Source organism: Ruegeria sp. E1 (genome assembly GCF_056534225.1).
In genome coordinates this window covers 57672-113919 of record NZ_JBQFPE010000014.1, presented here as the reverse complement: position 1 = coordinate 113919, position 56248 = coordinate 57672, and the positions used below count along the sequence as shown (strand labels likewise).

The following is a 56248-nucleotide window of genomic DNA, read 5'->3' as shown; positions in this document are numbered from 1 at the left end:
GTCGTCATGGATGGCGCGCGCCGAATGCCACGATCCGCGCCGCCGGATCTAGGGGCCGACAACCGCGCAATCTGGTCCGAGCTTGGCCTGTCGGACACAGAAATTGAGGCGTTGCGAAACGAGGGGATCATATGAGCGACGTTTCCGACTGGTGGCAAACGGCCATAATCGACATGGAACCGGGGCGCATCGTACTGCGCGGGACGCCGATTCAGGACCTGATCGGCCATCTGGGCTTTGCCGAGATGATCTGGCTGATGGTACGGGGCGACAGACCAACACCTGTACAAGCGCGCTTGTTCGAGGCCGCATTGGTCGCTGCCGTTGATCACGGTCCGCAAGCTCCCTCCATCGCTGCTGCGCGGATGGCCGTAACCTGTGGGCTGCCCCTGAACAACGCGATGGCAAGTGCGGTCAATATGCTGGGCGACGTCCATGGCGGTGCCGGAGAACAGGCAGTGGAGCTTTACCGCTTTGTCGACACGCACCCCGTCGATCTGAAGACCGCGATGAATGAATGGGTCGCCGAGAACGGAAAGATTTTGCCGGGGTTTGGGCACAGGTTTCACACACCAACCGATCCACGCGCACCACGACTTATGGCTTTGGTTGACGAAGCCGTCGAGCAAGGCGCATGTGACGGGCGCTTTATGAAAATCGCACAGGATATCGAGGCCGAATTAGCGCATCGAAAAGGCAAGCCCGTGCCCATGAACATCGACGGGGCCACCGCCGTGATCTACGCCGAACTTGGCTTTGCGCCTCCGCTTGCACGAGGCCTGTTTTGCCTGTCCAGATCCGTTGGCATTCTGGCGCACGCATGGGAGCAGACCCAGCAAGGCGGTCGCAACAAAGGACCGACCCCGCCAAAATACCGGTGGACCCACACGGGCGAACCAGCACCAGATCGCTAAGCTGCATTAATCGGTGCTGATTTCGCGGATCAAGCTTGTTTTGCGGTTTCTTCTTTTGCCTCAACCGGCTCGGCGCTTGCCTCGATCACATCTTCGGCCGGGGCTTCCTCATCCGCTGGCATTTCATCAGCCTCAGATTGATCCTCTAGTGCACCAACGATCAGCGGCAGCATGTGGACACCCGTGGCGCTCGCAATCTCGGGTGTCTGTGGCGTCTGCCAGCTGAGCGTATCAAAGCTGCCGCAATTCTGGCAGACCGGGCCCCATTCGGGTTGAATGTCGTGGCAATTGTCGCAGACCCATTGCGGGCCGCGCGGCGCGTTCAGCGCCTTGGCCAGCCAGCCCTGCACCACCGCGTCCGAGGCACCCTCGCCCCGTTCGACCGCCGCCATCAACGTATAGGCCCGCGCATCCGCCGGGTTTTCCACCACATCGCCTAACGCACGGCGGGCTTCGGGGAAATCCTCGGCCACAATGTTCAATTCGGCCAGAATCAGGCGGGTCTCAAGGTTTTCGGGATGAACACGGGTCAGCGCCGTAAAGCGCTTGATCCGCTGTTCAGGCGTTTCCTCTGGTGCGATTTCAGCAAAAGCGTGGGCCAGATCGGGATGCGGCTGCACTTCCCACGCTTTTTTCAGGATCTTGGTCGCAGGGCGCGGCTTGCCTTTTTTGATATAGGCGCGCGCGGCCATCGCAGCGGCAGGCACCAGATCGGGCGACAGCCTGTTGGCTTCAATTGCATGTTCCTGCTGCTCTATCGTGGCGTCTTCGTCCAGAATCCCCTTGGCCTCGGACAAAGCCAGAACCGCATCGCGCCGCTTGAACACGTCGCGCGGCAGATACCCCGCTTTCAGCTTTGAGGTCAGTGTGGACCGTGCACCGGCCCAATCCTGCGCCTTGGTCTGAAGGTTCAGCAAAACATCCTGTGTTTCTTCATGGCGCGGTTTGATCGCCAAAGCCTTTTCAGCCAGTTTCCGGGCGGTTTCGTCATCACCTTCGGCCAGCTTCTGTTTCATGATCCCACGCACACCGACAAAACGGGTCGCGTTGTTCGTCACCAGCTTTTTGTACGTCTCTTCCGCTTTCTTGGTGTCGCCAGTCATCTCTGCGGCTTGTGCAACCAACAGATTGGTCAGTTCAGGCTTGTTCAGCAGCCTTTCGGCCTTGTGCGCTTTGGTCATCGCAGCGCGCCCTTCACCCGAGGCCAACGCCATCAACCCGTCTGACAGCGCCTGATACCCGCGCCGTTCACGGCTGCGGTCAAAGTATCGCGACAAAGCGGTTTCATCGCCATTCAGAAATTTCAGCGTCGCAACCAGCAGGCTGAGCAGTTTGAAAAACAGCCAGACACCAAAAACCAGCACGCCCAGCGCAATCACCGACTGTAGCGGACCAAGGGTGTATTCCGTTCCCGCGACGGTGATCTGCACCCCGCCGCTGGATTCCATCAGGAACCCGGCGCCAATGGCCAGCAGGCCGATAATCGCAACAAATACAAGGATCTTAAACAATGACCACAGCATGGCAGGTCCTTCAGTTCGAGTTCACGCTTGAGGCAAGCGTATTTGCGGCGTTTACCGCATCCAAACGCGCCTGAGCTGCTTTTTCCCAATCAGCCAAAGCCGCTTGCGCTGCATCGGGCAGGGATTTGACTTCGGACAGAGCCCCCGACACATCGCCATCTGACAACGCAGCCTGCGCGCGCGACAGAATGGCATCCGGATCATCTCCGTCCTGCGGCGTGACCGATCGGGCTCCGGTCTGGCGTTGCAAAAACGCAATCAATCCAGTGCCTTTGTCCGCATCGCGCGCATCCGCCAGCGCAGTACGGGCAGCCGGGGCAAAAGATACGCTCAGCGCCGAGATCGTCGCGACGCCTTCGTCGGCCCAAGCGGACAACGCATCCGGTATGGTCATACCACCGCTCTGAAGCTCGGACAGCAGTTCCTTGTAGGGTTGACCAGAATCCAGCTTACCCTGCAGCCGCGTCAAAGTCGCCGTATTGGTAGCGGCACGCGCCTCGGCAGAGGCTTTGGCCTCAAGCGCCTGCGCGTCAGATACCATCTTCTCGACCTCACTGCGTTGCGCTGCCAGCGACTCCTGCATCTTTTTCAACTCGGCCTCAAACGCGGCCGTGGCTTCGGGGGATGTGCTGGCCGCGATCGGCTTTTTCTCAAGCTCTGTCAGCCGGTCATTCAACGGCCCAACCTGCCCCGACAGCGTATCAACACTGGATTTCACGGCGCTCAGATCACTTTCTACGGGCGAAATCTTATCCGACAGCGCCTTGATTTGATCCGACAGGCCTGAGACGTCCGGGCTGTCACTCAGGGCGCTTGTCAGCTTGGCGATCTGGTCCGACTGATCGGTCAATTTGGCCTCAAGCGCTGCAATTGCATCGGAATTACCCGCTCCTTGAGGGGACAATCCGCCATTGCCCACAACAAACCCGATCCCCGCAGCAACGACGCCACCAATCAGGGCCGGAATAAACCCGCCCTTCTTTTCGACGGTCCGTTCGATGATCTTTTCCTCAACCGGAGCCGGCGCAACGTCGGCTTCGGCTTCGGCTTCGGCTTCGGCTTCGGCTTCGGCTTCGGCTTCGGCTTCGGCTTCGGCTTCGGCTTCGGCTTCGGCTTCGGCTTCGGAAGTCAGATCATCAGCATCGTTCGATGGGTCAAGTGCGGCGTCTTGTTTTTCAGCGTCGGATGCCAAAGCTTCAGCTTCTGCCACCTCATCCGATTTAGGGACATCAACCGGGTCCTGATCAGTTTTCTTTTTATCAGCCACCGTCACAATCCCCTTATCGATTCCAAAAATACCCGAACAACAGACGTACCCAAGTTAATCCTCACCCGGCGCGCCCTCAACCCGCAAGGCATGTTTCACAAGTTTTTTAACGGCTTCAGTCATTTTCTCTGGACTCGGCTCATTTGCGATCCTCATTCGCCGATACGTCAATGTTCTAAGCGGTTCTGCTGTCGCTTCGCTGATCGCTGCCAGCCATAGCGGGGCCGAGCCACACCACATATCGGCAAATTGTCGCGCTGTACGGGGTGAGAATATGGGGGCAATGACCGGCCGATTCCCGGCGGCGGCCTCCTCGGCCCTGGGCGTCAATGGTAACAGGTGTTGCTGATAGACGGGCCTTTCATGCGTGGTCAGGCCCAGTTCCGTCAGTCTTTGCGCCACGTTGCCCCGACTATGTTCACCCCGCAGATGCAACAGGGGGCTTTCAGGCCGCAGCTGCAGCAGACTTGCCACGAGCTCCTCTGCCGTTGCGCCAACCATGCGGGCCGACCAGCCGGCCTGGGTCGCGGCCGCGGAAGTCACTGGCCCAACACAAAACGCAGGCAGGTTCCGGTCGACATTCAGCGATTTCGCGGCATTTACGGCATTGGCCGAGCTAAAGATCAGGCCCCGCACTTTGCTTGTCTCGACTGAAACGTCCAGCGAACGGATTTCAAGTAATGGAGAATATATAACGGTGACACGCGATCTGGTGCGGGCCGGAAGCTGCGCAACGAACCTGTCCGAGGCGGCGCGAGGGCGGGTCATCAACAAATACAACAGGCAGCGCCTTCGGCCTTGGGATTGTTTGCATCCGCGCAGGGTGGTACCCCGCTTGGCAGTCATGATGCAACGGATCAGACCAATGGTGCAAACACTTACCGTTCTGGGGTTGGAAAGCAGCTGCGACGACACAGCCGCCGCCGTCGTGCGCCAGTCCGATGGCGCACAGGCCGAGATTCTGTCTTCGGTCGTGCATGGCCAGACCGAATTGCACAGCGCCTATGGTGGGGTTGTGCCCGAGATCGCCGCGCGTGCGCACGCTGAAAAGCTGGATGTTTGCGTAGTGCAGGCTTTGGATGCAGCGGGATTGGACCTGCGCGATATGGACGCCATTGCCGTCACCGCCGGGCCGGGTCTGATCGGCGGCGTCATGTCCGGTGTCATGTGCGCCAAGGGGTTGAGCGCAGCAACCGGCCTTCCGCTGGTCGGGGTCAATCATCTGGCCGGGCACGCGCTGACGCCCCGCCTGACAGAGGGGATATCTTTCCCCTACTTGATGCTTTTGGTGTCGGGTGGCCATTGCCAATATCTGATTGCCCACGGGCCCGAGACATTCACTCGGTTGGGCGGGACCATCGATGATGCACCCGGTGAAGCTTTCGACAAAACCGCGCGACTTTTGGGTTTGCCGCAACCCGGTGGACCTTCGGTTGAGGTCGAGGCCAGAGCAGGTGACCCCAAGCGGTTCCGCTTTCCGCGCCCATTGCTGGACCGGCCCGGTTGCGATTTATCCTTTTCCGGGCTCAAGACCGCGCTGATGCGGATGAGGGATCAGATTGTGAACGAGAAGGGCGGACTAACGCGACAAGATCGCGCTGATCTATGCGCCGGGTTTCAGCAGGCCGTTGTTGATACACTGGCCGAAAAAACCCGCAGGGCCATTGCTTTGTATCTGGACGAAAATCCCCAGATCCCATTCATCGCCGTCGCCGGAGGTGTGGCCGCAAATACCGCCATTCGCTCTAAGTTAGAGTCTGTTTGCAGCGAATCCGGCACCCGATTTGTTGCACCCCCGCTTGCGCTTTGCACCGATAACGCAGCGATGATCGCTTATGCTGGAATTGAACGGTTTCGCACCGGCGCACGGGACGGGCTAGACCTTGCCGCTCGACCCCGCTGGCCGCTGGATCAAACCAGCCCGGCGATGTTGGGCAGCGGCAAGAAAGGAGCCAAGGCATGAGCGTTGCGGTTCTTGGATCCGGTGCATTTGGAACTGCTTTGGCAATTTCGCTGGCTGGAAACGGGCCTGTAACACTGTGGGCGCGCGATGCTGAACACGCGCAGCGGATGCAGGCATCCAGGCAAAACGCCGCCCGGTTGCCGGGTGTAGATTTGCCGCCTCAGATCATGGTCACCGAAGACATAGACGTCGCAGCCGCAGCCGATGTCATTTTGTTGGCAGTGCCCATGCAAAAGCTGCGCGATGCGCTGGAAAGGCATTGCCATACACTCGCAGGCAAACCACTGGTTGCCTGTTGCAAAGGGATCGAGCTGACAACTGGGCTGGGGCCAATCTCTGTTGTCCAACAAGTGGTGCCAACTGCGCGACCAGCCCTTCTGACCGGTCCCAGTTTCGCCGATGACATTGCGCGCGGACTGCCAACAGCACTAACGCTGGCCTGCGCCGACGAGGCACTTTGCGAAGCGTTGCAAAACGACCTGACCACCGCAAACTTGCGCCTCTATAGAACAATCGACACAGTCGGCGCCGAACTTGGCGGGGCGCTCAAGAACGTGATGGCAATTGCTTGTGGCGCTGCAATCGGAGCCGGTCTGGGTGACAGCGCCTGCGCGGCTTTGATGACCCGTGGATTTGCCGAGATGCAGCGCTTTGCGTGTATGCGCGGGGCGCAGGCCGATACATTGATGGGTCTTTCAGGACTGGGCGATCTGGTCCTGACATGTTCCTCGGAACTGTCGCGAAACTATCGTTTTGGCCTTAGTTTGGGTCTAGATCAGGCGTTTGACAACACAACCACAGTAGAAGGTGTCGCAACCGCCCGTGCGGTTGCTGACATCGCAAAGAACGAAGGCCTTGAGATGCCCATCAGCACAATTGTCGCTGAACTGAGTGGCGGTGAAATCAATGTAGACAGTGCGATTGACATATTGCTGAATCGCCCCCTGAAGGAGGAATAACATGCTGATCGCCCTGATCGCCCGTGACAAACCCGGAGCCCTGCAGACCCGTCTGGATAATCGATCCGCGCATCTGGCCTATATCGAGGAAACCGGTGTTGTATCACAAGCCGGGCCTTTGCTGGACGGCGAGGCCATGATCGGTTCATTGATCATTCTCGACGTTGAGGATCTGACCGCCGCGCAGAACTGGGCCGAGAATGACCCCTATGCCAAGGCCGGTCTGTTTCAGTCGGTCGAACTGATTCCGTGGAAAAAGGTGGTGGGCTGATGGCATACTGGCTGTTCAAATCCGAACCCTCGACCTGGAGCTGGGATCAGCAGGTGGCCAAGGGCGACGCAGGTGAAGAATGGGATGGGGTGCGCAACTATCAGGCCCGCAACTTCATGCGTCAGATGCAAATCGGTGATCGCGGGTTTTTCTACCACTCGCAAAAAGACAAGGCGATTGTCGGCATTGTTGAGGTTTGTGCCCTGGCGCATCCCGATAGCACCACGGATGATGAGCGGTGGGAATGCGTGGACATCAAAGCGGTTCGTCCGTTTGCCGAGGCGGTAACTCTGGACCAGATAAAGGCAGATGAACGGCTGTCAGACATGGTTCTGGTAAAGAACTCGCGCCTCTCGGTTCAGCCGGTGTCAGACGCCGAGTGGGCCACAATTTGCGGTCTGGGCAAAACGAAGGCGGACTAAAAAAGGGAAGGTTCCGACGATACAGAACCTTCCCTACCCCCGCGTGCTCCCAACTCACCACACGCGTATGGAAATATCTGGTCCCGACCGTCCTGGTCACACCCTGACCTTAGCGTGACTTCGCACAGCAGTTCAAATCCGAAGTCTTTAAGGTTTTTCGAAAATTCAAACGCTCGCCAAATGTATCGGCGAGCGCAGTAGCAAAATAGCCGAAGGATCAGCTGTATACGGATTCTTTGCCGAAATGCTTGGTCAGCATGTAATAGACCACCGCGCGGTACTTGTTGCGCTCGGACATGCCATAGGTTTCCATGGCCTTGTTGATCGCTTCCATGAGTTCGGGGCCATCCGACAGGCCCAGTTTCTTGATCAAAAAGTTGGTCTTAACCGTTTCAAGCTCGCCTTCCTGGCTGGCGGCTACAGTGGACGCATCTGCGTCATAGATTGCGGGTCCGCACCCGATCGTTACCTTGGTCAACAAATCCATGTCCGCGTCCATGCCGCATTTGGATTTCAGATCCTCGGCGTATTTTGCGATCAGTTCATCGCGTTTTCCCATGAATACTCTCCCGTCAATCAGTCATTACTGTGTTTCGTTCCAACCTGTGGGTCAGATGCGCAGAGGTTAGCCATATGCATTCAACGCACAAAGGGAAAAATCAGCAGCTTTCCCCCTAAGCGGGAAGTGGCCTTAGCCGGGGATTGATTTTTTGACCCTCTTTATTTAACATTTATGTTAAATTTGTTGTTTATTGCTGATGAGGAGGTCATCATGACTGTATCCCTTCCAAATGAAAGCCCCGAATACCGATCCGCCCGCAACGCGCTTTTGGCGGCCGAGGCTGACCTTCGATCGCGGATCGAAGAGGTCGCCACGTTGCGCCGAAAACTGCCCAAGGGTGGAGCGATTCCACAAGATTATGCTTTCCGGTCGGAACAGGGCGCTCCTGCCCCTTTGTCATCGCTGTTCGGATCGCACGACACTTTGGCCATCTATTCGCTGATGTACGGGCCAAAAGCCGAGGAGCCATGCCCAATGTGTTCAGCCTTTTTGGACGGGCTGAATGGCCAGATCGCGCATCTGTCGCAAAAGATGAGCTTTGCGGTCGTTGCGCAGAATACGGTCGAGAAGCTTGCTGAACTGAAGGCGCGGATGGGTTGGGAAAACCTATCGCTCTATTCCGCCATTGGTACGGCATATCAGCAAGATTATCTGGCCGAGGCTGAGGATGGGAGTCAGTTGCCGATCCTGAATATCTTTCAGCGCGGGCCCGATGGGATTCATCATTTCTGGAGTTCCGAGCTATTCTTTGAACCCAGCGACTGGCATCCGCGCCATGTGGATTCGGCCTGGCCGTTATGGAATATTCTGGATTTCACGCCACAGGGTCGCGGGGACTTCTTCCCATCTCTGCGGTCAGGCGTTTAGCGGCAATAGCCCCAGCCGGGGCCTTGCAAGTGAAAATGATCCGCGTGCAGCCGGTTGAAATCCGGTCCCAATACCACCCGAAACCAATCGCAGGCGCCGCGCCAGATCTGTCGCAGAAACGCGGCTTCGGCCCCTTCGATGCCCCAGTCTGACAGCAGGGTCAGGTTACGGCCATCGGCCAGTTGCACCCCGATAACATCAATGGAATCAGCCGTCGCATGGCTGCTCCAACGGCTGTTCTGACCTTGCGCGGTGCGCATCCGGCGGCAGTTATAGCTGCCAAGATGACGAATGCGGCTGACCTGCGTGCCCAGCAGGTCATGGGCTGCGGGTTGCACTACATGATGTTCCCACATGGCCAGCCTCAATCCTGTAGCGCAGCGGGTTTCGACCGGCTCGACGCGGGCCTCGGTCAGTCCGGACAACAGGCCGCGGCCAGCGATGCCACAATTCTCATCTACGATCAGATCAGCCATCGCCTCAAATGAAACCCCCGCCTCGGCCATTGTCGCCCTGCACTGCGCTTCATCTGCCAATGCGCGGTTGAGCTGATACCGCGTGATCGGAGTTACGGGCGCAGTCACCTTCAGCACGCGCAGCGGGTTCCAATGCGCCGGAACCGGAGATTTTGGATGCGAAAGCAACAGATAGCCGCCGGACCCAGCAAGAAATAGAAATACGATGATCGAAAAGAAAGACGCCGCCAGTTGCATGAACCGACGGCGTCCAGAACGTTTGGTCATACCCGATCCGCGATCAATAGCGGTAATGCTCGGGCTTATAGGGGCCTTCGGGCTTCACGCCGATATAAGCCGCTTGTTCGCTGTCCATCTGGGTCAGCTTGACGCCGATACGGTCCAGATGCAGACGCGCAACCTTTTCGTCCAGATGCTTGGGCAGGATGTAGACCTTGTTTTCGTACTGATCACCTTTGGTGAACAGCTCGATCTGCGCCAGAACCTGATTAGTAAAGGACGCCGACATCACGAACGAGGGGTGCCCGGTGGCATTGCCGAGGTTCAGCAGACGGCCTTCGGACAACAGGATCAGACGATTGCCCGAGGGCATCTCGATCATGTCCACCTGTTCCTTGATGTTGGTCCATTTGTGGTTCTTCAGGTTCGCAACCTGAATTTCGTTGTCGAAATGGCCAATGTTGCCGACGATGGCCATGTCCTTCATCTCGCGCATATGCTCGATGCGGATCACGTCCTTGTTGCCGGTGGTGGTGATGAAGATATCGGCGCTGGCAACCTCGTCTTCCAGCAGGGTGACTTCGAACCCATCCATTGCGGCCTGAAGCGCGCAGATCGGGTCTACCTCGGTGACCTTCACGCGGGCACCTGCGCCGCGCAGAGACGCAGCCGATCCTTTGCCTACATCGCCATAGCCGCACACGACAGCGACCTTACCGGCCATCATGGTGTCGGTGGCGCGGCGGATACCGTCGACCAGCGATTCCTTACAGCCGTATTTGTTGTCGAATTTCGACTTGGTGACTGAGTCATTTACGTTGATCGCCGGGAACGGCAGGTGGCCGTCTTTGACCAGCTGATACAGGCGGTTCACGCCGGTGGTGGTTTCCTCGGACACGCCCTGGATCTGGTCGCGCATCTTGGTGAACCAGCCTGGGCTTGCTGCCATACGCTTGGCGATCTGCTTCTTGATCACCTCTTCCTCTTCCGAGCTCGGGACAGGGATGATGTCTTCGCCCGCCTCAGCGCGCGCGCCCAGCAAGATGTACAGCGTCGCGTCGCCGCCATCGTCCAGGATCATGTTCGGGCCGCCTTCGAACAGGAAGGATTTGTCCAGATAATCCCAATGCTCTTCCAGCGTCTGACCTTTGATGGCGAACACGGGAATACCGGCCGCGGCGATCGCGGCGGCGGCGTGATCCTGGGTCGAAAAGATGTTGCACGACGCCCAGCGCACATCCGCACCCAGCGCGACCAGCGTTTCGATCAGAACGGCGGTCTGAATGGTCATGTGCAAGGATCCGACGATACGCGCGCCCGACAAGGGCTTGCTTTCACCATATTCCGCACGCAGGGCCATCAGGCCCGGCATCTCGGTTTCGGCAATGTCCAGTTCCTTGCGACCGAACCCGGCCAGCGAGATGTCTTTGACGATGTAGTCACTGCCCATAGGAGCTCTCCAAACTTGTTTGGAGGGCCATCTAGCATTGACATCATTGACCCGCAATGCGTAACCCCGACAATCAAGTGCACCGCCCGGAAAACCTCGAACCAAAACGGCTCATGGAACATAATTCTCAACAGCTGGACGTGTCGGCATCCGGACATGCCGAGTTCCGGAAGGCCATCGTTTTTTGCTGCGACCAGAACTATCTGGTTTTTGCCGCCCATGCGGCCTCGCAGATCGTAGCGCTGCATCCGGATCGGGATTTCGACATCTGCATCTGTTTTGATGAACGCCCGGTTGCGATCCCGCCCTCGCTGGATCACCTGAACATCCGCTTGTGCCATGTGAAGACCGGTGATCTGTTCAAAGGGCTACGGCTGGATCCGGGAAAAAGCCATGATGTGTATTTGCGTCTGGCGCTGCCGCAGGCCTTCGCAAACGACTATGATCGCATCCTGTACCTGGACAGCGATATCTTCATCCAAAGCGGGGATTTCAGTGCTTTGATGGATGTGGATTTTGCACCCCATCCCATCGCTGCGGTGCGGGACAACACCCAATGGCGCACGCCAAATCGGCGGCCAAAACAGTTCAAATCCCTTAACCTGCCATCAGCGCCCTATTTCAACGCAGGCGTCATATTGATGGATGTGAAACGCTACAATCAGCAGGATTTGCTGACCCGGTGCCTCGACCTTGGCAAGGCTAATGCGGATGTGATGATCCGGCATGACCAGAATTTGTACAATTCGGTACTGCAAGGGGACTGGGCCGAGCTTAGCCCGATGTGGAACTGGCAGTTCACGTGGTCATCGCTGTTGTTTGCGATGCAGATCGAACCGCATCTGGTTCACTTCATTGGCAAGACCAAACCCTGGAAAGACCCAAGGGGTGAGCTAAGCCCCCGCTTTGCAACGGCGATGAAAGCCTTTGCACGGCGGTACTTCCCGGATCTGGATGTTTTTCAGTCCAGTGGCGGTTCACTTGCACCAAACAGCACAAAGATGCGCAAGATGCTGATCAAGCACCTGTTCTCGGCCAAAAAGACCCAGCGTTATCTCGGCAGATTCTCGGACGACCTCGATGTGATTGCCAAAAGCAACACATCGAAACCAGACCGTTGATAATCAGCTTGGGATGCCCTCTGCGGCATCGGTTGGTATCGCTTCAAAAAAATCAGTGCCGACGGCGACAATACAACTGATGCCATTGGCGTGAGTCACCAGAACGGTATAGCTTCCGGTTTCCTTCGAGGTCCAAACCTCCATGACAGATTGCGCACCGCGTGATTTCTGCAAACCGCCAAAGGCCAATTGCTCGGAATAGCTGCTTTGCAGTTTCGAAATGACATCATCCCGCTGGGCACAGTTTTGCGCAAAGGCTGGCGGGGCCGTGGCGGCCATTCCGAAGGTCAGTGCAGTCGCTAACAAACGCTTGAACATAACAAGCTCCTTTCGATACGAGTTCCGTTTCGAGAGGGGCGCAACTGGGAGGAGTCAGCACCCCCCTCAGTCCGTTATGTCGGGATCGTTTCACAACGTTTCAAAGCACGAATGCTCAAGAAAACGTTGGCAGCCGGTGATCCAGACAGATACATCATAGCACAAAAATGCGAATTTGATGTGTCCCAGTTCACAAGGCATGGCAGAATGGCAACACAACCCCGAGCGTGGCAAAGAATGCTGTCAGGTCGCAGGCTGGACCTGCTGGACCCGACACCCGTGGATATCGAGATCGAAGATATCGCCCATGGTCTAGCCTTTGTGGCGCGCTGGAACGGACAGACGCACGGCGATTTCGCCTATTCGGTGGCTGAACATTCCCTGCTGGTGGAAGAGCTATACGGTCGGATCGCCCCTAAAGCCCCCGCGAAATGGCGGTTGGCGGCCCTGTTACATGACGCGCCGGAATATGTGATCGGAGATATGATCTCACCCGTCAAAGCCGCCGTCGGCCCCGGCTATGGCGCGTTGGATGACCGTCTGGCGACGGCGATTCATATCCGGTTCGGATTGCCTGCCACGGTGCCGAAAACGGTGAAACGGCAGATCAAAAAGGCCGACAAGATCAGCGCCTGGATGGAGGCGACGCAGATCGCAGGATTTTCCGAGGCCGAGGCAACGAAATTCTTTGGAAGGCCGGACAAGGCGGTAATGGAAGGGTTGGACATCAGGCTGCGACCACCTGTTGAGGCGCGGCAAGCCTATTTGGCAAGGCATAGGATACTGCTGGAAAAAATCTAAGAGCTTTAACCGCGCTTTTCTGATCCAGTCCGGAGGCTGCTGAACATTTTTCGCAGCAAGACTATCATCAGCAGAAGCCCCGAGAAAAAATGGCTTCGGATCAGCGTCAAGGCATCAGGTATCGGGACAATCGGATCCAATGCAATGGGCGGTACATTCAAAAACAGAACCACCAGCGGCACGACAAGCGTTGTTATCGAACCGATCCTTACGACAACCATCACGGCGGGTATCAGCGCGATAAAATAATGCGTCCAGGCAATGGGCGCAAACACCGTCAAAGCGATCAGGGCAAAGGCAACAGGCAGCCTGTCGCTCGCCAGACGCCGCGACAGCCAGCCTGCCAAAGCGACACTTGATACAGAAAAGATCGTACCCGCCAACGCAAGAGCATAAGGTAACGGCAGCATATGCCAGTTCCAGATTTCTACTGGATCGGCGCCGAAAGCGCCAAGCCAGGCTACAAGCGATTGGTTATTGTAGGAAATCAACAAGATATTGGAAACCCGCTGCAAGGTATCCAGAAACTCTTTGAGCGGTGAAAACCCAACTGCAAGACAGGCAAATCCCCAGAAGACAAGGGACCATAAGAAAAACCAGAATGCTGCGCGCCATTGCCTGCGGAACAGCCAGTAGATAACCAAGGCCCCCGGCGTTATCTTCACCATTGCAGCAATAGCAAGCAGCACGCCCGCCGCCAAAGAGCGCCGGCTTGACGCAAGCACGACAGCACCCAACGAGAAGGCCAGAAACAGAGAATGCGTTTGAACCAGCCACATTGAATATTGAAATGGCGTCGTCAGAACGACGGCTGCAAGCAGTGTGCCAACAGCAAGCGGATTTAGGAAATCCCGCGCCCAGCAGCGGGCCACAAGCTCAATCGACGCGATGAGCGAGAGCAGAGAAGTTGCCAGAAAGAAAATCTTGAATTCATCAAACGCAAGCGCACTGCACAGAGGTTGTAAAAGCCAACCCCAGATCGGGGTCTGAACGTAGGGATGCAAAAACCCTTTGAACTGCGCGGCTTCTGCGGCTCGTACCCATGCAGGCGTATCCACTATGTGAAACAATGCGGGATGGTGATCGTACAGATGCGCATGTTGATCGGTCAGAAACAGTCGGCACGCGATGTATGACGCTGAAAGATCGTCCCCCGGCGCATGGCGAAACCACAACAAACCAATCCCGAGAAACACAACGTAAAGAGCGAAGCGCACGATGTCTCTGGTTGCAAAACCCGGCACGCCCGAACCCGATGATGCCTGGTTATCGCGGACTGCGTTTCGCCAAGATCCGCTGCAACGTCCGGCGGTGCATGTTCAGCCGCCGTGCGGTCTCAGAGACATTCCGATCACACAGCTCGTAAACCCGTTGAATATGCTCCCAACGCACGCGATCGGCGCTCATGGGGTTTTCCGGCGGCGGAGGCAGTTCGTCACCTTTGGCCAACAGAGCATTGGTAATGTCCGTGGCGTCGGCGGGTTTTGACAGATAATCGGTCGCGCCGATTTTGACGGCGGCAACAGCGGTGGCGATGGCCCCGTAACCCGTCAGCACCACAACCCGGCTGTCGGGGCGCTTTTCGCGCAGTACTTCGACCACATCCAGACCGTTGCCATCCTCAAGTCGCAGATCGACGACGGCATATGCGGGCGGGCGGGCGGTTGAAATGGCGCGGCCTGCGGCAACAGAACCAGCGGTTTCAACCTCGAACCCGCGTTTTTCCATCGCTTTGGCAAGACGTCTCAGAAACGGCTCGTCATCATCTACCAGAAGCAGGGATTTGTCGGGGCCGATGTCAAGCTCGGAACTGTCTGCCATATTGGGTCTTTCCGCTATTTCGCGCCGATTGGCTTAAACATGAGTAATAGCAGCGCCATTCCAAAGGTCAAACCGATGGTTGTGACCTAGATCCTGTCCAGAAAGCAGCCAACCTTGTCTGCCATCTGCTGCGCCGTGTCATCACGTTTGAAGAATTCCAGAAATCCATCCTCGGGCGTGACCAGATAGGTAAAGGTGGAATGGTCGACCAGGTAGTACTCGTCGCTTTTGTCATGCGCCTTGTAGTAAGTCTTGTAGGCCTGGCTTGCGGCCTTGACCTGTTCGGGCGATCCGGTCAGGGCGATGGTCTTGCCGCCCAGATTGAAGGCATAGTCATCCACAACCTCGGGCGTATCGCGATCCGGGTCGATTGAAATGAACAGCGGCGTCACCGACTGCCCGCGCTCGGCCAGCAGATCTACGGCCTCGGCATTGCGGGACATGTCGAAGGGGCAGACATCGGGGCAGAATGTATAGCCGAAATAGACAAGCGTCGGTTCGGTAATAACGTCCTTGTCGGTCACGGTGTCGCCTTTGCCATTCACCAGTTCGAACGGACCGCCAATGGCCGCCGCACCGCCTGCGATCTGGCTGGACCGGCACTGTGCGAACCTGTCATTGGACCCGGCCCCCCGCGTCAGCAACCACATGGCCCCAATCCCCACTGCAAGAACGAGGGTTGCGAGGATGGCATAAAGGCGGATCATGAGCGCTGTCCTGACAGAGGGGTTGTTGATCGTTTCGGTCGGGACACCTATCAAGTTACCCAGCCAATACAACAGGACATAATTGACCAATGGCAAAATCCAATACCAGTCTTTGGCGCGGGCAGGAACGCAGCACCTGGATCCGCCTGCGGACACTGATCCTGTTACGCTGGGTGGCCATCATCGGCCAGATCACCGCCATCACAGTCGCGCAACAGACCTATCATGTGCAACTGGAACTGGGCCTGTGCTATTTCGCTGTAGGCGTGTCGGTGATGGGAAACCTGACCGCCATTCTGCTGTTTCCCGAAAATAAGCGCCTATCAGAGTTCGAGAACTTCCTGATGGTATTGTTTGACCTGCTTCAGCTTTCTTTCCTGCTGTATCTGACGGGTGGTCTGAACAATCCGTTTGCTCTGCTTCTGGTGGGGCCCGTGACCATTTCGGCCAATGTCATGAGCACCCGGTCAACGCTGATCGTGGGTGCCGTTGCCATTGCCCTGACCAGTCTGCTGGCGCAGTTTCACCTGCCTCTGCGCACCAATCTGGGACTTGTTCTGGACATGCCCGACATTTTGCTGTTCGGAAACTGGGCCGCGATCATCATCGCCATCGTGTTCATCGGGGCCTATTCGCACCGTGTCAGTTCTGAGGTCCAGTCCATGTCCGAGGCCCTGTCCGCCACCCATATGGCGCTGGCCCGCGAACAGAAGCTGACCGATCTGGGCGGCGTCGTGGCGGCTGCCGCGCATGAACTCGGGACCCCGCTGGCCACCATCAAACTCGCTAGTTCCGAATTGCTCGAAGAACTGGATGACCGGCCCGAGCTGAAAGAGGACGCCGCCCTGATCCGCGAACAGGCCGACCGGTGCCGCGACATTCTGCGCGATATGGGTCGGGCCGGCAAAGACGACCTGCATCTGCGACAGGCCCCGCTTTCAACTGTGATTCACGAAGCGGCCGAGCCGCATATACACAGGGGCAAATCCGTTCATTTCGACGAAGGCCCTGCTGGGGATGCCGATCTTCAGCAGCCTTCGATCCTGCGCAAGCCCGAAATCATCCACGGGCTGCGCAACCTGATCCAGAATGCGGTGGATTTTGCACAGGCGAATGTCTGGGTCGAGGCGGAATGGTCGGCGGACTGGATCAAGATCTACATCATGGATGACGGTCGCGGATATCCATCGCATATGATCGGCCGCATCGGCGATCCCTTCATGCGTCGCAGGCGCGCCGACTCCGAGTCGTCAACGCGGCCGGAGTACGAGGGCATGGGGCTGGGATTGTTCATCGCAAAGACCTTGCTGGAACGCAGCGGAGCGGAACTGAAATTCGCCAATGGTGCCGATCCTTATCAGAGCTTGACACAAGATCCCGACCGGCGGGGCGCGATAGTTCAGGTATTCTGGCAACGCAATCTGATCGACGCGCAAAAAGGCGATTCACCGGTTCAGTCCGGTGCCAATCAACCGTTTCAGATCTAGGTTAAGGCCCTGTTAACCATTGGCATTCATAGAGGATGCTTGTGTTTTGAGGGATGTCGATTCTATGGCCGACTGGATCATATTGTCCGCAATCAGCCTTGTATCTGCCGGATTTGCCGTCCGTTGGCTGATGCCGCGCCCGGAGCTGAAGGCAAGCGATTATGGGCTTTCGGCGCCGTACTCCCTGTTTGACGCGGTATTTCTGTTCGATGGCGACCGGCTAATCAGCCACTCAGACATCGCCCTGGCCGGGTATGAGTCGGTGCAGGACTGGCAGGATCTGCGGCGCTTGCTCAAACGCGATTTTCCAACTTTTCCCGAAACTCCCGAAACCATACGCAACGAAGGTAATCTGGTTGTTACCGCCATCGATTGCACCGTGGACCGAGAGGTTTTGTGCGAATGGATCGACGGGATTGTCCGCGTGCAGTTGCGCGATTGCCAGGGCAGCGGTGGGTCGGTGCGACGCGATCCCAATGACCCGATCCGATTGGCCATGGATCAGGCTCCTTATCCGGTCTGGCTGCTGGACCCATCAGACACGGTGCGCTGGTGCAATGGGGCCTATATCTCATTGGTGCGAAAAGCCAAGGGACGGGACGCCGATCTGACCATTCCCTTGTTTCCACGTGTCCAGAACGATGATCATCTGGGCAAGAAGACACGTGTATCGGTTGCCGTCTCGGGCAGTGAAAACAAGCTATGGTTTGATCTGACGCATATCCAGCGGGAAGAAGGTCAGCTGAACTACGCAATGGACATCAACGCCATCGTCGAGGCCGAGGCCGCCCAGCGCAAATTCGTGCAGACCATGACCAAGACCTTTGCGCAATTGTCCATAGGTCTGGCCATTTTCGACCGGAACCGGCAACTGGCCTTGTTCAACCCGGCGCTGATCGACCTGACCACCCTGCCCCCGGATTTTCTCAGCTGTCGACCAAGCCTGTCCAGTTTCTTTGACCGGTTGCGGGACCAGCACATGATGCCCGAGCCCAAGAATTATCGCGGCTGGCGGCGGCAGATGAACGATCTGCTTGAGGCTGCGCAAGACGGCAACTATCAGGAAACCTGGTCCCTTCCTTCAGGGTCAGTCTATTCGATCAGCGGGCGGCCTCATCCGGATGGCGCAGTGGCGTTCCTGTTCGAAGACATCACCGCCGAGATTACTCTGACGCGCCGTTTCCGGTCGGAAATGGATCTGATGCAGTCCATCCTCGACAAACTGGCTGATGCAATCGCCGTTTTTTCGGATGACGGGACGCTGGCCCTGACCAACTATGCCTATCAGCGGCTTTGGGGTGAAACGGATGAAACGGGGTTTGCATCCGCAACGGTTCTGGACGTCACCCGAAACTGGCAGGACCAGTGCATGGCAACCCCGGTTCTGGGCGAGATTCGGGATTTTGTCGAAATGAGAGACGACCGTACCCAATGGTCAGCGGATATGGTGATGCGGAACGGAACCAAGATGACCTGTACCGTCAGCCCAATGCAGAAGGGCGCAACCATCGTCAGATTCTCTGTCGAGACCCAACCCGATCAGACACCCGAGTTGCAAAGAATCAGCGCCTGAACCGGGTTGCAGGCGACCGGGCGTAAGTCCATTGTGGCGGCATGAAAACGCCCGCCTCAATCACACTGAAATCACCGGATGAAACTGCGGCTCTGGCCGGAAAACTCGGTGCTGCGCTACGTCCCGGTGACGTACTGTTGCTGGACGGTGCAATCGGTGGCGGCAAAACCCATTTTGCGCGTGCTTTGATCCAGTCTCTGATGGATCAACCCGAGGACGTGCCCTCACCCACATTTACGTTGGTTCAGGTCTACGACACACAGGTCGGAGAGGTCTGGCATTCAGATCTTTACCGCCTGAGCAATATCGACGAGGTCGAAGAGCTGGGCCTGATCGATGAGTTCGATACCGCCGTCTGCCTGATCGAATGGCCCGACAAACTGGGCCCTTTGGCACCGCCCTCGGCCCTGTTGGTTCAGTTTCAGGCTGACCCGAAACATCCGGACACACGACACCTGACCCTGACATGGACCGATCCGAAATGGCCCGTCAGGCTGGAGGCGATTTCATGACCAACCGCGCCATTCTATCCAAAGCGCTGATCGCCCAAACCCAATGGGCCGAGGCCGAGCGCGCGCCGTTGGCCGGAGACGCCTCAAACCGCCGGTACGAACGGCTGACCGATGCGGCCAGCGGGCGCACGGCCGTCCTGATGGATGCACCACCAGATCAGAACGAGGATATCGCTGCCTTTGTGCGCATGGCGAAATATTTGCGATCCATCGGCCTCAGCGCGCCGGAAATCTATGCAGAGGATTGCCAATATGGATTTCTGCTGCTTGAGGATCTGGGCGATGACCTGTTCGCGCGCGTGTTGAAACGCGAGCCCGGTCTTGAGCGTACGCTGTACGAAGCGGCGACAGATGTTCTGGTCCACCTGCATTCGGCACCGGTGCCATCCCTGGAAAGCTATGATCCGGCGCTGATGACCGAATATTCTGCACTTTCCTTTACCAAATACGCTCAGGGCATTCTGGGCCACCATGACGCAGATGCACGGCGACGGTTTGAATCCCGCTTTGCCGACATTCTGCATCAGGAAACCGGCGGTACGCGGGTCGTCGTGCAGCGGGATTATCACGCCGAGAACCTGATCTGGCTTCCTGATCGAGACGGTCTGGCCCGCGTCGGCCTGCTGGATTTTCAAAGCGCGATGCTGGGACATCCGGCCTATGATCTGATGTCGCTGTTGCAGGATGTACGCCGATCAGTCCCCGCAGGGATCGAGATGCGCATGATCAACCGATATATCGAGGTAACCGGCGTAGACAGTCACGATTTCCGCACCGCCTACAGCGTGCTGGGCGCCCAACGCAACCTGCGGATATTGGGGGGGTTTGCCCGCCTTGCGACCGACTACGGCAAACCGCATTACGTTGATTTGATTCCTGCCGTATGGGCGCATCTGATGCGCGATCTTGAACATCCCGCATTGCTTCCGATCGCCGAATTGGTTCGTTCAGCATTGCCCGAACCAACCACAGAAAATCTTGCCAGGCTTAAATCGGCATGAACACTGCTCCTGACGCCTTAATGTTGTTTGCCGCCGGGTTCGGAACCCGCATGGGGGCGTTGACGCGCAATTTGCCAAAACCCTTGATCGAAGTATCAGGCCGCCCCCTGATTGATCATACGCTTGAACTGGTCGACGACCTTCAACCCACGCGCGTGGTGGCCAATGTGCATTATCGAGCCGACCAGATGGCCGCTCATCTGGCCCCTCGAAACGTGCTGATATCGCACGAAGAGCCTGAGATCCTTGAAACCGGTGGCGGCTTGCGCGCCGCCCTGCCCTTGTTGGGTTCTGATCCCGTTTTTACGTTAAACACAGATGCAATCTGGGCCGGTCCCAACCCGTTGCAGATGCTGAAAGACAAGTGGGATCCGGCAAAGATGGATGCGCTGTTGATGTGTATCCCGGTTGCCCAGACCATCGGGCATTCGGGGCGCGGAGATTTCACGCGCGATGCTCAGGGCCGCATATCGCGCGGTCCCGACATGATCTACGGCGGCGCACAGATCGTCAAAACCGAAGGGCTGCACGACATTCCGCACGCTGCGTTTTCGTTGAACCTGCTATGGGACCGGATGCACGCGCAGGACCGGCTGTTCGCGCTTGAATATCCCGGTCGCTGGTGCGACGTCGGTCGCCCCGAAGGCATCGCGCTGGCCGAAGGTTTGATCGCCGATGTTTGACCACAGCGAAACGCCAAAGGTTTTTGCGGTCCCACCGGGCGCAGACTTCCCCCAAGCTTTGGTCAACGGGCTGAGAGATCGCTGTGCCAACCTGCCGCCCGAGGCTCTGGCTCGGGTACACCTGATCGTCAACACACGCCGCATGGCACGCCGGGTTCGTGACCTGTTCGATCAGGGCCCTGCATGTTTGTTGCCCAAAATCTCTTTGGTGACTGATCTGGGTGAAAGCGTAGATCTAGAGCACATTCCACCCGCCATTCCCGCATTGCGGCGCAGGCTTGAGCTGACACAGCTGATTGCCAAACTGTTGGACCAGCAGCCCGACCTGGCTGCACGGGCATCCCTGTTCGATCTGTCAGACAGCCTTGCTGCCCTGATTGACGAGATGCAGGGCGAAGGCGTCTCCTCTGATGCGATCCGTCAATTGGATGTCAGCGACATGTCCGGGCATTGGGAGCGCGCGCAGAAATTCATCGGGATCGCCGATCACGTCGTCGCATCCGAAGATGATACGCTGGACGCGCAGGCCCGGCAGCGGCGCGTGGTCGAAAACCTGATTGCAAGCTGGCAAACGACCCCGCCGCAACATCCGGTCATCCTGGCGGGTTCAACCGGATCACGCGGAACCACGCTGATGTTGATGGAGGCCATAGCCCGCCTACCGCGAGGGGCATTGGTCCTGCCGGGATATGATTTTGATCAACCCGATCACGTCTGGCAAAACCTGGATGAGGCTTTGACGTCCGAGGACCACCCTCAATACCGGTTTCGCAAACTGATGCGCGGGCTTGAATTGAACCCGGAAGACATTCTGCCGTGGTCTGCAGATCAACCCCCTTCCCTTTCGCGTAACCGTCTGGTTTCGCTGGCTTTACGCCCCGCACCGATCACGGATGCATGGATGTCCGAAGGCCCACAGCTGCAAGACCTCGAAGGTGCCACCTGTGATCTGACATTGATCGAGGCGCAATCCCCGCGATCCGAAGCTTTGGCAATTGCGTTGCGCCTGCGGCAAGCGGCAGAAACCGGGCAAACGGCTGCTTTGATCACACCCGACCGAATGCTGACCCGTCAGGTCAGCGCCGCGTTGGATCGCTGGAACATTCTACCGGACGACAGCGCCGGTCTGCCTTTGCAGCTGTCTCCGCCGGGTCGGTTTCTGCGCCATGTTGCAGGGTTGTTTACACGTCGGTTGGATGGCGAGGCCTTGCTGACGCTGTTGAAACATCCGCTCTGCCATGACGGTGGGGACAGGGGTATGCATCTTCTGCAAACCCGCGATCTGGAGCTGGACCTTCGGCGCAACGGTCCGCCATTTCCAGACCGCGACAGCTTGCTGGCTTATGGTGCCCTCAAAAACATACCCGAGACTTGGTTAAACTGGCTGATCTCGATGTTCTGCCAACAGAACACTGCCGGGGTATTGCCGTTGGAGGCCTGGGTCGCACGGCTGCGCGAACTGGCCCAGGCGATCTCGGCCGGGCCCGCAGGTGAAACCGGGACGCTTTGGGAAAAGAACGCAGGCCAAAAGGCGCTTAAGGTTCTGACCGCGCTTGAGGATGAGGCGCATCATGGCGGTGATCTGACCGCCAATGACTTTGCCGACCTTCTGGGCGCGTTGCTGGCTGGCGAAGAGGTCCGCGACCGCGACGCCCCGCACACTCATATTATGATCTGGGGCACTCTGGAAGCGCGCGTGCAAGGTGCGGATTTGTTGATTCTGGGCGGCCTGAACGAAGGCAGTTGGCCCGAGGCCCCGGCACCTGATCCGTGGCTGAACCGCCAGATGCGCGATAAGGCCGGGCTGTTGCTTCCGGAACGCCGGATCGGGCTGTCTGCCCACGACTTTCAACAGGCCGTCGGCGCGCCCGAGGTCTGGTTGACGCGGTCGACACGATCCGACGATGCAGAAACGGTTGCGTCGCGCTGGTTGAACCGGCTTACCAACCTGCTGCAGGGCCTTGAAGGGCAGGGCGGGCCGCAAGTGCTTTCCGATATGCGCGCCCGCGGTGATCAATGGCTGCGTTGGTCCGAAGCGCTTGAAGATGCGCCGGAAATCGAACCCGCACATCGCCCATCACCCCGGCCTCCGATCTCGGCAAGGCCAAAACGTTTATCCGTGACCGAGATCAAACGCCTGATCCGTGATCCTTATGCGATCTACGCGAAACATGTGCTGCGTCTGAAACCGCTGGACCCATTGGTTTCCGCCCCTGATGCGTTGCTGCGCGGCATTGTAATCCACGAAATTCTGGAACATTTCGTCAAGGACAGCGTGTTGGATGTCGCGCTGCTGACGCGTGAAAACTTTTTGAAACGCGCCGAGGCATTGCTGGCCCAGCACGTGGCCTGGCCAACGGCCCGTGCACTCTGGCTGGCGCGGCTGGAACGGATCGCTGATGATTTTCTGGCCGCCGAACACCAACGCCGGACCGATGGCGGGCCGGTGGCGTTTGAAACTGCGATGAAGCTGGTGTTGGCGCCTTTGGATTTCACCATTGCGGGACGCGCTGATCGGATCGACGTCAACAGCCGCGGCGCGTTGCGGATCATCGACTATAAGACGGGCGCACCGCCGTCGGAAAATCAGCAGGCCAAGTTCGACAAACAATTGCTGATCGAGGCGGCATTGGCCGAGCAGGGCGGGTTAGAGGGCTTTGACCCCTTGCCGGTGGCGCAAGCGGTGTTTGTCGGGATGGGTGGCACATATAAAGAGGTGCCCGCACCATTGACCAAAGAGCCCGCCGAAAAGGTGCTGGGGGAACTGAAGCAGCTGATTTCGACCTATTTAGAGCCTGATCAGGGCTTCTCATCCCGCCGAATGCTGCACAAGGATACGGATATCGGCGATTATGATCAGCTTGCCCGGTTCGGCGAGTGGGATCGTGCAACCGAGACCAAACCCGAGGACCTGACATGATCGCACGCAACGAAGCGACCGAGCGTCAGGTGCAGGCCGCACGGCCCGATGCCTCGACCTGGTTGGCAGCAAATGCCGGGTCAGGCAAAACGCGGGTTCTGACCGACCGTGTGGCGCGGCTGTTGCTAAGCGGGGTCCAGCCGCAGCACATCCTGTGCCTGACCTACACAAAAGCTGCGGCCAGCGAGATGCAGAACCGTTTGTTCAAACGGTTGGGCGAATGGGCCATGCTGGATGATGTGCGGCTGATGACGCAACTGACCGATCTGGGCGTCGAGGATCTGGTCAGCATGGATCGTCTGGCGCGCGCGCGTACCCTATTTGCGCGCGCGATCGAAACACCCGGTGGTCTGAAAATTCAGACGATACACTCGTTCTGTGCGGCGCTTTTGCGCCGTTTCCCGCTTGAGGCCGGAGTCAGCCCTCAATTTGCCGAAATGGAAGACCGCGCCGCCGCCCTGCTGCGCGAAGAAATTATCGAGGATTTTGCCGACGGGCCACAAGCGCATCTGATCGAAGATATGGCGCGCTTTATAACAGATACCGGATTTGACAGGCTCACCGCTGCGATAACTCAGAACCGGAACCGGTTTACGCATCCCATACGCTGGCCCAAATTGCTTGATCTATTTGGCCTGCCAAACGGATTTGACGAAGATAAGTTACTGGGACAGGTGTTTTTGGGTGGCGAGATCGACTTGCTGCAGTCGATCCTGCCCGGCCTGATCGAAAGCGGCGGAAACAACGCAAAAGCCGCCGCGAAGCTCTCGGTCGTCAAGCGCGTTGGACTGGACAGTTTGCCAGTGCTGGAAAGCGTGTTTCTCTACGGTAAATCTGCCAAAGAACCTTTTGCCGCAAAAATCGGCAACTTTCCCACCAAAGCCTTGCGCGAAGCGGCGTTGGCTGAACTGATGCCCCGGCTTGAAGACTTCATGCTCCGGGTCGAAGCGGCGCGTGAGCAGCGGTTGGCGCTGAGTGCTGCACGGAAAACGCTGGTTCTACATAAATTCGCTGCTGCCTTCCTACCGGAATATGAGCGTCGCAAACAGTTGCGGGGATGGCTTGATTTTGACGATCTGATCCTGCGCGCGCGTCAGGTTTTGAACGACCCGGCGGTCGCGGCGTGGGTGCTGTACCGGCTGGACGGTGGGATTGATCACATTCTGGTGGACGAAGCGCAGGACACCAGCCCAGACCAATGGGATGTGGTGGAAAAACTGGCGCAGGAATTCACGAGCGGGGAAGGGGCCCGATCCGGAGTCGAGCGGACCATTTTCGTGGTCGGAGACAAGAAGCAGTCGATTTATTCCTTTCAGGGCGCGGACCCCCAAGCCTTTGATCGGATGCAGGACGAGTTCGGTCAAAAGCTGCAGGAATCAGGCTCTAAACTGTGGGATTCAACCCTGGAATACTCATTCCGTTCGTCCAGCGCGATCCTGTCCCTGGTGGATATCCTGTTCGAAAATCGAACCGAGGCGGGGTTTCACAAGGACGCACAGCACCGTGCCTTCAAAGCCGATTTGCCAGGCCGCGTTGACCTGTGGCCCGTGATCGAAAAGGTCGAAGATCAGGAAGAGGCCGACTGGACCGATCCGGTTGATCGTCCGGGCGCACAGCATCACACTGTTCTTCTGGCTGAAAAGGTGGCAAACGAAATCAAAGCCATGCTCGACAGGGGCGAGACCATCCCGGACGATGCCGAAACACCGGGCACCTTTGTGCGCCGCAAGGTGCAGCCGGGTGATTTTCTGATCCTGGTTCAGCGGCGGTCAGGCCTGTTTGCCGAGATCATTCGCGCCTGCAAGGCGCTGAGCCTTCCAATAGCAGGGGCCGATCGCCTGAAGGTTGGCGCGGAACTGGCCGTCAAGGACTTGGCAGCCCTGCTGAGTTTTCTCGCCACGCCAGAAGACAGCCTGTCGCTTGCCACGGTTCTGAAATCGCCGCTGTTTGGCTGGACCGAACAACAGCTTTTCGATCTGGCGCATCGGCGCGAGGATACGTTTCTATGGGCTGCCCTGCGCCAGCGCGCCGAAGAATTTCCCGAAACACTGGCCGTGCTGAACGACCTGCGCGGGCAAACGGATTTTCTGCGACCCTACGATTTGATCGAGCGCATTCTGACCCGCCACGATGGCAGGCGCAAGTTGCTGGGCCGATTGGGGGCCGAGGCCGAGGACGGGATCAACGCTTTGCTCTCGCAGGCTTTGGCCTATGAGCGGACGGATATTCCCAGCCTGACCGGCTTTCTGGTCTGGATGCAAACCGACGATCTTGAGATCAAGCGCCAGATGAGTGGGGTCGGTAACATGATCCGGGTAATGACAGTCCACGGATCAAAAGGGCTGGAAGCCCCGATTGTAATCCTGCCCGACACTGGCAAACGGCAAGCCCCGCGCGATGCCGAGATCATGGCGGCCGGGGAAACGCCACTGTGGAAAGTACCGGCCGATGCTTCACCAAGGTTGGTTACGCAGGCAAGGGACACCGCACGAGAGAAAGAAGAAAACGAACGGCTTCGATTGCTATATGTGGCTCTAACACGGGCAGAAAAGTGGCTAATCGTCGCCGCAGCGGGCGATGTAGGCAAAGACGGATCCAGCTGGTACCAGATGGTCGAAGACGCGATGGAACGGGCCGGGGCGACCGAGCTTCCCGACATGCAAATACGGCGTCTGGCGCACGGAGATTGGGGGGCTTTGCCGCTGACATCCCGGGTGGATCGCCCGAAGCCAACCGAAACATTGCCAGCCGCATTCCTGCACCCTGCGCCTGAACCAGAACCGCCAACAGAAACGCTCAGCCCGTCGGATCTGGGCGGCGCAAAGGCGTTACCGGGTGATGCTGGTCAGGATGAAGAGGCCGCCAAACTGCGCGGAACCCGCTTGCATCTGTTGTTGGAACATTTACCCACCGCTCGGGCAGAGAAGTGGCCAGACCTCGGCACACGATTGCTGCCAGACATGCACGAAACGGACCGGGCGGAATTGTTGCAAGAGGTCTCGGGCGTTCTGCAAACTGAAAACCTGGCGCCAGTGTTTGCGCAGGGCTCGTTAGCCGAAGTTCCGATATCTGCCGATCTGCACGGGCGCAGGCTTCATGGTGTGATCGACCGTCTGATCGTTTCCGAAACCGAGGTTCAGGCCATCGACTTCAAATCAAACGCAACGGTGCCCGACATGCCGGAAAGCTGCCCGATTAGTCTTTTGCGTCAGATGGGGGCTTATGCCCATGCGCTGTCGCAGATCTATCCCGGGCGTCAGATCAGAACGGCGATCCTGTGGACCCGCACCGCACATCTGATGTGGCTGCCACACGATCTTGTGACAGATGCTTTGACGCAAGATCCGACGTCTTGACCTTGCATATCGCCGCACCTAGGTTCACTACCCAAACATACCCCATTCAGGAGACAGAATATGTCGACCGTTGCCGTAACCGACGATACATTTGACGCCGAAGTCAAAAACTCCGATGTCCCCGTTGTGGTGGATTTCTGGGCCGAATGGTGCGGCCCTTGCAAACAGATCGGCCCTGCTCTGGAGGAGCTGGCGACTGAATATGGCGGCAAGGTGAAAATCGCCAAGGTCGACGTTGACAGCAACCCCAATTCGGCTGCCGCCATGGGCGTTCGCGGCATTCCGGCGCTGTTCATCTTCAAGGACGGTCAGGTTGTATCGAACCGCGCCGGCGCTGCGCCCAAGGCCGCGCTGCAAAGCTGGATTGACGAGTCGATCTGATCGGGCTTCAAAGTTAAAAGGAAAGGCGCCCGGTTCGAGGCGCCTTTTTTCATGGTCTTAGGTTCAGGACCCTAATCAGATTGATCCAAAAGAAAAAGCCGCTCGGGCGATCCGGGCGGCTGTTCCAATTTCTCTCTCTGATCGCAGGGTCAGATGGTTTCGACAGTCGCCCGCTTGAGACCGATATCTTCCAGCTGCGCGTCGGTCAGCTGCGACAGGATTTTGCGCGTTTTGCGCGCGTTGTTCCACTCGACAACAGAATTGAAGACCGAGATGATTGCGTCCACTACGTGCAGAATGGTGACTGCTCCGAGCGGCGCGTGAGTTTTTGCGATTGCGTTCGCCATGTGCGCGTTCCTTCAAACAGAAACAGCCGACCCGTTGTCGGTTGTGATGTCCGTTTAGACCTATGTCCTGAGTCCTACAAATGCTGACTCGACAGCCCCGGTCTGCATCTATTGCATATCTTTTGGGCAATCTAAGAACGGTTGCACCGCCCGCGCGCCCGGCCCATATAGAACGCCAGAGAAAACGGAGGCTTCGATGGCAGACAGCGATTTTCCCGGATGGCACGGCACCACCATCATCGGCGTCAAGAAAGGCGGGCAGGTTGTCATTGCCGGGGACGGGCAGGTCAGTCTGGGCCAGACCGTGATCAAGGGCACCGCCCGCAAGGTACGCCGCCTGTCACCTGGCGGGTCTGAAGTGGTTGCAGGCTTTGCCGGGTCCACCGCGGATGCTTTTACACTGCTGGAACGGCTTGAGGCCAAGCTGGAATCGACACCGGGTCAGTTGATGCGGGCATCGATTGAACTGGCCAAGGACTGGCGCACCGACAAATACCTGCAAAAGCTCGAGGCGATGCTGATCGTGACCGACGGCAAAGACCTGTTCGTGATCACAGGGGCAGGGGATGTGCTGGAACCCGAGCACGACGTGGCCGCCATCGGTTCAGGTGGCAATTTCGCTCTGGCCGCCGCGCGCGCTATGATGGACAGCGACAAATCCGCCGAAGAGGTCGCGCGTGAAGCGATGGCGATTGCTGCTGATATCTGCGTCTACACCAACGGCAATCTGACGGTTGAGGAGATCTCAGGCTAACAGCGCCTTGATCTCTTTGCCTTTCCAGCGCAGGTGCATTCCGATCAGACCCATGATCGCGGTGGCGATCACGATGTAATAGGGCATACGGATGTCGACACTCATCAACCCGCCGCCGATCAGCGACATGATCCCACCCGCCAGACAGAACACGGCTGTGCACACACCCATAACCCAGCCCTGATCCGCCTCGCTGACCGAGGATGAGAACAGGCCCAGCAGGGTCGGGTAGGACACGCCGAAGAAGAAATAGAAAAAGAAAACCGGGATGTAGCTGAGCACGCCGCTGGGGCTGAAGGCGAAGCCGAAGCCGCAGATTACCATGATCACCAGCGAGGTGTAGATGATCCCGTGCTTGCTGAACCTCTCTTGTGCAGGCTTGACCAGGAAGGTGCTGGAAAACGCCAGCGCAAAGCCGATCACCACCATCGCCATGCTACCGCCGACCACGCCGTATCCCCAGGCGCTCGTCAGGAAGTTGTCGACAAATACGTAAAAAGTGACGTTGGCGATCATGAACAAAGAATAGACCGGCAGAATTTTCAGAACCAATGGGTGGCCACGCACTGCGATCAGGCTGTCGGTGATATCGCGGGGGCGGAATACAAATGGTTCGCGCTCGGTCCTGGTGTCTTTGAAGTAGGTCATCACAAGGAAGATGGCGATCAGCACCAGCACGAAGGCTCCGTAAAATGGTGTTTTCAGGGTCGCATAGCTGCCCAGCAGGGCCGCATCCGATAGAACCGCGCCGATGATTGGCCCTCCGACCAGGCCAAAACTAACCCCGGTGACGATATAGCCCATGTTGCGGTCCCGATCAGCGGTATCAGTACTGCCATCAATCATCGCCGCCTGTGCGATGGGTTGATTGCCGGCGGTAAAGCCCGTAATCGACCGGCCGAGGATCAGCAGGATCAGACTGTTGAGATAGAGCGCCGCGATAGTGATAGCGTATCCGGCTAATGCGCCAAACAGACAGACCAGCAGCGCGTTCTTGCGCCCGATGGAATCTGAGACCTTGGACACATAGACAACGCCCAGAAACCAGGACAGGAAAAAGCAGCCAATCACGAGGCCATAGTAGAAATGACGCCGCCCTTCGGGTGTGTTCTGCGGAAGAAAACCGGATTTCGTTTCCATGATCAGCGAGTTGATGATGGGAAAGACCAACCCCTGTCCGATCAGGTCGACAAACACCACGAACAAAAGGGTAATCTTGGCAATCTTCGTCATGAAACACACCCCGGATCAGACATTTCGGACCAGTGTACCAGACAGGCCACCTGACGCCTAACGGCTTGTGTTTTCGCGCCCCATGATTAGGTTCCGGTGCGAAACAAACGGATTGAACACATATGACCGACCTGACCCCGCGCGAGATTGTCTCGGAACTGGACCGTTTTATCATCGGGCAGAAGGATGCAAAACGCGCCGTAGCCGTGGCACTGCGCAACCGCTGGCGACGCAAGCAGCTGGCGGATGATATTCGGGATGAAGTTTATCCCAAGAACATCCTGATGATCGGCCCCACCGGCGTTGGCAAGACCGAGATCAGCCGCCGTCTGGCAAAACTGGCCCGCGCACCCTTTATCAAGGTCGAAGCGACCAAGTTTACCGAGGTCGGCTATGTCGGGCGTGACGTGGAACAGATCGTGCGCGATCTGGCGGATGCCGCCATTTTGCAAACCCGCGAATACATGCGCGAGGACGTCAAAGCCCGTGCCCATCAGGCCGCCGAGGATCGGGTGATCGAGGCTATCGCCGGTACGGACGCCCGCGAAGCCACACGAGAGATGTTCCGCAAAAAGCTGAAGGCGGGGGAACTGGACGACACCGAGATTGAGCTGGAGTTGTCTGACACGTCGAACCCGATGCCGATGTTCGACATTCCCGGCCAGCCCGGCGGACAGATGGGCATGATGAATCTGGGTGACATCTTTGGCAAGGCCTTCGGCGGTCGCACGGTAAAACGCAAAATGACGGTTGCTGACAGCTATGAGGCGCTGATCGGGGAAGAGGCTGACAAGCTGCTGGATGATGAAACCGTCAATCGCGTTGCGCTGGACTCGGTCGAGCAGAACGGCATTGTCTTTCTGGACGAGATCGACAAGGTCTGTGCCCGCTCGGACGCACGAGGTGGGGATGTCAGCCGCGAAGGTGTTCAGCGCGACCTGTTGCCACTGATCGAGGGCACCACCGTGTCCACCAAACACGGGCCTGTTAAAACCGACCATATCCTGTTCATCGCATCGGGTGCGTTTCACATCGCCAAACCCTCGGACTTGTTGCCGGAACTGCAGGGCCGTCTTCCGATCCGCGTCGAGTTGCGGGCGCTGACCGAGGAAGATTTCGTGCGCATCCTGACCGAAACCGACAACGCCCTGACCCTGCAATATACCGCGCTGATGGGCACCGAAGAGGTAACGGTCAGCTTTTCCGAGGATGGCATCGCCGCGCTGGCCCGAATTGCTGCCGACGTAAACCAAAGCGTCGAGAATATCGGTGCTCGGCGGCTTTACACGGTGATGGAACGTGTGTTCGAGGAATTGTCCTTTGACGCCCCCGACAAGGCCGGGGCCGAGATCGTTGTAGATGCGCAATTTGTCAGCGACAATCTGGGTGAGCTGACCAAATCCACCGACCTCAGCCGTTACGTTCTGTAACATAGAACAGCCGGTTTTCGCCGGTTTTGACCGCATCCTGTCCCGGCCTCTCTGGACGTCGGGGCGGAATGCGATAGCGTAGTGGCCAATCACTGTAGGGTTTGGCTGTGCTGCGTTATCTGATCCTGTTTCTAACGGCTGCGACGCTGGGTGCCTGCGTGGATCGATCCGTGTCCGAAACCGTGCCCGATGCGCTGCGTGTTGGCGTGCCCGAAACCGTCTTTGCCGCCACAACACGCGCGCGCGAGGCTGACGGCACCTATGGGTATCACCGAAGTCAGGGCCTGCGGTTTCTTGAGATGACGGTCTCGATCCCGCCAGACCATACGCCGGGAACGCTGGATTTCTCGTATGCCAATCCGGACCCCAACACAGAATTCGTTCTGGCGGACATGTCCGAGTTTTCAGGACCGCAAGGTCTGAAATCGCGATTGCGTGGCGTGGACGAAGTTTCGATCTTTGTTCACGGCTATAACGCCACTCAAACGGAAACCGCGTTCCGTGCTGCGCAGTTGTCGCATGATATTGGCATTCCCGGATCGACCCTGATCTATTCCTGGCCCAGCCGCGCCAAGGGGACGGGATATGCTTATGATCTGGACAGCATGTTATTTGCCCGAGACGGGCTGGAACAAACGATCCGAACCCTGAAATCCTTTGGCGTCAAACGGGTCATCGTGATCGCGCATTCCATGGGCAGCGCCCTGACGATGGAGATGATGCGGCAAGCTGAACTGCGGCAACCCGGCTGGTCAAAACGCAATATCGAAGGCGTGATTTTGATCTCTCCCGATCTGGATGTTGATCTGTTCCGCTCGCAAATGGACAGCATCAAATCGCCGCCCGAACCCTTTGTGGTCATGGTCTCGCAGAAAGACAAGGTTCTGGGCATTTCGGCGCGCCTGCGTGGCACGTCACAGGGTGAGCGTCTGGGCAGCATCAATTCGGTCGATGCGCTGGCGGACTATCCGATCAATGTCATCGACACCACGGCGTTCAGCGAAGACGCGGGGTCATCGCATTTCGTGGCCGCAACCTCACCGGCCTTGCTGTCCATCCTCAGTTCCGTGCGCCGGGTCAGCAGCACGTTCGGGCCAGACCGACCGGGCATCGACGTGCTAGCACCACCGAGCGAGCGCAATGCCGATGGCGCGACCGAGATCGTGCTGACCGAAACAGGGCAAGCACAGATCAGTTCTCCGTGACAGAGTTCAACCTGCTCTGTTCTCGGAAATCTCAGGCCAGCGGGTTTATGAAATCCATGGCACATGGGTCTAACGATTGCGGCGCAGATAGATGTAATAAGCTCCATCCCCGCCGTGGCTGATATGTGCCGGGGTGATCTGCAACACAGCCTGCGCCAAAGGCGGCAGGGCCAGCCATTGCGGTACCTGATTGCGCAGCACCCCGCGCGGGGTTGGAATCGGGCCGGGTTCATCTCGATCCTTGCCCTTGCCGGTAATCACCAGCACCAGCCGCTTACCCGAGGCTTGTGCCGTCAGGATAAACCTCACCAGCGCCGGATGCGCCGTGTCCATGCGCATCCCATGCAGATCAAGGCGACCTTCGGGTTTCAGCTTGCCCCGTTTCATACGCCCGAAAGCCTTGATATCCATTTGCACCGGACGGGCGCGCAGATCTTCGGGAACAGACGGTTTCAGATTGTTTTTCGCCGCACCGGGTCGTGCGATCTGGCCCAGCTCAAAAGCCTCGATCCTTGGTTTCGGAGGTTTCGATGGCTTGGGTTTGGGTAAAACGGTCGGATGTACCGTTTGCGGCAGTTCGGGATGCAGGCGTTCCGCCTGTTGGGCAACCTTACGCCACAGATCAATCTCATCCGCCGTCAGTTTGCGCCGTGTCATCAGAACTCATCCGGCAAAAGGGCATAAGCCCGCTGTATTGGCAGCAACAGGACCATACGACCGGGGTCTTTCAGGCGACCCGCAGCCTGACCGGCGTTGTCGCCGGTGCCAAAGAATATGTCGGCACGCTGCGCGCCCTTGATGGCAGCGCCGGTATCCTGTGCGATCATGAGGCGGCGCAAGGGGGTTTTGCCATCCTTTTCCACCCAGACCGGCGCGCCCAGCGGCGTATAGACAGGATCGGCGGCGATGCTGCGCATGGTGGTGACAGATCGGTTCATTGCCCCTAATGGACCAAACTCGGGCGCGACGCGCGTGACTTCGCGAAAGAACACATAGGATGGGTTGTGAAGCAGCAACTCGACCCCGGCTTCGGGGTTCTTGCGGACCCAGGCGCGGATCATCTGGGCGCTGACCTCATGCGCGCCCAGCGCACCGCGCCGCACAAGCTCGGCCCCGATTGAGCGATAGGGATGACCGTTCGCCCCGCCATAACCCACCCGCAGCGCATCGCCATTCGGCAGTCGAATGCGGCCCGAGCCCTGAATTTGCAGAAAGAACAATTCGACCGGATCATCGACCCAGGCGATTTCCAGCCCCCGGCCTTGCATCACGTCACTGGTCAGCAACTCACGCCGACTAAGCCATTGACCGGCCTGCCGTGCCTCGGGCGGCATTCGATACAGCGGGTAACGGTACTTGCCGGATGGCGATGTTGCTCCGTCGAGTTCGGGCTCGAAATACCCTGTGAACAAAGCGTCTTTGCCGTCTTCGACCAGAACCGGGCGAAAAAACAGCTCAAAGAACGCGCGCGCGGCCTCGGGCTCATAAGTCCGGGCCACCGCGCACAGCGCCTGCCAATCGGGATCATCAAGATCGCCGCAGGTGTTCAGAAAAACCGAAAGGGCCGCCGCGTGATCATCGGCGGCCCAGCCATCCAGATCGTCAAAAGACAGGATGGATCGCGTCGCCTCTGCTCCGGCGGCGCTGGCGGTTGTCATTGCGCCCACCAGAAAAAACGACCGGAGCGTTGCAATCATGCGTCCGTGGCGACAAGCAGCCAGTTTGGATCATCCGTGCCCATCACGCGGGCAAAGGTCCAGCTGTCCTTTTGGCGTTTGACGGTGTTGGGGTTGCCTTCAATGATGTCACCACCGCGATCCCGCACGACCGAGGTCAACTCGCCAATAAACCGCATGGTGATCTCGGCCTGGTTGGTGTCCTTGTCAAAATGGGCATCCGCAAGCGTAGTTTCACGCACCCCGATAAACTCGGCCTCGATAGTCAGCCCTTTGTCTTCGCGGTCGGCCACAACCGAGACAAAGCTGTCAAAAACCTCTTCCGACAGGAAGGGCTGAATTTCATCCAGATTGCCCTTTTCGAACCCCATCACGATCATCTCATAAGCGCCACGTGCGCCCTGAACAAATTCGCTGACCGAAAAACTGGGCTCGACCCGCTTCATTGCCGCCAATGTCTGCGCCTGATCACTATCCTCGGCCACATGGTCGGTGATGTCATGATCCGGGCCGCCTTCGATCACTTCGAAATCACGCCGCGCGGTATTGGTATCGGGTTGTTGCGACAGGGGCGGCTTTTCAAAGCCTTCCCGCGTGCCCAATACGCTTTTCAAACGCAGGATCAGAAAAACAGCTATGCCAAGAAGCACCAAAAGCTGGATCATGGGTGAGTTCATTTCATCCTCTTTTCAGAACCGAGACTTTGTGTACGCGGCCTCAAGCCACTATGTAGGTGACACTGGGGGGCAAGTCCACAGCCCGGCGTATGGTAAAGGATAACGCAAATGTATCTGTTCTTGGCATTTTTATTGGTGCCCATCATCGAGATCGCGCTTTTTATCCAGGTTGGCGGTCTGATCGGACTGTGGCCGACGCTTGCCATCGTGGTTCTGACCGCAGTTTTGGGAACTGTTCTGGTGCGGACACAAGGTCGCATGGCCCTTGGTCAGTTGCAGCGATCCTTTGCCGAACTGGATGACCCGACCGAGCCTTTGGCCCATGGGGCAATGATCCTGCTGTCTGGCGCATTGCTGCTGACACCGGGGTTTTTCACCGATGCCATTGGATTTGCGTTGTTAATCCCGGCCGTGCGCATGGGCGTCTTCCGCTATTTGCGGTCCAAGGTCACGGTTTCCCATTTCCAGATGGGCACCGGCGCACAGTTCCGCACCGGCCCGGACATGCAGGGTCAGGGCGATATCATCGACGGCGAGTTTTCCGAGGTCAAACCCCGCCGCGACCCGTCAAAGCCTTCTAAATGGGTAGAAGGTCCGTGACCTGCATTGAGGTGCCCCGCCCAACTTGATAAGCAGTGGCGAAATTCATTTTTTGGAGACGTTCCATGGCCGAAGAAGACGCCAAAGAAAACACCGCGGCACAGGCCGCCCCTCAGGTCCAGATGCGTGTTCTGGGTCAGTTCATCCGGGATATGTCCTTTGAAAACGTGATGGCGCAAAAAGGCGTATCGGGCGAAGTGCAACCCGAGATCAACGTGCAGGTCAATCTTGACGCCAAGAAACGCGCGCCCGACCATCAGTATGAAGTTTCGATCAAGCTGAAGCTGACCTCCAAGGCAAAAGGCATGGAGGACGTTCTGTTCCTGTGCGAGATCGACTATTGCGGCCTGTTCCACGTGGAAGGTGTGCCCGAAGATCAGATGCACCCGTTCCTTCTGATCGAATGCCCGCGCATGTTGTTCCCGTTCCTGCGCCGCATCGTCAGCGACATCACCCGTGACGGTGGCTATCCGCCGGTCAATCTGGACAATATCGACTTTGTTGCGCTGTACCGGAACGAGTTGGCCCGTCGTCAGGCGGCACAGGCGCAAAAGACCGAAGCCTGATTTTCAGACCCGCGCCGGGCAACGCTCAGGCGCGGGTCCACAGGGCGTTTTCGCCCAGCTTTTCCACAAAAGCCTTGTGCGCTGCGCGCTCATCTTCGGTGATCTTTGACGCCAGCGGCGTCGGTCGTGCGGTTGCGCGCCAATCATCCTGCCCTGCCCCCGAGGACGCAGATGTAGACAAGCCGAAATCGGGCTGCCGCCCGCCAATCAGCTCAAGATAAACCTCGGCCAGTATTTCCGAGTCCAGCAAGGCCCCGTGCAATGTCCGGTCCGAGTTGTCGATATTGAACCGCCGACACAGCGCATCAAGTGATGCGGGTGAGCCGGGAAACCGTTTGCGCGCAATTGCCAGCGTATCCAGCGCCTGATCCATCGGAAGCTGCGGCAGACCCATCCATTTCAGCTCGGCATTCAGGAATTTCATGTCAAAGGATGCGTTGTGGATCACCAGCTTGGAATCCCGCACGAAATCAAGAAACCCCTGTCCCACATTGGCAAACACGGGTTTGTCCTTCAGCGTCACCTCGCCCTTTTCGGGCGGGCGCGGTGCTTCCAGCAGGTCCGGGCCAATACCATGCACGCCAAACGCCTCTTCAGGCATCGACCGTTCGGGGTTGATATAGACGTGATACGTCTCACCCGTGGCCACATGGTTCCACAGCTCAACCGCGCCAATTTCGACAATTCGATCCCCGCTTTCGGGATCAAACCCCGTGGTTTCGGTATCGAGTACAATTTCACGCATCTGCCAGTCCCGCCCGTATCTGCCTGACCACATCCTGCACCTGCGCGCGGGCGTGGTCCAGCGTATCTGTGACGATCACATAGTTCGACCGCGCGCATTTCTGGTCATTTGGCATCTGTTTTGCACGGATTTGTTCGAACTGAGCCTCGGTCATGGTGCCGCGTTCCAGAACACGGCGCTTTTGCTCGTCCGAAGGTATCGATACGCAGGCCACGGCGTCCATCGTGGCATCTCCGCCGGTTTCAAACAGCAAGGGAATGTCGAAAACCAGAATATCCGCTGTGGCACGTTCCCGGAAAGCCGCGCGGTCCTGTGCGACCAAGGGATGAACAATGCGTTCAATTGCTTTCAAAGCCGTTGGATCATCTGAAATAATCCGTTTCAACACCTCACGACTGACGACCCCGTCAAGGACAGCCTCGGGAAACACAGCCCGGATTGGATCGACCGCATCACCACCAGCGGCATAAAGCCGATGAACGGCAGCGTCCGCATCCCACAGCGCGCAGCCTTCGTCGACGAACATCTGCGCCGTGGTGCTTTTGCCCATACCGATAGACCCGGTCAGACCCAGCGCAAAGCTCATGCCAATGCCGCCGCGCGTGTTTCCGCGTCAACTTCGGGTCGCAGGCCAAACCAACGCTCAAACCCCGGCACCGCCTGATGCAGCAACATGCCCAATCCATCGACCGTCGTGCATCCCGCATCTTCGGCCTGTTGCAAAAGGCGGGTTTTCAAAGGTGCATAGACCAGATCCGTTACCACCGTTCCCGGTTGCAATCCGTCTAGCGGCACGCGCAGTTCCGGCTGCCCCTGCATCCCCAGAGACGTTGTGTTGATCACAAGCTCGGCATTTTCGATCACGTTCCCGGCCTGCACCCAATCGACTACGGTGATACGCTGACCAAATTCTTCCTTCAGGTGATCGGCGCGCGCACGGGTACGGTTGGTCAGCAGAATCTCGGGTACGCCTGCATCGGCCAGCGCCCACAGAACGGCGCGCGCCGCGCCGCCTGCACCGAATACAACCGCCGGACCATCCGGCGGTACCCAATCCGGGGCACCGGCACGCAGGTTCTCCATAAACCCATAGCCGTCGGTGTTGTCCGCATGGATCGCGCCATCTTCGCGAAACACCAGCGTATTCGCAGCCCCAATGACCGACGCACGATCTGACACATGATCCGCCAGACGCAGCGCGGCCTCTTTATGCGGAATCGTGACATTGGCCCCGACAAAGCCAGCCTTTGGCAGGGTCCGTATCACGCCTTCGAATTCGGCAGGTGCTACATCCATGGGCACGTAATATCCTGACAAACCGTGCTTTTTCAGCCAATGCCCATGCAGCTTAGGCGAACGAGAATGCGCCACGGGATGCCCGATGACCCCAGCCAGCGGGATAGAATGGTCCGTCATTGATCGATTACACCTTTCACAGCCAGATAATTCAGCAGCTCTAACAGAGGCAGCCCCAGGACATTAAAGTAATCGCCTTCGATGGCAGCAAAAAGGCGAACGCCTTCTTCTTCAAGCTTATAAGCCCCCACCGCTTGACGGAGACTATCCCAGTTACGGGCGATGTAATCACGCAGATAGGCGTCCGAGCTAGCACGCATCCGCAACCGGACTTGCCCGACATGACGCCAGATCGGCTCACCATCCTGATAGATCACGGCGGCCGATAGCAGCATATGCCGCTTGCCACGCATCATCTTCAACTGCGCCAGCGCATCCTCGGGCGTCTGTGGCTTGGACAGCAGATGACCCTCGAAATCCAGCACCTGATCACAACCCAACACCATCGCACCGGGCATCTTGTCACTGACCTTGCGGGCTTTCATCTCGGCCAGCGTGTCGGCAATATCACGGGGCGTCGCACTCTCGGCCAACAGAGCGCGTTTGGCGGTGTCTTCATCGACACGCGCGGTCTGAACCGTAAACGGCACGCCCGCATTCGTGAGCAGCTGCGCGCGGATCGATGACCCCGAGGCAAGGATGATGGGGACAGACATGTGGAAAACCCCCTGAGCAAATCGTTGAGCGTTCTAGGATGGTTTGTATGGTTTTCCGGTTGACACGCAAGCCCGGGAATTTCGCGAAAATCTTCTGCGAGTCGTTCGACATCGATCCTGAATGCATAAGGATAAGTCTGCGAGGGGGGATAACCCATCTGTCCGGACTTACCCAAAATGTTATCCCCAGATTTCCTGTCATTGAAACATTATAAACCATTGTTTAAATTATATTTTTATAACTCGTGCCAGTATTGGCGTTCTTCGGAAGATCGCTTTTCCACTTGGGGAAAAGCCCTGAGTAAAAAAGTAATCCACGGTTTTTGCTCACCCTACAAAACCATCATCCTTTTTCTTTTCTTATTTTTTTATTAGGGAAGACCTGACCAAAGCGCCGGAGCCGGAATGACTGATTTTCTTTTCACCATTTACCCTTGGGTGAAGTCGCTGCACATCATGGCTGTCATCGCTTGGATGGCGGGGTTGTTTTACCTGCCCCGGTTATTTGTATATCACGTCGAAAAGGCCCAGTCTGTCGACGGGGCACAGCAAATATTCTTTGAAATGGAAGAAAAGCTGTTACGCGTGATCATGCGCCCGGCGATGATCGTGACATGGGCGTGCGGGCTAATCATGGTGTTCACACCGGGCATCGTCGGATGGGATTGGACCTGGCCTTGGGTCAAAGGTGCTGCCGTGATCGGCATGACATGGTTTCATCACTGGCTGATGGCCCGACGCAGGGATCTGGCAGAGGGACGAAATAAGCTCACAGGGCGGCAGTATCGCCTGATGAACGAGGTACCGACCGTTTTGATGGTCATCATCGTTCTGGCGGTTGTTCTGAAGTTCTGAGGCGTGGTTTGACTCCGATGTCTGCCGCGCTTATGTAGGGATCAACGCGCCCGTCCGGGTGAAGTATTTTCCAAGTTCAAAATCTGCAACGCGCCGCACGCATCGCGGCCGAGGTCCGTATCATCATGACAACCGAATCCCTGAATCTGGCCGATCTCAAGGCCAAAAGCCCCAAAGACCTTTTGGCGATGGCCGAAGATCTGGAAATCGAAAACGCCTCGACCATGCGCAAGGGCGAGATGATGTTCCAGATTCTGCGCGAACGCGCCGATGAGGGCTGGACCGTCGGTGGCGACGGTGTGCTTGAGGTGCTGCAGGATGGCTTTGGCTTTCTGCGCTCGCCCGAGGCGAACTATCTGCCCGGTCCGGATGACATCTATGTCTCACCCGACATGATCCGCCAGCACTCGCTGCGCACCGGCGATACGGTTGAAGGTGAGATCAAAGCGCCCGACGACAATGAGCGTTACTTTGCGCTGACAAAGGTCACAAAGATCAACTTTGAAGATCCCGAAAAGGCCAAGCACAAAATCCTGTTCGACAACCTGACGCCGCTGTACCCCGATGAGCGTCTGAAGATGGAAATCGAAGATCCCACCATCAAGGACAAGTCGGCCCGTGTGATCGACCTTGTCTCGCCCATTGGTAAAGGTCAGCGGTCGCTGATCGTCGCGCCGCCGCGGACCGGTAAAACCGTGATCCTGCAGAACATCGCGCATTCGATCGAACAGAACCACCCCGAGTGTTACCTGATCGTCCTGCTGATCGACGAGCGCCCGGAAGAGGTGACGGACATGCAGCGCTCGGTGAAAGGTGAGGTTGTGTCCTCGACCTTTGACGAACCCGCCACGCGCCACGTGGCCGTGTCTGAAATGGTGATCGAAAAAGCCAAGCGTTTGGTCGAACATAAACGAGATGTTGTTATTCTTCTGGACTCGATCACAAGACTTGGTAGGGCCTTTAACACTGTCGTCCCATCTTCGGGTAAAGTTCTGACTGGTGGTGTGGACGCAAACGCGCTGCAACGACCCAAGCGTTTCTTTGGTGCGGCTCGGAATATCGAAGAGGGTGGATCGCTGACCATCATCGCGACCGCGCTGATCGATACCGGCAGCCGGATGGACGAAGTGATCTTCGAAGAATTCAAAGGTACCGGTAACTCGGAAATCGTTCTGGATCGCAAGATTGCAGACAAGCGCGTGTTCCCTGCCATCGACATCCTCAAATCCGGTACCCGGAAAGAGGACCTGCTGGTCGACAAGGGCGATCTGGCCAAGACATTCGTACTGCGTCGTATCCTCAACCCGATGGGCACGACCGACGCCATTGAGTTCCTGTTGTCGAAGTTGAAACAGACCAAGACAAATGGCGAGTTCTTCGATTCGATGAACACCTGACACAGGTCTTAACTGACGCGAGGCCTTCGAATGGATACGATATTCGCCTTGGCCAGCGCACAGGGCAAAGCAGGGGTGGCGGTCATCCGCCTCTCTGGCCCTATGGCGCATTCTGCAGCCTCAGCCTTGGCCCGAAAAGACCTGGCCAAGCGGGGCATGGCATTGTGCACGCTGCGCGATGCAGATGGTGCGCGGCTGGATGACGGACTGGTTCTGACATTTGCCGCGCCGGCCAGTTTTACCGGTGAGGATGTTGCTGAGTTGCAGATACATGGCAGCACGGCGTCGGTTGATGCGGTGCTTCGATGTTTGTCTGACACCGATGGTTTGCGATTGGCGGAACCCGGGGAATTCACGCGGCGGGCGTTGGAAAACGGCAAGATGGACCTGACCCAGGTCGAAGCTCTGGCCGATCTGATCGATGCCGAAACCGAGGCGCAGCGCAAGCAGGCTCAGACCGTTTTAACAGGTGCCTTGGGATCATTGGTCGAAAACTGGCGGCGCAACCTGATCCGCGCGGCGGCATTGCTAGAGGCGGTGATCGACTTTGCCGACGAAGAGGTTCCAACCGACGTGACGCCAGAGGTACGTGCGCTTATGTCCGGTGTGATAACCGATCTGAAGAAAGAGGCGCAGGGCGTGCAGATTGCCGAACGTATTCGCAACGGCTTCGAAGTTGCCATTGTCGGCCTGCCAAACGCAGGCAAGTCGACCTTGCTGAACGCTCTGGCCGGAAGAGAGGCGGCGATAACATCAGACCATGCCGGGACAACTCGCGATGTGATAGAGGTTCGGATGGATCTGGCTGGGTTGCCGGTCACGTTGCTGGATACAGCCGGTTTGCGCGATACGGATGATCACGTCGAAAGCCTGGGCGTTGAACTGGCGCGAAAGCGGGCAGAGGCGGCGGATCTGCGCGTATTCCTGTCAGAAACCCCCGATGAGCTGGGTGTGAACATTCAGGATGACGATATTCGGGTCACTCCAAAAGCCGACCTTAACCCCGATGTGCAAAATGGGATTTCGGGTAAGACAGGGCAGGGGATTGAACAGCTAATATCCAACATATCGCGTGTGCTGACCCAAAGAACCACAAGCCATGGTATCGCGACGCGTGAACGCCACCGGATTGCCATGACCAAAGCGATCGAGGCTTTGACGGCAGCGCAATCGGTTCTGGAATCAGGTCCGGATATGTATGATATCGCAGCGGAAGAGTTGCGGACGGCCATTCGGGCCCTGGAATCTCTAGTTGGTCGAATAGATGTTGAGACATTGCTGGATGAGATTTTCTCCAGTTTCTGTCTGGGGAAGTAAGGAGTGTTTCACGTGAAACATTCAAAGTTTGATGTCCTGGTCATAGGTGCTGGACATGCCGGAACCGAAGCAGCCCATGCCGCCGCGCGGATGGGCGCGGTCACGGCCTTGGTCACGCTGTCTGAACGCGATATCGGGGTTATGTCATGCAACCCGGCAATCGGCGGATTGGGTAAAGGGCATCTGGTTCGCGAGATCGATGCGATGGACGGCGTCATGGGCCGTGTCGCGGATCAGGCTGGAATTCAATTCCGGCTGTTGAACCGGCGTAAAGGGCCTGCAGTTCAGGGCCCCAGGGCGCAAGCCGACCGCGCCCTGTATCGGGCCGCGATGCTGATAGAAACGCAAAGGCAACCGAACCTGTCCGTGATCGAAGGCGAGGTGGTTGATTTCCTGATGGATGGTCAGCGTGTCGGTGGGGTTACGCTTGCAGATGGATCTGAGGTTCCGTCGCAAACTGTTATCCTGACCTCTGGTACGTTTCTGCGTGGCGTCATTCATATCGGTGACGTTTCGCGCCCCGGCGGCCGCATGGGCGATCGCCCGTCCGTAAAATTGGCTGAGCGGTTGGATGGGTTTGACCTGCCTATGGCGCGTCTGAAAACCGGTACACCGCCGCGTCTGGATGGACGCACAATCGATTGGGACAGCCTGGAGCGGCAGGATGGCGACGATGAGCCCACACTGTTTTCATTCTTTTCAAAGCAGGTGACGGCGCCGCAGATTGCCTGCGGGATTACGCATACGAACGCGCGAACCCATGAGATCATCGCCGAAAATCTTTCAAGATCAGCGATGTATGGCGGGCATATAGACGGCGTCGGCCCCCGATATTGCCCGTCGATCGAAGACAAGATCGTGCGGTTTGCTGACAAAGACTCTCACCAGATATTTCTGGAGCCGGAGGGCGTCAATGATCACACGGTCTATCCCAACGGGATTTCCACATCGTTGCCCGAGGATGTTCAACAGGACTATGTCCATTCGATCAAAGGCCTGGAGGATGCCGAAATCCTTCAACCGGGCTATGCCATCGAATATGACTACGTCGATCCGCGTGTTCTGACAGCATCCTTGTCTGTGCCGGATATCCCAGGCCTGTATCTGGCCGGTCAAATCAACGGAACCACGGGATATGAGGAAGCGGCTGCACAAGGGCTTGTGGCCGGGTTAAACGCAGCCCTTGCAAGCCAAGGCCGTGATCCACACCATTTTACACGCTCGGACAGCTATATCGGCGTGATGGTTGACGATTTGACAACCCGCGGGGTGATCGAACCCTACAGGATGTTTACCTCGCGCGCAGAATTTCGCCTGTCTCTGCGCGCCGATAACGCCGATCAGCGTCTGACATCGATTGGGATCGGATTGGGATGTGTAGGTGATCCCAGGCGTGCGGTTTTCGAAGAAAAAATGGAAAAGCTGTCCGATGCGAAGTCCAACCTGACGCATGACTCCTTTACGCCGAAAGAAATTCGAGCAGCCGGGATAAACATCAATCAGGATGGCAACCGCCGGAATGGCATGGATGTTCTTGCGTTTCCGGATGTGAGTTTTGAGGACATTGTCCCTCTTGTTCCCAATCTCGAAGCAACCGAACCCGAAATCCGTCGCCAGATCGAACGGGATGCTTTGTACGCCAACTATATTGAGCGCCAGAATAGAGACGTTGAAGCGATGAAACGGGATGAGGCGCATCAGATTCCGCGGGATTTCGACTATTTTGCGCTGGATGGCCTGTCGACAGAGATGAAGCAAAAACTCTCGAAGGCACAGCCTGAAAATATTGCGCAGGCCAGCAGGGTGGAAGGTGTGACTCCGGCTGCGTTGACGTTGGTGCTGGCCAAATTGCGGCGTGGACAGAAAGCACGCAAAGCATGAGCGTGAACGTCAGCCCAGAACTGAGGGATATGAATGTTTCACGTGAAACATTTGAAAGGCTGTCTAGATATGCAGATCTGGTCGCCCGCTGGAATCCCCGGATAAACCTTGTTTCCCGAAACAGCCTGACCGAACTATGGACGCGTCATATTCTGGATTCCGTGCAGGTATTTCGATGTTCGGAACATGCGGATCATTGGGTGGATCTGGGTAGCGGGGGCGGCTTTCCGGGGCTGGTTTGCGCCATCATGGCGATTGAAGAATCTCCAAATACCCGGTTCACGCTGGTGGAAAGCGATCAACGAAAATCCGCCTTCCTAAGAACGGTTGCGCGCGAATGCAATGCGAAGTGCACAGTAATTTCCAAACGGATTGAGGCAATTGATCCGCTAAATGCCGACATATTATCAGCTCGGGCGCTGGCGGATCTGACGACGCTTATTTCTTTTTGTGACAGACATTTAGACAAGTCTGGCGTGGCCTTGTTGCCGAAAGGCGAGAATTGGAAAAAAGAGCTTTCCGATGCCCGGGAGGGTTGGAATTTTCAGGCAGAGCCGATTACAAGTTTAACTGAACCCAAAGCCGTTATCCTGAAGGTTAAAGGAGTTACTCGTGGTTGATCTGTCTCGTCCTGCCGGGCCCCGGATAATTGCGGTAGCCAATCAAAAAGGTGGGGTGGGGAAGACCACGACAGCGATCAACTTGGCCGCAGGCCTTGCCGAGGCCGGATGCAGGGTTCTGGTTGTTGATCTGGACCCACAAGGCAACGCTTCAACCGGGTTGGGTGTCGAAGATCGGGACTGGACGACCTATGATTTGCTTTTGGATGACGCGCCGCTTGAGGCTGTTGTGCAGGACTCCGAGATAGAAAATCTGCTTGTCGTACCCGCCACGGTGGATCTGAGTTCGGCAGACATTGAGCTGATCTCGAATGAAAAGCGCAGTTATCTGTTGCATGACGCTTTGCGGCAGACGGCCATTGATGCCTTCAATCTGGATTTTGTGCTGATCGATTGCCCGCCTTCGCTGAACTTGCTGACAGTGAATGCGATGGTCGCTGCCCACTCGGTGCTGGTCCCGTTGCAAAGCGAGTTTTTCGCGCTCGAAGGGTTGTCGCAGTTGATGTTGACCATCCGCGAGGTGCGTCAGACAGCGAATCCGGACCTGAGAATCGAAGGTGTTGTGTTGACGATGTATGACAACCGCAACAACTTGTCCCGTCAGGTCGAAAAGGATGCGCGTGACAATCTGGGTGAGATGGTATTTAAAACCAAGATACCCAGAAATGTCCGGGTCAGCGAAGCACCATCCTATGCGCTTCCTGTCTTGCAGTATGATTCAGGATCATTGGGGGCGATGGCGTACCGGCATTTGGCGCGGGAAGTCATCTACAAAAACAAAGTAGCCGCCTAAAGCGGCCGACAGGAGGGCGATATGAGCGTCAGAAAAAGCAAACCTCGGGGGTTGGGGCGTGGATTATCTGCTCTGATGGCAGATGTTACGCCCGAAAGTGACGGGCGTATCGCATCCGAACCGCGGCGCCCTGATATGACGGTCCCGATCGAAAAACTGCGTGCCAACCCGAACCAGCCACGCCGGACCTTTTCGCAGGATCAATTGGATGAGCTTGCATCCTCGGTCAAGGAAAAGGGCATCATTCAGCCTCTGATCGTTCGTGCCATTCCGGGCGGTGAGTACGAAATCGTAGCCGGAGAACGACGCTGGCGTGCTGCGCAAATGGTGCAGCTGCATGATATCCCGGTTATCGTGCGGGAATTCGACGATACCGAAGTTCTCGAAGTTGCGATCATCGAAAACATTCAGCGCGCCGACCTGAACGCGGTGGAAGAGGCTGCCGGATACAGGCAATTGATGGAGCGTTTTGGCCATACGCAAGAGAAATTGTCAGCGGCATTGGGCAAAAGCCGCAGTCATATCGCCAATTTGATGCGCCTGCTTTCTCTGCCGATGGACGTTCAAACCCTTGTTATAGAAGGAAAACTTTCTGCTGGTCATGCACGGGCGCTGATCACGGCAGAAAACCCGTCAGAGCTCGCGAAACAGGTCGTACGCGATGGCTTGTCGGTGCGAGCCACCGAGAACCTTGTCAAAAAGCAGAACCAACCCGCCGGAGATCACCCGGCTCCGAAATCCAGAAATCTGAATGCTGGCAAGGACGCTGACACCCGCGCCTTGGAAAAGGATCTGTCGGCGATTTTGGCCATGAAAGTCTCAATCAATCACAAGCCTGGCAGTGAGACCGGGCAGGTGGTTCTGACCTATGAAAATCTGGATCAGCTGGATGATCTCTGCGCCAAGCTCAGCCGTTAGGGCGTGTCCAGATAAAGATCATGACGCAGCCCAACGTGATTGCTTGAATGATCAGAACATGAGACGGCAGCGATAGCACAACAGACAATCCAAACACGACGGCAACTGAAACGGTTGCCGCCTTTTTTGCGGCAGGTCGGATCGCGCCCGAGTTCTGCCAGTCCAGGATCATCGGTCCAAATGTACGGTGCGTGATCAGCCAGTTGTGCAGTCGCGAGGATGACCGCGCGAAGAAAAATGCGGCAAGCAGCAGAAACGGAACGGTCGGCAACAGAGGCAGGACGATCCCGACAAAGGCGAGCGCCACGCATAGTATTCCCAGCCCTGCCCAGAGATATTGCATCGATTACCCCAGCAATTCCCGGATCACGGCGTTCAACACTGCACGACCGTCTTTGGTGGCGATCAGGCGATTGTCACAACGCGCAACCATGCCATAGCTGATCAGATCGTCAATCACCTTGGTGGATAGGGGCGTCTCGGACAGCGCATTAAATCGATCTATATTTAGCCCCTCAGAAACACGAAGACCCATCATAAGGTATTCATTCGCCTGATCTTGCGGTTTCAGAGCGGCGCGGGTTTTTTCGCCACTGCCGGTTTCCACGGACGTTAACCAAGCATTGGGGGACAGAAAGGTCTCTGTCGCCCACTTTTGCCCATTAATGGTGATCCGACCATGTGCGCCGGGGCCGATGCCGACATAGTCCCCATAACGCCAATAGATCAGATTGTGCTGCGATTCCGCGCCGTGCCGGGCGTGATTTGAAACCTCATAGGCGGGCATCCCGTGGCTTTCGCAAATCTCCTGCGTCGCCAGATACATGTCGGCGGCGTTGTCGTCTTCGGGCAGGCCGCGCAGCTTGCCGACAGCATAGCGGTCACCGAAGGCGGTGCCTTCCTCGATGGTCAGTTGGTAGAGCGACAGGTGATCGACGGCCATGGACAGCGCCTCGGTCAGTTCCGCGCGCCAGTCGCTCAACGTCTGATGCTGACGGGCATAGATGAGGTCAAAGCTGACCCGGTCGAAGCAGCTGCGTGCAATGTCGAAGGCTGCGCGCGCCTCGGCAACCGAATGGATGCGGCCCAGACGGCGCAGGTCGTCATCGTTCAAAGCCTGCACACCCATCGAGATACGGTTCACACCCGCGTCGCGATAGGCAGCAAAACGACCAGCCTCGACCGAGCCGGGATTGGCCTCCAGCGTAATTTCCATATCATTCGCGGGGCGCCACAGTGCGCGGGCCGTGTCAACGACGGCAGCGACAGTGTTCGGGTCCATCAGCGAGGGCGTGCCGCCGCCGAAAAAGATGGTGTTCAAAACCCGGTCAGGGGTTTCCGTGGCCGAGCGTTGCAGTTCGTTCAGATACGCGTCAAGCCATTGTTTTTGATCTATATTTCGCGAAACATGGCTGTTGAAATCGCAATAGGGGCACTTGGCCTCGCAAAAGGGCCAATGCACATACAGGCCAAAGCCCCCGTTGCGCCAATCATCCGCCAAAGCAGCCCTTCACGAACATCTCCACCGCGCGGCCGCGATGGCTGATCTTGTTCTTTTCCCAGCGATCCATTTCCGCAAAGGTAATGTCGTGGCCCTCGGGGACAAACATCGGGTCATAGCCGAACCCGCCTTCGCCCCGGATCGGCCAGACCAGATGGCCGGGGGCGATGCCCTCGAACACTTCGTCATGACCGTCGGGCCAGGCCAGCACAAGCGTGCTGCGGAATTGCGCGGTGCGGGGGTGGGGGGCGTTTTTCGCCTCAAGCTCAGTATGCGCGCGGGTCATGGCCATCAGGAAATCACGGCCATTCCCGGTTTCAGCCCAGTCAGCGGTGTAGACACCGGGCGCACCGTCCAGCGCGTCGATGGTGATGCCGGAATCATCAGACAGGGCAGGCAGGCCGGTTGCTTGCGCGGCGGCGTGGGCCTTGATCCGGGCGTTGCCGACAAAGGTATCCTCGGTTTCTTCGGGCTCGGGCAGGTTCATGTCGCCCGCGCCCACCACGGTCACACCAAAAGGTTCGAGCAGATGCGCGACCTCTTCCAGCTTACCTTTGTTATGGGTGGCGACCAGCAGCCGGTCGCCATCAAACTTGCGGGTCATGCGGTGGCGGCTTTCTGGGCCGCGGCCAGTTCACCGACGCCTTTTTCCGCCAGATCCATCAGTTGGTCCATCTGCGCGCGGCTAAAGACTGAACCTTCGGCGCTCATCTGCACTTCGATCAGCTTGCCCGAGCCGGTCATGATGAAATTGCCATCCACACCGGCCTCGCTGTCTTCGGGGTAATCCAGATCCAGCACCGGCTGGCCCGCGTAGATGCCACAGGATACGGCGGCGACCGGATCGACCAGCGGGTCCGAGATCACGTCACCCGCTTTCATCAGCTTGTTCACCGCCAGACGCAGCGCGACCCAGCCGCCGGTGATCGAGGCGCAGCGTGTGCCGCCATCGGCCTGAATGACATCGCAGTCGACGGTGATCTGTCGTTCGCCCAAAGCGACCCGATCAACGCCGGCCCTGAGGGCACGACCGATCAGGCGTTGGATTTCGACAGTGCGACCGCCTTGCTTGCCACTGGCGGCCTCGCGCCGCATCCGGGTATTGGTCGCGCGCGGCAGCATTCCATATTCGGCAGTGACCCAGCCCAGACCCGAGCCTTTGATGAAGGGCGGCACGCGGTCCTCGATCGTTGCAGTGCACAGCACATGGGTGTCGCCCATCTTGATCAGGCAAGACCCTTCGGCATGTTTGGTGAAACCTGTCTCGATGGAAACAGCGCGCATTTCGTCTAGATTACGTCCTGAGGGTCGCATGGGCATTCCTTTATTTGCTGGCTTGGGGATACCGCTCCGTGGCGCTACGATGCAACCCCGATTGACCTTTCATGTGCCTGCTATTTAATGACACCGGCAGGGGATACGGATGAGCGAAGCGAGTAAAATTCTGAACGAGATGAACGACCGGTCGCGCGAGGTGTTCCGGCTGATCGTCGAAAGCTATCTGGACAGTGGTGAGCCGGTGGGCAGCCGCACTCTGACCCGCACCCTGTCCGAAAAGGTCAGCGCCGCCACCGTGCGCAACGTGATGCAGGATCTGGAGTTTCTGGGTCTGCTGGACAGCCCCCATGTCAGCGCGGGTCGGATACCGACCCAGCAGGGGTTGCGCATGTTTGTCGATGGCTTGTTGGAAATGGGCGATCTGGGCGCGGATGACCGGCAGAAACTTGACGAGACTTTAGGCTCTAACGCTGGCGATGTGGGCGGAATGCTGGATCGTGTAGGCTCGGCCTTGTCGCACGTGACACAAGGGGCGTCGCTGGTTCTAACGCCCAAGCACGAGGCCGAGATCAAGCATATCGAGTTCGTTTCGCTGGGACATGACCGGGCTTTGGTGGTTCTGGTGTTTTCGGACGGGCATGTTGAAAACCGCCTTTTTACGCCGCCGCCTGGGCAGACGCCTAGTTCCATGCGCGAGGCGGCGAATTTCCTGAATGCGCTGATCGAAGGCCGGACGCTAAGCGAAGTGCGTCGTCAGATGCTGACCCAAATCGACGCGCGCAAGCAGGAAATCGATATTCTGGCCCGCCAGATGGTCGAAAGCGGTATGGCCGCCTGGGACGGAGATGGCGCCGACTCGGCCCGTCTGATCGTGCGTGGGCGTGCGAATCTGTTGAATGAACCGGGTCAGCAAGAAGAGCTGGACCGCATTCGCACCCTGTTTGATGATCTGGAGCGCAAACGCGATATCGCCGAATTTCTGGAATTGACCGAAGAAGGCGAGGGTGTGCGCATTTTTATCGGCTCTGAGAACAAACTTTTCTCACTTTCGGGTTCCTCTTTGGTGGTCTCTCCATATATGAACGCTGATCGTAAGATAATCGGTGCGGTCGGGGTTATTGGCCCCACACGTCTGAATTATGGACGGATCGTACCAATCGTGGATTATACGGCGCAACTGGTCGGCAAGCTGATATCCGACCGGAGCTAGAGGGTAAGAAATGGCAGAGCCCAAGAACGAAGAATTTCTGGACGATATCATGTCCGCCGAAGCAGAAGAACTGGCCGAGGAAATCGCCGAGATCAGTGAAGAAGCGCTGGAACTGGATGAGCTGCGGGCGCAGCGGGATGAATACAAAGACCGGTTCATGCGCGCACTGGCGGATGCCGAAAATGCGCGCAAGCGCGGCGATAAGGCACGTCGGGATGCGGAACAATATGGCGGGTCCAAACTGGCGCGCGATATGCTGCCCGTTTACGACAACATGAAACGCGCGCTTGAGGCCGCAACGGATGAGCAGAAAGAGGTTGCTGCCGGTCTATTGGAAGGCGTTGAGCTGACCATGCGGGCGCTGAAGGATGTATTCCAGAAACATGGGATCGAGGTGATCACGCCCGAAGTTGGTGATCGGTTTGATCCGAATGTGCATGAGGCGATGTTTGAAGCGCCGGTGCCGGGGACGCGCGCAGGGGATATCATTCAGGTGTCTGCAGAAGGGTTCATGTTGCACGACCGGCTGCTGCGACCGGCGCAGGTTGGGGTATCTTCAACACCAGCGAGCTGATTGGCCTCTGCGAGGCCAAGCCTTCGGCGAGAGTATTTTTGAAAAGATGAAGGGGCGGTCAGTATCTGGCCGCCTCTTTCAGTTTGTAGATCAGGTCAAGCGCGTCACGGGGGCTGAGGTCGTCGGGGAGGATCTCATTCAGCATATCCGTGACGGGTGAGGTCTTGGGCGCAGGCGGTGGTGGTGGCGCGGCTGAGAACAATGGCAGGTCGTCGATCAGCGCTTTTTGTTTGCCACCTTCACGTTCAGTTTTTTCCAGTTGCTCAAGGACGGTGCGGGCGCGGTCGACCACTGTTGCGGGCAAACCCGCCAGTTGCGCGACTTGAACACCGTAGGAGCGGTCGGCCGCGCCTTTGTGAACTTCATGCAGGAAGATGACCTCGCCTTCCCATTCCTTGACGGCGACGGTTGCGTTTTCGACACCTTCCAGCTTGCCGGCCAAAGCGGTCAGTTCGTGATAGTGCGTGGCGAACAGCGCCCGGCATTGGTTTGCGGCGTGCAGGTGTTCCAGCGTGGCCCATGCGATCGACAGGCCGTCATAGGTGGCGGTGCCGCGTCCGATTTCGTCAAGGATCACCAGCGCGCGGTCGTCGGCCTGATTGAGGATGGCGGCGGTTTCGACCATTTCGACCATGAAGGTCGAGCGGCCCCTTGCCAGATCGTCCGACGCGCCGACGCGGCTGAAAAGCTGGCTGATGATACCGATATGGGCCTGTTCCGCCGGAACGTAGCTGCCCATTTGGGCGAGAAGCGCGATCAGGGCGTTCTGGCGCAAAAAGGTGGATTTACCGGCCATGTTGGGGCCGGTCAGCAACCAGATGGCGGCCCCGTCCTCGGCGCTCAGGTCGCAATCGTTGGCAATGAAGGCATCGCCTGATTGCTGGCGCAGCGCGTGTTCGACCACTGGGTGGCGACCGCCCTGAACGTTGAAAGCGCGAGAGGTGTCGACCTGTGGACGGCACCAGTTTTCACCGCGTGCCAGATCGGCGAGTGCGGTGGTCAGATCCAGTTCGGCCAACCCTCGGGCCGCTTGGTTCAGGCGGGCGGCTTGTGCCAGAATTTCATCAGAAAGCCTTTGATAGAGCCGTTTTTCGATCTCAAGCGCCAGGTTACCTGCGTTCAGAATGCGGGTTTCGATCTCGGACAGTTCGACGGTCGTGAAGCGTACCTGATTGGCGGTGGTCTGGCGGTGGATGTAAGTTTCGCTGAACGGCGGGTTCAGCATTTTCTCGGCATGGGTTGCGGTGGTTTCGATAAAGTAACCCAGCACATTGTTATGCTTGATCTTCAGCGAGGTGATGCCGGTGTGTTCCGCGTATTTCTGTTGAAACCCGGCGATGACCGAGCGGCCTTCGTCGCGCAGGGTGCGCGCCTCGTCCAGGTCTGCGTCATAGCCAGGTGCGATGAAACCGCCGTCGCGGGCCAGCAAGGGGGGCTCGGCCACAAGTGCCTCGTCGAGCAGGTTTAGCAGGTCGTCAAAACCGACAAGGTTTTGCAGCGCCGTGGTCAGCAGAACCGGCAGGTCTCGCCCATCGCAAATCCCGGCAATCGCGGCGGCTTGGGTTAGCCCGTTGCGGATTGCGGCCAGATCACGGGGGCCGCCGCGGTCCAGGGACAGCCGTGACAAGGCGCGGTCCAGATCGGGGGTTTTGCGCAGGGCCTCACGCAGATCCGAAGTGGTCAGGCTGTCCTCAGTCGCAAAGCTGACGGCGTCCAGCCGGGCGTGGATCACGTCCAGATTGCGGGACGGGCTGGACAGTCGCTGTTCCAGCAGCCGCGCGCCGCCGGGCGTGACAGTACGGTCAACCACCGATAGCAGCGATCCGGCGCGGCCCCCTGACAGGGATCGGGTCAATTCCAGGTTGCGGCGCGTGGCAGCGTCGATCTGGACGACACGGTCCTCAGATTCCTTCAGAGGCGTTTGCAGCAAAGGCAGTTTGCCTTTCTGCGTAATCTCTAGATAGTCGATTAATGCGCCCATTGCGGACACTTCGGCACGTCCAAAGGTGCCGAACGCATCCAGTGCGCCGACGTTGAACAACGAACAGATGCGTTTTTCCGCCGCCGTGCTATCGAAACTGGCGCGCCCGATGGGGGTGAGCGAAATGCCCAGATCGCGCACCGTTTCATTCAGTGCCTGTTCCATCCCATCGCCGACGATCAGCTCGGACGGGGCCAATCGTGCCAGTTCAGGACTAAGCCGCACGGATGTCAAATACATTACATGAAACGCCCCGGTCGAGATATCGGCCCAGGCCAGCGCTGCCTCATCGCGAACCTCGGCATAGGCGGCCAGAAAGTTGTGGCGGCGGGCCTCAAGCAGCGCATCCTCGGTCAGCGTGCCGGGCGTCACCAGACGCACAACATCGCGCCGAACCACTGATTTAGAGCCTCTTTTCTTCGCCTCAGCCGGGCTTTCCATCTGTTCGCAAACGGCGACACGGAACCCTTTGCGGATCAGCGTCAGCAAGTACCCTTCAGCGGCGTGAACCGGAACGCCGCACATGGGAATATCTTCGCCATTGTGCTTGCCGCGTTTGGTTAGCGCGATATCCAGCGCCTCGGCGGCGTTGACGGCATCTTCGAAAAACATCTCGTAGAAATCGCCCATTCGATAGAACAGCAGGGCGTCGGCATGGGCCTCTTTGATCTCAAGATATTGCGCCATCATCGGCGTGACTGTGGACAAAAGCGGCCCCCTTCCGGCGTGTTCCGGGCGCGACCTTACAAATCCCACATCTTCTGTAAAAGCCGAAAACTCATTCTCGTTGAGGCGCAGCCCCGCCTGCGCTATGAGGCATCAGCCCCGAAGTCATGGAAACGACCCTTAAGATGCCCAAAACGAAGATCACCAAAGAAGAGGCACTGGCCTTTCACCTGGACCCTACCCCCGGCAAGTGGGAGGTGCAGGCCACCGTTCCCATGACCACGCAGCGCGATCTGTCGCTGGCCTATAGCCCCGGCGTCGCTGTACCATGTGAAGCCATCGCCGAAGCGCCCGAGACAGCCTATGACTATACCAACAAGGGCAATCTGGTTGCCGTGATCTCGAACGGAACTGCTGTTCTGGGCCTTGGCAATCTGGGCGCGCTGGGCGGCAAACCGGTGATGGAGGGCAAGGCGGTTCTGTTCAAACGCTTTGCCGACGTGAACTCGATCGATATCGAGTTGGACACAGAAGACCCGGACGAATTTTGCCGTGCGGTGCGGCTGATGGGGCCGACCTTTGGCGGCATCAATCTTGAGGACATCAAGGCACCCGAATGTTTCATCATCGAACAGCGCCTGAAAGAAGAGATGGATATCCCGGTCTTTCACGACGACCAGCATGGTACGGCGGTGATCTGCGCGGCAGGGCTGCTGAACGCGCTGCATATCTCGGGCAAGAAGATCGAAGATGTGAAGATCGTTCTGAACGGCGCGGGGGCTGCGGGGATCGCCTGTATTGAACTGCTCAAGGCGATGGGGGCGAAGCATGACAATTGCATCGTCTGTGACACCAAGGGCGTGATCTATCAGGGCCGGACCGAGGGCATGAACCAATGGAAGTCGGCCCATGCGATCAGTACCGAGCTGCGCACACTGGAAGAAGCGATGAAGGGTGCTGATGTGTTCCTTGGTGTCTCGGTCAAAGGTGCCGTGACGCAGGACATGGTTGCGAGCATGGCCGACAATCCGGTGATCTTTGCGATGGCGAACCCCGACCCCGAGATCACTCCGGAAGAGGCGCATGAGGTCCGCGTGGATGCCATCGTCGCAACCGGGCGCAGCGATTATCCCAATCAGGTCAACAACGTGCTGGGGTTCCCCTATCTGTTCCGCGGCGCTTTGGACATCCATGCCCGCGCCATCAATGACGAGATGAAGATTGCCTGCGCCCATGCACTGGCCCGTCTGGCGCGCGAGGATGTGCCGGATGAGGTTGCGCTGGCCTATGGCAAGACTCTGACCTTTGGCCGCGACTATATCATCCCGACGCCATTCGATCCGCGCCTGATCCACCGCATTCCGCCCGCAGTGGCCAAGGCCGGGATGGATACCGGGGCCGCGCGGCGCCCGATCATCGACATGGAGGCTTACGAGCTGAGCCTGAAATCCCGTATGGACCCGACTGCCAGCATCCTGCGAGGTCTGAACGCCCGTGCCCGCGCCGCCCAAAGCCGGATGATCTTCGCCGAAGGTGATGATCCCCGCGTGCTGCGCGCCGCCGTGACCTATCAACGCTCTGGCTTTGGCAAGGCGCTTGTGGTGGGCCGCGCCGAAGAGGTCAGGCAAAAGCTGGAAGAAGCAGGACTTGGCGACGCGGTGCGCGAGCTTGAGGTGGTGAATGCTGCCAACACCTCGTATCTGGATACCTACAAGGATTTCCTCTATCAGCGGCTGCAGCGTAAAGGCTTTGACCACAAGGACATCCACCGTCTTGCCGCGCGCGACCGGCATGTATTCTCGTCCCTGATGCTGGCACATGGGCATGGTGATGGTCTTGTGACAGGGGCCACACGCAAGTCAGCGCATGTATTGGACCGGATCAACCATGTGTTTGATGCTGACGCGACCCACGGTGCGGCGGGTGTCACGGCCCTGCTCCACAAGGGCCGGATCGTTCTGATCGGCGATACGCTGGTGCATGAATGGCCTGACGAAAACGACCTGGCCAATATCGCCGAACGCTCTGCCGCCGTGGCCCGGCATATGGGGCTTGAGCCGCGCGTGGCGTTTGTCAGCTTTTCGACCTTTGGCTATCCCGTGTCGGAACGGGCCGAGAAAATGCACCGCGCCCCCGCGGTTCTGGACCAGCGCGGCGTTGATTTCGAGTATGAGGGCGAAATGACCGTCGACGTTGCCCTGAACGTCGACCAGCAGGCGGGATATCCGTTCCAGCGCCTGACCGGCCCGGCCAATATCCTGATCGTCCCCGCGCGGCATTCGGCGTCGATTTCCACCAAGCTGATGCAGGAGATGGGCGGGGCCACTGTGATTGGTCCGATCCTGTCCGGTGTCGACAAACCGATCCAGATCTGCTCGACCGTCTCGACGGCGAATGACATTCTGAACATGGCCATTCTGGCCTCGTGCGACATTGGA

At 57.8% G+C, this 56248-nt stretch carries 56 protein-coding genes (2 of these 56 only partly in view); 32 read left to right on the top strand and 24 right to left on the bottom strand.

Annotated features, from left to right (window positions below; all coding sequences use genetic code 11):
• Positions 1–135, top strand: partial view of a CaiB/BaiF CoA transferase family protein gene (locus ACR0FG_RS17255; RefSeq protein ID WP_480894224.1) — the final stretch only. It extends 1053 nt beyond the left edge of the window; 135 of the gene's 1188 nt are visible here — the last part of the coding sequence; its start codon lies off the left edge, out of view; it ends in the stop codon at positions 133–135.
• Complete coding sequence (locus tag ACR0FG_RS17250; RefSeq protein WP_480894223.1) at positions 132–914, top strand: citryl-CoA lyase; 783 nt, start codon at positions 132–134, stop codon at positions 912–914. Before ACR0FG_RS17255 ends, ACR0FG_RS17250 begins: the two co-directional genes overlap by 4 nt.
• A 29-nt stretch (positions 915–943) precedes the next feature.
• Here ACR0FG_RS17250 and ACR0FG_RS17245 read toward each other — a convergent pair whose 3' ends face one another.
• Genes ACR0FG_RS17245 through ACR0FG_RS17235 form a run of 3 tightly spaced genes read right to left on the bottom strand, consistent with a single transcriptional unit; the run spans position 944 to position 4472 of the window.
• Positions 944–2437 carry a heme biosynthesis HemY N-terminal domain-containing protein gene (locus tag ACR0FG_RS17245; protein ID WP_480894222.1) on the bottom strand — a complete coding sequence of 498 codons (1494 nt, stop codon included), beginning with the start codon at positions 2435–2437 and terminating at the stop codon, positions 944–946.
• Between the two features lie 10 nt (positions 2438–2447).
• Positions 2448–3704, bottom strand: a complete 1257-nt coding sequence (locus tag ACR0FG_RS17240) for a COG4223 family protein (RefSeq protein WP_480894221.1) — start codon at positions 3702–3704, stop codon at positions 2448–2450.
• A 54-nt stretch (positions 3705–3758) separates the two neighbouring features.
• Positions 3759–4472: a uroporphyrinogen-III synthase gene (locus ACR0FG_RS17235; protein WP_480894220.1), complete on the bottom strand. Its 714-nt coding sequence runs from the start codon at positions 4470–4472 to the stop codon at positions 3759–3761.
• Between the two features lie 97 nt (positions 4473–4569).
• Here ACR0FG_RS17235 and tsaD point away from each other — a divergent pair, with 97 nt between their 5' ends.
• Genes tsaD through ACR0FG_RS17215 form a run of 4 tightly spaced genes read left to right on the top strand, consistent with a single transcriptional unit; the run spans position 4570 to position 7319 of the window.
• Positions 4570–5667: a tRNA (adenosine(37)-N6)-threonylcarbamoyltransferase complex transferase subunit TsaD gene (tsaD, locus tag ACR0FG_RS17230; RefSeq protein WP_480894219.1), complete on the top strand. Its 1098-nt coding sequence runs from the start codon at positions 4570–4572 to the stop codon at positions 5665–5667.
• Positions 5664–6626, top strand: a complete 963-nt coding sequence (locus tag ACR0FG_RS17225) for an NAD(P)H-dependent glycerol-3-phosphate dehydrogenase (protein WP_480894218.1) — start codon at positions 5664–5666, stop codon at positions 6624–6626. The genes tsaD and ACR0FG_RS17225 overlap by 4 nt, the downstream gene beginning before the upstream one ends.
• Position 6627: 1 nt before the next feature.
• Positions 6628–6897 carry a YciI family protein gene (locus ACR0FG_RS17220; RefSeq protein WP_480894217.1) on the top strand — a complete coding sequence of 90 codons (270 nt, stop codon included), beginning with the start codon at positions 6628–6630 and terminating at the stop codon, positions 6895–6897.
• Positions 6897–7319, top strand: a complete 423-nt coding sequence (locus ACR0FG_RS17215; protein ID WP_480894216.1) for an EVE domain-containing protein — start codon at positions 6897–6899, stop codon at positions 7317–7319. Before ACR0FG_RS17220 ends, ACR0FG_RS17215 begins: the two co-directional genes overlap by 1 nt.
• A gap of 217 nt (positions 7320–7536) precedes the next feature.
• Here the strand turns inward: ACR0FG_RS17215 and ACR0FG_RS17210 are convergent, their stop codons facing one another.
• Positions 7537–7878 carry a DUF2853 family protein gene (locus ACR0FG_RS17210; protein ID WP_170711159.1) on the bottom strand — a complete coding sequence of 114 codons (342 nt, stop codon included), beginning with the start codon at positions 7876–7878 and terminating at the stop codon, positions 7537–7539.
• A gap of 213 nt (positions 7879–8091) precedes the next feature.
• Here ACR0FG_RS17210 and ACR0FG_RS17205 point away from each other — a divergent pair, with 213 nt between their 5' ends.
• On the top strand, positions 8092–8748 hold the full coding sequence (locus ACR0FG_RS17205; protein WP_480894215.1) for a DUF899 family protein: 657 nt from the start codon (positions 8092–8094) through the stop codon (positions 8746–8748).
• Here the strand turns inward: ACR0FG_RS17205 and ACR0FG_RS17200 are convergent.
• Together ACR0FG_RS17200 and ahcY are read right to left on the bottom strand one after the other, a co-directional pair.
• Positions 8745–9491, bottom strand: a complete 747-nt coding sequence (locus ACR0FG_RS17200) for an extensin-like domain-containing protein (protein WP_480894214.1) — start codon at positions 9489–9491, stop codon at positions 8745–8747. The genes ACR0FG_RS17205 and ACR0FG_RS17200 overlap by 4 nt on opposite strands.
• A gap of 13 nt (positions 9492–9504) precedes the next feature.
• Entirely contained in the window at positions 9505–10893 is a 1389-nt protein-coding gene (gene ahcY / locus ACR0FG_RS17195; protein ID WP_480894213.1) for an adenosylhomocysteinase, read from the bottom strand.
• 113 nt (positions 10894–11006) lie between these two features.
• Between ahcY and ACR0FG_RS17190 the strand changes: the two genes are divergently transcribed.
• Positions 11007–12014: a glycosyltransferase family 8 protein gene (locus ACR0FG_RS17190; protein WP_480894212.1), complete on the top strand. Its 1008-nt coding sequence runs from the start codon at positions 11007–11009 to the stop codon at positions 12012–12014.
• A 3-nt stretch (positions 12015–12017) separates the two neighbouring features.
• On the opposite strand, the gene ACR0FG_RS17185 is transcribed toward ACR0FG_RS17190, so the two are convergent.
• On the bottom strand, positions 12018–12332 hold the full coding sequence (locus tag ACR0FG_RS17185; protein ID WP_170711163.1) for a hypothetical protein: 315 nt from the start codon (positions 12330–12332) through the stop codon (positions 12018–12020).
• Between the two features lie 207 nt (positions 12333–12539).
• On the opposite strand from ACR0FG_RS17185, the gene ACR0FG_RS17180 reads away from it, so the two are divergent.
• Positions 12540–13133 carry an HD domain-containing protein gene (locus ACR0FG_RS17180; RefSeq protein WP_480894211.1) on the top strand — a complete coding sequence of 198 codons (594 nt, stop codon included), beginning with the start codon at positions 12540–12542 and terminating at the stop codon, positions 13131–13133.
• 5 nt (positions 13134–13138) lie between these two features.
• Here the strand turns inward: ACR0FG_RS17180 and ACR0FG_RS17175 are convergent, their stop codons facing one another.
• From ACR0FG_RS17175 to ACR0FG_RS17165, 3 genes are all read right to left on the bottom strand, one after another.
• On the bottom strand, positions 13139–14350 hold the full coding sequence (locus ACR0FG_RS17175; protein ID WP_480894210.1) for a glycosyltransferase family 87 protein: 1212 nt from the start codon (positions 14348–14350) through the stop codon (positions 13139–13141).
• A 49-nt stretch (positions 14351–14399) separates the two neighbouring features.
• Entirely contained in the window at positions 14400–14954 is a 555-nt protein-coding gene (locus ACR0FG_RS17170) for an ActR/PrrA/RegA family redox response regulator transcription factor (protein ID WP_170711166.1), read from the bottom strand.
• 86 nt (positions 14955–15040) lie between these two features.
• Positions 15041–15661, bottom strand: coding sequence for an SCO family protein (locus ACR0FG_RS17165; protein WP_480894209.1), 621 nt, complete (start codon positions 15659–15661; stop codon positions 15041–15043).
• Positions 15662–15750: 89 nt separating this feature from the next.
• On the opposite strand from ACR0FG_RS17165, the gene regB reads away from it, so the two are divergent.
• The 8 genes from regB (at position 15751) to trxA (ending at position 27574) form a co-directional block, all read left to right on the top strand.
• Entirely contained in the window at positions 15751–17148 is a 1398-nt protein-coding gene (regB, locus tag ACR0FG_RS17160) for a sensor histidine kinase RegB (RefSeq protein ID WP_170711168.1), read from the top strand.
• A 64-nt stretch (positions 17149–17212) separates the two neighbouring features.
• Entirely contained in the window at positions 17213–18721 is a 1509-nt protein-coding gene (locus tag ACR0FG_RS17155) for a PAS-domain containing protein (RefSeq protein ID WP_480894208.1), read from the top strand.
• 41 nt (positions 18722–18762) lie between these two features.
• Positions 18763–19233 (top strand): tRNA (adenosine(37)-N6)-threonylcarbamoyltransferase complex ATPase subunit type 1 TsaE, encoded by a 471-nt coding sequence (gene tsaE / locus ACR0FG_RS17150; protein WP_480894207.1) that lies wholly within the window; start codon positions 18763–18765, stop codon positions 19231–19233.
• Positions 19230–20234 (top strand): aminoglycoside phosphotransferase family protein, encoded by a 1005-nt coding sequence (locus ACR0FG_RS17145; protein WP_480894245.1) that lies wholly within the window; start codon positions 19230–19232, stop codon positions 20232–20234. The genes tsaE and ACR0FG_RS17145 overlap by 4 nt, the downstream gene beginning before the upstream one ends.
• Complete coding sequence (locus ACR0FG_RS17140) at positions 20231–20917, top strand: nucleotidyltransferase family protein (protein WP_480894206.1); 687 nt, start codon at positions 20231–20233, stop codon at positions 20915–20917. Before ACR0FG_RS17145 ends, ACR0FG_RS17140 begins: the two co-directional genes overlap by 4 nt.
• Entirely contained in the window at positions 20910–23837 is a 2928-nt protein-coding gene (gene addB / locus ACR0FG_RS17135) for a double-strand break repair protein AddB (protein WP_480894205.1), read from the top strand. The genes ACR0FG_RS17140 and addB overlap by 8 nt, the downstream gene beginning before the upstream one ends.
• Entirely contained in the window at positions 23834–27193 is a 3360-nt protein-coding gene (addA, locus tag ACR0FG_RS17130) for a double-strand break repair helicase AddA (RefSeq protein WP_480894204.1), read from the top strand. The genes addB and addA overlap by 4 nt, the downstream gene beginning before the upstream one ends.
• 60 nt (positions 27194–27253) lie before the next feature.
• A complete protein-coding gene (gene trxA, locus ACR0FG_RS17125) occupies positions 27254–27574 on the top strand; it encodes a thioredoxin (RefSeq protein ID WP_170711174.1) in 321 nt (106 codons plus the stop codon).
• Positions 27575–27723: 149 nt separating this feature from the next.
• Here the strand turns inward: trxA and ACR0FG_RS17120 are convergent, their stop codons facing one another.
• Positions 27724–27921, bottom strand: a complete 198-nt coding sequence (locus ACR0FG_RS17120) for a DUF1127 domain-containing protein (RefSeq protein ID WP_170711175.1) — start codon at positions 27919–27921, stop codon at positions 27724–27726.
• A 196-nt stretch (positions 27922–28117) separates the two neighbouring features.
• Here ACR0FG_RS17120 and hslV point away from each other — a divergent pair, with 196 nt between their 5' ends.
• Positions 28118–28675 (top strand): ATP-dependent protease subunit HslV, encoded by a 558-nt coding sequence (gene hslV / locus ACR0FG_RS17115; RefSeq protein ID WP_480894203.1) that lies wholly within the window; start codon positions 28118–28120, stop codon positions 28673–28675.
• Here the strand turns inward: hslV and ACR0FG_RS17110 are convergent.
• Positions 28667–29908 carry an MFS transporter gene (locus tag ACR0FG_RS17110; protein ID WP_480894202.1) on the bottom strand — a complete coding sequence of 414 codons (1242 nt, stop codon included), beginning with the start codon at positions 29906–29908 and terminating at the stop codon, positions 28667–28669. The two genes, hslV and ACR0FG_RS17110, sit on opposite strands and share 9 nt — an antisense overlap.
• 122 nt (positions 29909–30030) lie before the next feature.
• On the opposite strand from ACR0FG_RS17110, the gene hslU reads away from it, so the two are divergent.
• Together hslU and ACR0FG_RS17100 are read left to right on the top strand one after the other, a co-directional pair.
• Positions 30031–31338 (top strand): ATP-dependent protease ATPase subunit HslU, encoded by a 1308-nt coding sequence (gene hslU, locus ACR0FG_RS17105; RefSeq protein WP_480894201.1) that lies wholly within the window; start codon positions 30031–30033, stop codon positions 31336–31338.
• 107 nt (positions 31339–31445) lie between these two features.
• Positions 31446–32543, top strand: a complete 1098-nt coding sequence (locus tag ACR0FG_RS17100) for an alpha/beta fold hydrolase (protein WP_170711179.1) — start codon at positions 31446–31448, stop codon at positions 32541–32543.
• Positions 32544–32612: 69 nt separating this feature from the next.
• Here the strand turns inward: ACR0FG_RS17100 and ACR0FG_RS17095 are convergent, their stop codons facing one another.
• From ACR0FG_RS17095 to ACR0FG_RS17085, 3 genes are read right to left on the bottom strand one after another with little or no spacing between them, the layout of a single operon-like run.
• Complete coding sequence (locus ACR0FG_RS17095; RefSeq protein ID WP_480894200.1) at positions 32613–33200, bottom strand: Smr/MutS family protein; 588 nt, start codon at positions 33198–33200, stop codon at positions 32613–32615.
• The gene (mltA, locus tag ACR0FG_RS17090; protein ID WP_480894199.1) at positions 33200–34240 is read right to left on the bottom strand and encodes a murein transglycosylase A; all 1041 of its coding nucleotides are present in this window, start codon (positions 34238–34240) and stop codon (positions 33200–33202) included. Before mltA ends, ACR0FG_RS17095 begins: the two co-directional genes overlap by 1 nt.
• The gene (locus ACR0FG_RS17085; protein ID WP_170711182.1) at positions 34237–34896 is read right to left on the bottom strand and encodes a Tim44/TimA family putative adaptor protein; all 660 of its coding nucleotides are present in this window, start codon (positions 34894–34896) and stop codon (positions 34237–34239) included. The genes mltA and ACR0FG_RS17085 overlap by 4 nt, the downstream gene beginning before the upstream one ends.
• Positions 34897–35004: 108 nt before the next feature.
• On the opposite strand from ACR0FG_RS17085, the gene ACR0FG_RS17080 reads away from it, so the two are divergent.
• Positions 35005–35496, top strand: coding sequence for an FxsA family protein (locus ACR0FG_RS17080; protein ID WP_480894198.1), 492 nt, complete (start codon positions 35005–35007; stop codon positions 35494–35496).
• 65 nt (positions 35497–35561) lie between these two features.
• Complete coding sequence (secB, locus tag ACR0FG_RS17075; RefSeq protein WP_170711184.1) at positions 35562–36062, top strand: protein-export chaperone SecB; 501 nt, start codon at positions 35562–35564, stop codon at positions 36060–36062.
• A gap of 25 nt (positions 36063–36087) precedes the next feature.
• Here the strand turns inward: secB and dnaQ are convergent, their stop codons facing one another.
• The 4 genes from dnaQ to ACR0FG_RS17055 are packed head-to-tail and all read right to left on the bottom strand — an operon-like array spanning position 36088 to position 38819.
• Positions 36088–36807, bottom strand: coding sequence for a DNA polymerase III subunit epsilon (gene dnaQ, locus ACR0FG_RS17070; RefSeq protein WP_480894197.1), 720 nt, complete (start codon positions 36805–36807; stop codon positions 36088–36090).
• A complete protein-coding gene (gene coaE / locus ACR0FG_RS17065; RefSeq protein ID WP_480894196.1) occupies positions 36800–37393 on the bottom strand; it encodes a dephospho-CoA kinase in 594 nt (197 codons plus the stop codon). Before coaE ends, dnaQ begins: the two co-directional genes overlap by 8 nt.
• On the bottom strand, positions 37390–38223 hold the full coding sequence (locus ACR0FG_RS17060; protein ID WP_480894195.1) for a shikimate dehydrogenase: 834 nt from the start codon (positions 38221–38223) through the stop codon (positions 37390–37392). The genes coaE and ACR0FG_RS17060 overlap by 4 nt, the downstream gene beginning before the upstream one ends.
• The gene (locus tag ACR0FG_RS17055; RefSeq protein WP_480894194.1) at positions 38220–38819 is read right to left on the bottom strand and encodes a Maf family protein; all 600 of its coding nucleotides are present in this window, start codon (positions 38817–38819) and stop codon (positions 38220–38222) included. Before ACR0FG_RS17055 ends, ACR0FG_RS17060 begins: the two co-directional genes overlap by 4 nt.
• 405 nt (positions 38820–39224) lie before the next feature.
• Here ACR0FG_RS17055 and hemJ point away from each other — a divergent pair, with 405 nt between their 5' ends.
• The 7 genes from hemJ (at position 39225) to ACR0FG_RS17020 (ending at position 46600) form a co-directional block, all read left to right on the top strand.
• A complete protein-coding gene (hemJ, locus tag ACR0FG_RS17050; RefSeq protein WP_480894193.1) occupies positions 39225–39674 on the top strand; it encodes a protoporphyrinogen oxidase HemJ in 450 nt (149 codons plus the stop codon).
• A gap of 125 nt (positions 39675–39799) precedes the next feature.
• Complete coding sequence (gene rho / locus ACR0FG_RS17045) at positions 39800–41071, top strand: transcription termination factor Rho (protein WP_170711190.1); 1272 nt, start codon at positions 39800–39802, stop codon at positions 41069–41071.
• Between the two features lie 30 nt (positions 41072–41101).
• Positions 41102–42388 carry a tRNA uridine-5-carboxymethylaminomethyl(34) synthesis GTPase MnmE gene (gene mnmE, locus ACR0FG_RS17040; RefSeq protein WP_480894192.1) on the top strand — a complete coding sequence of 429 codons (1287 nt, stop codon included), beginning with the start codon at positions 41102–41104 and terminating at the stop codon, positions 42386–42388.
• 12 nt (positions 42389–42400) lie between these two features.
• Positions 42401–44269, top strand: coding sequence for a tRNA uridine-5-carboxymethylaminomethyl(34) synthesis enzyme MnmG (mnmG, locus tag ACR0FG_RS17035; RefSeq protein WP_480894191.1), 1869 nt, complete (start codon positions 42401–42403; stop codon positions 44267–44269).
• The gene (gene rsmG, locus ACR0FG_RS17030) at positions 44266–44889 is read left to right on the top strand and encodes a 16S rRNA (guanine(527)-N(7))-methyltransferase RsmG (protein ID WP_480894190.1); all 624 of its coding nucleotides are present in this window, start codon (positions 44266–44268) and stop codon (positions 44887–44889) included. The genes mnmG and rsmG overlap by 4 nt, the downstream gene beginning before the upstream one ends.
• Positions 44882–45682, top strand: coding sequence for an AAA family ATPase (locus ACR0FG_RS17025; protein WP_170711194.1), 801 nt, complete (start codon positions 44882–44884; stop codon positions 45680–45682). The genes rsmG and ACR0FG_RS17025 overlap by 8 nt, the downstream gene beginning before the upstream one ends.
• Positions 45683–45703: 21 nt before the next feature.
• Positions 45704–46600, top strand: a complete 897-nt coding sequence (locus tag ACR0FG_RS17020; protein ID WP_480894189.1) for a ParB/RepB/Spo0J family partition protein — start codon at positions 45704–45706, stop codon at positions 46598–46600.
• Here the strand turns inward: ACR0FG_RS17020 and ACR0FG_RS17015 are convergent.
• The 4 genes from ACR0FG_RS17015 to rph are packed head-to-tail and all read right to left on the bottom strand — an operon-like array spanning position 46590 to position 49415.
• Complete coding sequence (locus ACR0FG_RS17015) at positions 46590–46943, bottom strand: YbaN family protein (protein WP_480894188.1); 354 nt, start codon at positions 46941–46943, stop codon at positions 46590–46592. The genes ACR0FG_RS17020 and ACR0FG_RS17015 overlap by 11 nt on opposite strands.
• A gap of 3 nt (positions 46944–46946) precedes the next feature.
• Positions 46947–48101, bottom strand: coding sequence for a radical SAM family heme chaperone HemW (gene hemW / locus ACR0FG_RS17010; RefSeq protein ID WP_480894187.1), 1155 nt, complete (start codon positions 48099–48101; stop codon positions 46947–46949).
• Positions 48091–48705 carry an RdgB/HAM1 family non-canonical purine NTP pyrophosphatase gene (rdgB, locus tag ACR0FG_RS17005; protein ID WP_480894186.1) on the bottom strand — a complete coding sequence of 205 codons (615 nt, stop codon included), beginning with the start codon at positions 48703–48705 and terminating at the stop codon, positions 48091–48093. The genes hemW and rdgB overlap by 11 nt, the downstream gene beginning before the upstream one ends.
• Positions 48702–49415, bottom strand: coding sequence for a ribonuclease PH (gene rph, locus ACR0FG_RS17000; protein WP_480498089.1), 714 nt, complete (start codon positions 49413–49415; stop codon positions 48702–48704). The genes rdgB and rph overlap by 4 nt, the downstream gene beginning before the upstream one ends.
• Positions 49416–49524: 109 nt before the next feature.
• Here rph and hrcA point away from each other — a divergent pair, with 109 nt between their 5' ends.
• Together hrcA and ACR0FG_RS16990 are read left to right on the top strand one after the other, a co-directional pair.
• Positions 49525–50589 (top strand): heat-inducible transcriptional repressor HrcA, encoded by a 1065-nt coding sequence (gene hrcA / locus ACR0FG_RS16995; RefSeq protein ID WP_480894185.1) that lies wholly within the window; start codon positions 49525–49527, stop codon positions 50587–50589.
• 10 nt (positions 50590–50599) lie between these two features.
• A complete protein-coding gene (locus ACR0FG_RS16990) occupies positions 50600–51163 on the top strand; it encodes a nucleotide exchange factor GrpE (RefSeq protein ID WP_170711201.1) in 564 nt (187 codons plus the stop codon).
• Between the two features lie 58 nt (positions 51164–51221).
• On the opposite strand, the gene mutS is transcribed toward ACR0FG_RS16990, so the two are convergent.
• On the bottom strand, positions 51222–53834 hold the full coding sequence (gene mutS / locus ACR0FG_RS16985) for a DNA mismatch repair protein MutS (RefSeq protein WP_480894243.1): 2613 nt from the start codon (positions 53832–53834) through the stop codon (positions 51222–51224).
• A 161-nt stretch (positions 53835–53995) separates the two neighbouring features.
• On the opposite strand from mutS, the gene ACR0FG_RS16980 reads away from it, so the two are divergent.
• Positions 53996–56248: the 5' portion of an NADP-dependent malic enzyme gene (locus ACR0FG_RS16980; protein ID WP_480894184.1), read on the top strand. It continues 3 nt past the right edge of the window; only the first 2253 of its 2256 coding nucleotides appear in the window; its start codon is at positions 53996–53998; the stop codon falls past the right edge of the window.

Excerpts from the sequence above, each read along its gene's own strand:
- ACR0FG_RS17190 (WP_480894212.1), top strand. The coding sequence starts at position 11,007 with ATGGAACATAATTCTCAACAGCTGGACGTGTCGGCATCCGGACATGCC.
- ACR0FG_RS16990 (WP_170711201.1), top strand. The coding sequence starts at position 50,600 with ATGGCAGAGCCCAAGAACGAAGAATTTCTGGACGATATCATGTCCGCC.
- ACR0FG_RS17180 (WP_480894211.1), top strand. The coding sequence starts at position 12,540 with ATGGCAACACAACCCCGAGCGTGGCAAAGAATGCTGTCAGGTCGCAGG.
- mltA (WP_480894199.1), bottom strand. The coding sequence starts at position 34,240 with ATGATTGCAACGCTCCGGTCGTTTTTTCTGGTGGGCGCAATGACAACC.
- dnaQ (WP_480894197.1), bottom strand. The coding sequence starts at position 36,807 with ATGCGTGAAATTGTACTCGATACCGAAACCACGGGGTTTGATCCCGAA.
- ACR0FG_RS17215 (WP_480894216.1), top strand. The coding sequence starts at position 6,897 with ATGGCATACTGGCTGTTCAAATCCGAACCCTCGACCTGGAGCTGGGAT.
- rho (WP_170711190.1), top strand. The coding sequence starts at position 39,800 with ATGACAACCGAATCCCTGAATCTGGCCGATCTCAAGGCCAAAAGCCCC.
- ACR0FG_RS17155 (WP_480894208.1), top strand. The coding sequence starts at position 17,213 with ATGGCCGACTGGATCATATTGTCCGCAATCAGCCTTGTATCTGCCGGA.
- ACR0FG_RS17225 (WP_480894218.1), top strand. The coding sequence starts at position 5,664 with ATGAGCGTTGCGGTTCTTGGATCCGGTGCATTTGGAACTGCTTTGGCA.
- ACR0FG_RS17015 (WP_480894188.1), bottom strand. The coding sequence starts at position 46,943 with ATGCAATATCTCTGGGCAGGGCTGGGAATACTATGCGTGGCGCTCGCC.
- rph (WP_480498089.1), bottom strand. The coding sequence starts at position 49,415 with ATGCGACCCTCAGGACGTAATCTAGACGAAATGCGCGCTGTTTCCATC.
- ACR0FG_RS17055 (WP_480894194.1), bottom strand. The coding sequence starts at position 38,819 with ATGTCTGTCCCCATCATCCTTGCCTCGGGGTCATCGATCCGCGCGCAG.
- trxA (WP_170711174.1), top strand. The coding sequence starts at position 27,254 with ATGTCGACCGTTGCCGTAACCGACGATACATTTGACGCCGAAGTCAAA.
- ahcY (WP_480894213.1), bottom strand. The coding sequence starts at position 10,893 with ATGGGCAGTGACTACATCGTCAAAGACATCTCGCTGGCCGGGTTCGGT.
- mutS (WP_480894243.1), bottom strand. The coding sequence starts at position 53,834 with ATGATGGCGCAATATCTTGAGATCAAAGAGGCCCATGCCGACGCCCTG.
- ACR0FG_RS17110 (WP_480894202.1), bottom strand. The coding sequence starts at position 29,908 with ATGACGAAGATTGCCAAGATTACCCTTTTGTTCGTGGTGTTTGTCGAC.
- ACR0FG_RS17165 (WP_480894209.1), bottom strand. The coding sequence starts at position 15,661 with ATGATCCGCCTTTATGCCATCCTCGCAACCCTCGTTCTTGCAGTGGGG.
- hemJ (WP_480894193.1), top strand. The coding sequence starts at position 39,225 with ATGACTGATTTTCTTTTCACCATTTACCCTTGGGTGAAGTCGCTGCAC.
- coaE (WP_480894196.1), bottom strand. The coding sequence starts at position 37,393 with ATGAGCTTTGCGCTGGGTCTGACCGGGTCTATCGGTATGGGCAAAAGC.
- ACR0FG_RS17220 (WP_480894217.1), top strand. The coding sequence starts at position 6,628 with ATGCTGATCGCCCTGATCGCCCGTGACAAACCCGGAGCCCTGCAGACC.
- hslV (WP_480894203.1), top strand. The coding sequence starts at position 28,118 with ATGGCAGACAGCGATTTTCCCGGATGGCACGGCACCACCATCATCGGC.
- ACR0FG_RS17120 (WP_170711175.1), bottom strand. The coding sequence starts at position 27,921 with ATGGCGAACGCAATCGCAAAAACTCACGCGCCGCTCGGAGCAGTCACC.
- ACR0FG_RS17245 (WP_480894222.1), bottom strand. The coding sequence starts at position 2,437 with ATGCTGTGGTCATTGTTTAAGATCCTTGTATTTGTTGCGATTATCGGC.
- ACR0FG_RS17080 (WP_480894198.1), top strand. The coding sequence starts at position 35,005 with ATGTATCTGTTCTTGGCATTTTTATTGGTGCCCATCATCGAGATCGCG.
- hrcA (WP_480894185.1), top strand. The coding sequence starts at position 49,525 with ATGAGCGAAGCGAGTAAAATTCTGAACGAGATGAACGACCGGTCGCGC.
- rsmG (WP_480894190.1), top strand. The coding sequence starts at position 44,266 with ATGAGCGTGAACGTCAGCCCAGAACTGAGGGATATGAATGTTTCACGT.
- addA (WP_480894204.1), top strand. The coding sequence starts at position 23,834 with ATGATCGCACGCAACGAAGCGACCGAGCGTCAGGTGCAGGCCGCACGG.
- ACR0FG_RS17200 (WP_480894214.1), bottom strand. The coding sequence starts at position 9,491 with ATGACCAAACGTTCTGGACGCCGTCGGTTCATGCAACTGGCGGCGTCT.
- ACR0FG_RS17095 (WP_480894200.1), bottom strand. The coding sequence starts at position 33,200 with ATGACACGGCGCAAACTGACGGCGGATGAGATTGATCTGTGGCGTAAG.
- ACR0FG_RS17145 (WP_480894245.1), top strand. The coding sequence starts at position 19,230 with ATGACCAACCGCGCCATTCTATCCAAAGCGCTGATCGCCCAAACCCAA.
- ACR0FG_RS17235 (WP_480894220.1), bottom strand. The coding sequence starts at position 4,472 with ATGACCCGCCCTCGCGCCGCCTCGGACAGGTTCGTTGCGCAGCTTCCG.
- ACR0FG_RS17250 (WP_480894223.1), top strand. The coding sequence starts at position 132 with ATGAGCGACGTTTCCGACTGGTGGCAAACGGCCATAATCGACATGGAA.
- addB (WP_480894205.1), top strand. The coding sequence starts at position 20,910 with ATGTTTGACCACAGCGAAACGCCAAAGGTTTTTGCGGTCCCACCGGGC.
- tsaD (WP_480894219.1), top strand. The coding sequence starts at position 4,570 with ATGGTGCAAACACTTACCGTTCTGGGGTTGGAAAGCAGCTGCGACGAC.
- ACR0FG_RS17185 (WP_170711163.1), bottom strand. The coding sequence starts at position 12,332 with ATGTTCAAGCGTTTGTTAGCGACTGCACTGACCTTCGGAATGGCCGCC.
- ACR0FG_RS17060 (WP_480894195.1), bottom strand. The coding sequence starts at position 38,223 with ATGACGGACCATTCTATCCCGCTGGCTGGGGTCATCGGGCATCCCGTG.
- ACR0FG_RS17020 (WP_480894189.1), top strand. The coding sequence starts at position 45,704 with ATGAGCGTCAGAAAAAGCAAACCTCGGGGGTTGGGGCGTGGATTATCT.
- ACR0FG_RS17210 (WP_170711159.1), bottom strand. The coding sequence starts at position 7,878 with ATGGGAAAACGCGATGAACTGATCGCAAAATACGCCGAGGATCTGAAA.
- hslU (WP_480894201.1), top strand. The coding sequence starts at position 30,031 with ATGACCGACCTGACCCCGCGCGAGATTGTCTCGGAACTGGACCGTTTT.
- ACR0FG_RS17140 (WP_480894206.1), top strand. The coding sequence starts at position 20,231 with ATGAACACTGCTCCTGACGCCTTAATGTTGTTTGCCGCCGGGTTCGGA.
- tsaE (WP_480894207.1), top strand. The coding sequence starts at position 18,763 with ATGAAAACGCCCGCCTCAATCACACTGAAATCACCGGATGAAACTGCG.
- ACR0FG_RS17170 (WP_170711166.1), bottom strand. The coding sequence starts at position 14,954 with ATGGCAGACAGTTCCGAGCTTGACATCGGCCCCGACAAATCCCTGCTT.
- ACR0FG_RS17205 (WP_480894215.1), top strand. The coding sequence starts at position 8,092 with ATGACTGTATCCCTTCCAAATGAAAGCCCCGAATACCGATCCGCCCGC.
- mnmE (WP_480894192.1), top strand. The coding sequence starts at position 41,102 with ATGGATACGATATTCGCCTTGGCCAGCGCACAGGGCAAAGCAGGGGTG.
- rdgB (WP_480894186.1), bottom strand. The coding sequence starts at position 48,705 with ATGACCCGCAAGTTTGATGGCGACCGGCTGCTGGTCGCCACCCATAAC.
- regB (WP_170711168.1), top strand. The coding sequence starts at position 15,751 with ATGGCAAAATCCAATACCAGTCTTTGGCGCGGGCAGGAACGCAGCACC.
- ACR0FG_RS17085 (WP_170711182.1), bottom strand. The coding sequence starts at position 34,896 with ATGAACTCACCCATGATCCAGCTTTTGGTGCTTCTTGGCATAGCTGTT.
- secB (WP_170711184.1), top strand. The coding sequence starts at position 35,562 with ATGGCCGAAGAAGACGCCAAAGAAAACACCGCGGCACAGGCCGCCCCT.